The organism is Streptomyces sp. NPDC006552, from assembly GCF_040611655.1.
GTDB lineage: Bacteria > Actinomycetota > Actinomycetes > Streptomycetales > Streptomycetaceae > Streptomyces.
On the sequence record NZ_JBEXOS010000051.1, the window covers coordinates 1 to 57,671 of the forward strand.

Genomic DNA, 57,671 nt, shown 5'->3' on the forward strand with positions numbered 1-57,671 from the left:
GGGGAGTGCGATCTCGCGCTGGCGGGTGGTGTGACGGTGATGTCGACGCCGGGCGCCTTCGTGGAGTTCAGCCGGCAGGGCGGTCTTGCTGGTGATGGCCGGTGCAAGGCGTTCGCGGAGGGTGCGGACGGTACTGGTTGGGGTGAGGGTGTCGGTGTCCTGCTGGTGGAGCGGTTGTCGGACGCGCGCCGGAACGGGCACCGGGTGCTTGCGGTGGTGCGTGGCTCGGCGGTCAATCAGGATGGCGCGTCGAACGGTCTGACGGCGCCGAACGGTCCGTCGCAGCAGCGGGTGATCCGGGCAGCGCTTTCGGCGGCAGGGTTGTCGGCGGCGGATGTGGACGCGGTCGAAGCGCACGGTACGGGTACCAAGCTGGGTGACCCGATCGAGGCGCAGGCGCTCCTGGCCACGTATGGGCGGGAGCGGTCCGGGGACCGGCCACTCTGGTTGGGTTCGGTGAAGTCGAACCTGGGGCACACCCAGGCCGCCGCAGGTGTGGCCGGTGTGATCAAGATGGTGGAGGCGCTCCGGCACGGGGTGCTGCCCGCGACGCTCTACGCGGAGGAGCCGTCCTCACACGTGGACTGGGCGTCCGGAGCCGTGCAGGTACTCACCGAGCCGCAGGCCTGGCCGACCGGTGCGGACCGTCCGCGCCGCGCGGGTGTCTCGTCCTTCGGCCTCAGCGGCACCAACGCCCACATCATCCTGGAGGAGGCGCCGCAGGAGAGTGCGGAGCCGGGCGAGCCCGTTGCCCTGCCGGTGGTGCCGTGGGTGCTCTCCGGCCGAGGCTCCGACGCCCTGCGCTCCCAAGCCGCCCGTCTCCTGGAAGCCGTACGGTCCGCGCCCGCGGTCGACGCCGTCGAGATCGGCGCCGCTCTCGCCACCACGCGCACCGGGTTCGAGGACCGGGCCGTCGTCTGGGGCCGGGACGGCGACGAACTCCTCGCCGGACTGGCCGCGTTGGCGCAGGGCGAACCCAACCCCCGCGCGGTCACCGGCACGGTCGGTGAAGGGCGCACGGCGTTCCTGTTCTCGGGACAGGGCGCGCAGCGGCTCGGGATGGGGCGTGAACTGTACGACGCCTTCCCGGTGTTCGCGGAGGCTTTCGACGCGGTCTGCGCGCAGGTGGGGGAGGAGCTGCGGGACGTCGTCCTCGGTGAGGACGCCGAGCGGCTCGACCGTACGGAGTGGACGCAGCCCGCACTGTTCGCGGTCGAGGTGGCGCTGTTCCGCCTCGTGGAGTCCTTCGGGATCCGGCCGGACGTCCTGATCGGTCACTCCATCGGTGAGATCGCCGCCGCCCATGTCGCCGGAGTGATGTCACTGGAGGACGCGTCTGCGCTGGTGGTCGCGCGCGGGCGGCTGATGCAGGAGCTGCCGGCCGGCGGCGCGATGGTGGCCGTGGAGGCGTCCGAGGACGAGGTGCTTGCCCTGCTCGGCGACGAGGTGTGGCTCGCCGCCGTCAACGGCTCGCGGGCTGTCGTGATCGCGGGCACCGAGGCAGCTGTCGTCGAAGTCTCTGAGCAGCTGAAGCGGCAGGGCCGGCGTACCTCCCGCCTGCGCGTCTCGCACGCCTTCCACTCCCCGCTCATGGAACCGATGCTCGACGCTTTCCGGGCGGTGGCCGAGCGGATCACGTACGCGGCCCCGTCGATCCCCGTCGTCTCGAACCTGACCGGACGCCTCGCTGTCGAGGACGAGTTGGCGTGCGCCGACTACTGGGTCCGCCACGTCCGCCAGGCCGTCCGCTTCGCCGACGGCATCGACACACTCAGCGCCGAAGGCGTCACGCGTTTCCTGGAGATCGGCCCCGACGGCACCCTCACCGCCCTCACCCGGAACCGCGTCCCGGACGCCGCGGCCCTGGCCGTACCGGTGCTCCGCAAGGACCGGGCCGAGGCCGACGCGCTGTACGCCGCCGTGGCCGCGCTGCACACCGCCGGCGCCCCGGTCGGCTGGGACAAGGTGTTCGCGGGAGCGCGAGCCGCGGCCTTGCCGACGTACGCCTTCCAGCGCTCCTGGTACTGGCCCGAGCCGCGGCGCGGTGCGCACGACAGGTCCGGCGCGGCCCCTGGTACGACGGCCGGGGAGACCGCGTTCTGGGAGGCCGTGGACCGAGGTGACGCCGAGGGGCTCGCCGGTGTGCTCGACCTGGACGGTGAGGTGCTCGACGGGGTTGTTCCCGCCCTGTCCGCGTGGCGGCGTACACAGGTCGAGCGGACCACCGCCGACTCCTGGCGCTACCGCGTGCGCTGGGAGCGGCTGGCGGCGGGCGACGGTCGTCCGGCCGGCGGGCGGTGGCTGCTGTTGCAGTCCGGTGACGGGCCCGCCCTGACCGGCATCGAGGAGTTCGTACCGGGGATCGAGCGCGTGGAGTGCGCCGCCGGTGTCGAGCGGGCGGCGCTGGCCGAGCTGTTGCGTGCGGTGGCCGCCGACCCGGAGCCCGTCGCCGGTGTGCTGTCCTGCCTGCCGGACGTCGGCAGTGCGCTCACCCTCGTACAGGCGCACGCCGACGCGGCGCTCGCGGCACCGCTGTGGCTGGTGACCAGCGGAGCCGTCGCCGTGGGCGGCGGGACCGAGGCCGCGGTCGAGCCGGCGCGGGCCGCGGTATGGGGCCTGGGCCGCGTGGCCGCCCTGGAACACCCGGACGTCTGGGGCGGGTTGCTCGACCTGCCCGCCCGGCCGGACCGGCGCACCCTCGCGCGGGCCGCCACCGTGCTCGCCGCCGCCGACGAGGACCAGGTCGCCGTGCGCGGCGCCGACGCCTACGCCCGCCGGCTCGTGAACGCGCCCGCGCCCGTCACGACCGGCGAGTGGACCGCCCCCGGGCGCCTCCTGATCACCGGCGGCACCGGCGCCCTCGGGTCGCGGGTCGCCCGCTGGGCCGCCGGACTCGGCGCCCACGAGCTGGTGCTGACCAGCAGGCGCGGGCCCGACGCGCCCGGCGCGGACGACCTGACGGAGCAACTCACCGCGCTCGGAGCACGGGTGACGGTCGTCGCCTGCGACCTGGGCGAGCGGGACGCCGTCGCCACACTGCTGGCCGAGCACCCCGTCGACGCGGTGCTGCACTGCGCGGGCGTCCTCGACGACGACGTCATCGCCTCGTACACCCCCGACCGGCTCACGGCCGTGCTGGCGGCCAAGGCGGTCGCCGCCGACCACCTCGACGAACTGACGCGCGACAGCGGCCTGTCGGCGTTCGTGACGTTCTCCTCCATCGCCGGTGTGTGGGGCAGTGGCGGCCAGGCCGCCTATGCCGCCGCCAATGCCCACCTGGACGCCCTCGTCGAGCGCCGCCGCGCCCGCGGCCTGGCCGGTACGTCCGTGGCCTGGGGCCCGTGGGGCGGCACCGGCATGGCCGCCGACGACGCCGCCCGGACGCTCCTCGAACGGCGCGGACTGCGCCCGCTCGACCCCGAGGCCGCGCTGACCGCCCTCGGCCGCGCCCTGGCCGCCCGGGACATCGCCGTCGTCGTGGCCGACGTGGACTGGGACCGGTTCGCGCCCGCGTTCACCACCGGCCGGCCCAGCCCCCTGCTCGCCGCCCTGACGGAGGAGGCCGCAGGCCCGTCGGCCCGTACGCCCGTCGCCGGGGTGGGCGGTGCGCTGCGCGAGCGGCTCGCCTCACTAAGCCCGCAGGAGCGCGACGCGGCCCTGCTCGACCTGGTGTGCCGCCGGGCCGCCGCCGCGCTCGGGCACACCGACCCGGCCGCCGTCACGGTCGGCCGCGCCTTCCGCGAGATGGGCTTCGACTCGCTGACCGCCGTCGAACTGCGCAACGACCTCACCACCGAGACCGGCGTCGCGCTGCCCAGCACCCTCGTCTTCGACCACCCCACCCCGCTCGCCGTCGCCGCCCACCTGCGGGACGTCCTGTTCGGCGCCGCGCAGGACGAGCGGCCCGAGGCGACGGTGCGGGCCACCGACACCGACCCCGTCGTCATCGTCGGCATGGGCTGCCGCCTGCCGGGCGGCATCGAAGGCCCCGACCAGCTGTGGGAGCTGCTGGCCGCCGGCGGCGACACCGCCGGCGGGTTCCCCGAGGACCGCGGCTGGGACCTGACGGCCCTGCTGGAGGCGAGCGACACCGGGTCCGGCGGCTTCCTGGCACAGGCCGCCGCGTTCGACGCCGCGTTCTTCGGCATCAGCCCCCGCGAGGCCCAGGCGCTCGACCCGCAGCAGCGGCTCGTCCTGGAGACGTCCTGGGAGGCCCTGGAGCGATCCGGGATCGCGCCCACCGCCCTGAAGGGGTCGCGCACCGGCGTCTTCGTCGGCGCCGGCAGCTCCGGGTACGCCACCGGGCTCACCGAGATCCCCGAGGGGCTCGGCGGCCATCTGCTGACCGGCCAGGCGGGCAGCGTCGTCTCCGGCCGCGTCTCCTACGCGCTGGGCCTGGAGGGCCCGGCCGTCACCCTCGACACCGCGTGCTCCTCCTCGCTGGTCGCCCTGCACCTGGCTGCGCAGTCGCTGCGCTCCGGCGAGTGCGACCTCGCCCTCGCGGGCGGCGTCACCGTCATGGCCGACCCCGGCGCCTTCGTCGAGTTCAGCCTCCAGGGCGGTCTGGCGCCCGACGGCCGCTGCAAGGCCTTCTCCGACGACGCCGACGGCACCGGCTGGGCGGAAGGCGTCGGCATCCTCGTCGTCGAACGGCTCTCCGACGCGCGCCGCAACGGGCACCGCGTGCTGGCCGTCGTGGAGGGCACCGCCGTCAACCAGGACGGCGCCTCCAACGGCCTCACCGCCCCCAACGGCCCCTCGCAGCAGCGCGTCATCCGCCAGGCCCTCGCCTCCGCCGGCCTCACCCCGCAGGACGTCGACGCCGTGGAGGCGCACGGCACCGGCACCACCCTCGGCGACCCCATCGAGGCACAGGCGCTGCTCGCCACCTACGGCCAGGACCGCCCCGCCGAACGCCCGCTGTGGCTCGGCTCGGTCAAGTCCAACCTGGGACACACGCAGGCCGCCGCCGGAGCCGTCGGCATCATCAAGATGGTCCTGGCGCTGCGCGAGAACACCTTGCCGCGCACGCTCCACGCGGACCGGCCCTCCTCCCGTGTCGACTGGCAGGCAGGCCGCATCCGCCTCCTCGACGAAGCCGTCGCATGGCCCGGCGGCGACGACCGGGTCCGCCGCGCGGGGGTCTCCGCGTTCGGCGTCTCCGGCACCAACGCCCATGTCGTCCTTGCCGAGGGTGAACCGGTGGGCGCGGCGGAGGGGTTGATTCCGCCCGGCCGGGACGACAGCGAGCACGTCGCTCTCGCGGAGACCGAACCGGCTCGAACGGCTGCGGAGGTGACCCCCTCCGATCGGGACGACGCCGGCTCCGGCCGCACCGCCCTGCCCTGGCTGCTCGCCGCCCGCAGCGCGCCCGCCCTGCGTGACCAGGCCACCCGGCTCCTCGCCCACCTCGAACAGCGGCCCGGACTCGGCGCCGCCGACGTCGCGCACGCCCTCGCGTTCACCCGAGCCCACCTCGAGCACCGGGCCGTCGTCACCAGCACCGGCCGCGACGCCCTGCTGTCCGCGCTCGGCACCCTCGCCGCCGGTGGCACCGACCCCGCCGTCGTCACCGGGGACGCCCTGGCCGGGGGCGGCACCGCGTTCCTCTTCGCCGGCCAGGGCACCCAGCGGCCCGGTATGGGACGTGGCCTGTACGAGGCGTTCCCCGCGTACGCCGACGCCTTCGACGCCGTCTGCGGCCACTTCGACGGACTGCTGCCCCGGCCGCTCGCCGAGATCGTGCACGGCGACGACGCCGGCACCCTCGACCGCACCGCGTACGCACAGCCGGCCCTGTTCGCCGTCGAGGTCTCCCTCTACCGGCTGCTGGAGTCCTTCGGCGTGCGGCCCGCTCACCTCCTCGGCCACTCCGTCGGCGAGATCACGGCCGCCCACGTCGCCGGGGTGATGACGCTCCCCGACGCCTGCCGTCTGGTCGCCGCCCGCGGCCGGCTGATGCAGGCGCTGCCCGAGGGCGGCGCGATGATCGCCCTCCAGGCCGCCGAGGAGGAGGTGCTGCCCCTGCTCGCCGGACGGGAGGACGTCCTCGGGGTGGCCGCCGTCAACGGCCCCCGCTCCGTGGTCGTCTCCGGCGACGAGGACGCCGCCCTCACCGTCGCCGCCCACTTCACGGCGCAGGGCCGCAGGACCACCCGGCTCCGGGTCAGCCACGCCTTCCACTCGCCCCGCATGGAGCCGATACTCGACGAGTTCCGGGCCGTCGCGGCCGGCGTCGAGTACGCCGAGCCGCGGATCCCCCTCGTCTCGAACGTGACCGGCCGCCTCGCGGGCCCCGGTGAACTGACCGACCCGCAGTACTGGGTCCGGCACGTGCGGCACGCCGTACGGTTCGCCGACGGCGTCACCGCCCTGGAGGAGCTGGGCACCGGCCACCTGCTCGAACTGGGTCCCGACACCACCCTGACCGCCCTCGCGCAGAACGCCTGGCAGGGGGCCGCGCCGGTGGCGGCACCCACGCTGCGCGACGACCGCGACGAGGCGGAGACACTGCTGAGCGCCGTCGGCACCCTGCACACCCACGGCACCGCCGTCGACTGGCGTGCCGTGCTCGACACCGTGGCGCCCGGCGCGGCCCCCGTCGACCTGCCCACCTACGCCTTCCAGCACCGGCCCTACTGGATCGAGCCCACCGCCGCCACGGACCCCGCCGCCGGGCTCGTCCCCGCCGGACACCCGCTGCTCGGCGCCGTCGTGCCGTCCGCCGTCGACGACACCCTGCTGCTCACCGGCCACCTCACGGTCCGCGGCGCGGGCTGGCTCGCCGCCCACCGCATCGAGGGCGCCGCCGTCGTCCCGAGCACCGCCTTCCTCGAACTCGCCCTGGTCGCAGGGGTGCACGCGGGCCGCCCGCAACTCGGCGAACTCGTCCTGGAACGCCCCCTGGTGCTGCCCGAGCACGGCGGCGTCGCCCTCCAGATCCGGGTCGAGGCGCCGGACGCCCGCGGCGACCGCGCGTTCGCCGTGCACGGCCGGCCCGCCGGCGACGCGGGCGCGCCATGGTCGCGGCACGCGTCCGGCGTGCTGACCGCCGAGACGGAGCCCGCCGCCGCGTTCGACCTCACCACCTGGCCACCGTCCGGCGCGCGGGAACTCGCCACCGACGGCCTGTACGCCCGCCTCCGCGCGGCCGGACTCGACTACGGGCCCGTCTTCCAGGGACTCACGGCCGCCTGGCAGGACGACGACGCCGTGTACGCGGAGGTGGCCCTGCCCGACTCCGCGACCGGCGACGCCGCCCGCCACGACCTCCACCCGGCGCTCCTGGATGCGGCGCTGCACCCGCTCGGCCTCGGCGCGTTCGACGGCCTGGGCGACGGACGCGTGCTGTTCTCCGCGGGTCCGGCCCGCCTGTTCGCCACCGGAGCCACCACGCTCCGCGTCCGCCTGGAGCGCACCGGCCCGGACACCCTCGCCCTCACCGCGGCCGACGCGATCGGTGAACCCGTCCTGACCATCGGCACGTTGCTGCTGCGGGCCGCGCCGCGGGCGACTGGTCCGGACGCCCCTTCGGCCGAGGCGCATGCCGCCGGCCAGCAAACCGCTTCGGCGGGCGCTTCGGCCGCGGGCCAGGAGGCGGCCTCGGCCCCCGGCCAACAGAGCACTGCCGCCGCCGCGACCCTGGGCCAGGGGACGGCCTTGGCCGCCACTCAGGCCGCCGGCCAGGAGATCGCCTCGGCCGCCGGCCAGCAGTCCGCCCCCACCTCCGCTCCCGCCACGGCTACCGGCCCCCAAGCCGTTCCCACCGCCACCCCGGGCACCGGCCAGGGAACGGCCTCACCCACCGCCCAGCAGACCACCCCGCCCACCCCGGCCCGCCGACGCGCAGCCACCCGTACCCAGGCCCCCGGCACCCCCCTGGAACGCCTCGCCACCCGCCCCGCGGCGGAGCGCGAACGGGCCCTGCTCAGCACCGTCCGCGAACGCGTCGCCGCCGTCCTCGGCCACAGCGGGGTCGACGAGGTCGAGCCGGCTCGTCCGTTCACCGACCTCGGCCTGACCTCGCTGACCGCGGTCGAACTGCGCAACGCGCTCAGCGCCGCCCTCGGCGTCACCCTGCCCGCCACCCTCGTCTTCGACCACCCCACCCCCTCGGCGCTCGCCCGCCACCTCGCCGCCGACCTGTTCGACACCGCCGACGCCGCGGGCCCCGTAGCCGTACGACGCGCCGTCGACGACGACCCGATCGCCGTCGTGGGCATGGCCTGCCGCTACCCCGGGGGCATAGCCGACCCCGAGGACCTGTGGAACCTGGTGCGCGCCGGTGCCGACGGCATATCGCCGCTGCCCACCGACCGCAACTGGAACCCCGAGCGGCTCTACCACCCCGACCCCGACCACCCGGGCACCGTCTACACCCGCGAGGGCGGCTTCCTGCACGACGCCAGCCGCTTCGACCCGGCGTTCTTCTCGATCAGCCCCCGCGAGGCCCTCGCCATGGACCCGCAGCAGCGGCTCCTCCTGGAGGTGTCCTGGGAGGCCCTGGAGCGCGCGGGCGTCGACCCGGCCGCGGCCCGCGGCTCCGCCACCGGCGTCTTCGCCGGCGTCACCTACCAGGACTACGTGACGATCCTCGCCGCCTCCGACGACAACTTCGAGGGCTACGTAGGCACGGGCAACTCGCCCAGCGTCCTGTCCGGCCGCATCTCCTACGCCCTCGGCCTGGAAGGGCCCGCGGTCTCCGTCGACACCGCCTGCTCCTCCTCGCTCGTCGCCCTGCACCTCGCCGCGCAGTCCCTGCGCCAGGGGGAGTGCGAACTCGCCCTGGCCGGCGGCGTCACCGTGATGTCGACGCCCGGTTCCCTGATCGAGTTCAGCCGGCAGCGCGCCCTCGCCGAGGACGGCCGCTGCAAGCCGTTCTCCGCGGACGCCGACGGCGCCAGCTGGGCCGAGGGCGTCGGCATGATCGTCCTGGAGCGGCTGTCGGACGCCCGCCGCAACGGCCACCAGGTGCTCGCCGTGATCCGAGGCTCCGCCCTCAACCAGGACGGCGCCTCCAACGGCCTCACCGCCCCCAACGGCCCCTCGCAGCAGCGGGTCATCCGCCAGGCCCTCGCCTCTGCCGGCCTCACCCCTCAGGACGTCGACGCTGTGGAGGCGCACGGCACCGGCACCACCCTCGGCGACCCCATCGAGGCACAGGCGCTGCTCGCCGCCTACGGGCAGGACCGCCCCGAGGAGCGGCCCCTGTGGCTGGGCTCCCTCAAGTCCAACATCGGGCACAGCCAGGCGGCAGCCGGTGTCGGCGGCGTCATCAAGATGGTCATGGCACTGCGCGAGAACCTGCTGCCACGCACCCTGTACGCCGAGAACCCGACGCCGCACGTCGACTGGAGCGCCGGCCACGTCCGCCTGCTCACCGAGGAACAGCCCTGGCCGGAGACGGGCCGCGCCCGCCGCGCCGGCGTCTCCTCCTTCGGCATGAGCGGCACCAACGCCCACGTCATCGTGGAGCAGGCCCCCGAGCACCCCGAACGCCCCGCCGCGCACACCACCCTGCCGGCCGTCCCCGTCCTGCTCTCCGCCCGCACCCCGGCCGCGCTGCGCGCCCAGGCCGCCCGGCTCCGCACCCACCTGCGCGCCCGCCCCGGCACCCCGCTCACCGACCTCGGCTACACTCTCGCCGCCGGCCGCGCCGCCCTCACCCACCGCGCCGCCGTCCTCGCCGACGACACCGGCGCACTCGACGAGACCCTGGCCGCCCTCGCCGCCGACGCGCCGCTCACCACGCCCGTCCCGGTCGGCAGCGCGCTGCCCGGCGGCGCCGAACCCGTCCTCGTCTTCCCCGGCCAGGGCGCCCAGTGGGCAGGCATGGCCCGCGAACTCCTCGACGAGTCACCGGTGTTCGCCGACTGGATCGACCGCTGCGAGCAGGCGCTCGCCCCGCACGTCGACTGGTCGCTGACCGCCGTGCTGCGCGGCGACGAGGGCGCCGCCGACCTCGGCCGCGTCGATGTGGTCCAGCCGGCCCTGTGGGCCGTCATGGTCGCCACGGCCGCTCTGTGGCGCGCGCACGGCGTCCGACCGGCCGCCGTCGTCGGCCACTCCCAGGGCGAGATCGCCGCCGCCTGCGCCGCCGGGGCCCTCACCCTGGAGGACGGCGCCCGCGTCGTCGCCCTGCGCAGCCGCGCCATCACCCGCATCGCCGGGAGCGGCGGCATGATGTCCGTACCGCTGTCCGCCGACGAGACCCGCGCCCGCATGGAGCCGTGGGCGCAGCGCCTCGCTGTCGCCGCCGTCAACGGGCCCGCCTCCTCCGTCGTCTCCGGCGAGGCCGCCGCCCTCGACGAACTGCACGCCGCCCTCGTCGCGGACGGCGTCCGCGCCCGCAAGGTCAACGTCGACTACGGCTCGCACTCCGCGCAGGTCGAGGCGGTCCGCGCGACCGTCCTCGACGCCCTCGACGGCATCACCCCGCGCGACGCTGAGATCCCCTTCCGCTCCTCGCTCACCGGGGAGTGGCAGGACACCACCGGGCTCGACGCCGCCTACTGGTACAGCAACCTGCGCGAGACCGTCCGCTTCGAGGACGCCGTCCGCGGCCTGATCGCGGCAGGACACCGCACCTTCATCGAGGTCGGCCCGCACCCCGTGCTCGCCGTCGGACTGCGCGAGACCCTCGACGCGGCCGGGGCCGACGGCGTCGTCCTCGGGTCCCTCCGCCGTGACCAGGGCGGCTTGCGCCAGTTCCTCGCCGCCCTTGCCGAAGCCCATGTCCACGGCGTGGACGTCGACTTCGGGACCGTCTTCGCCGGCACCGGCGCCCTCCGCACCGACCTGCCCACCTACGCCTTCGAGCACCAGCGCTACTGGCCCACCGTCCGCGAGGCGGCCGCCGCCGACCTCGCCGCGAGCGGCGCCCTCACGGCCGGCTCCGTGGAGGCCCGGTTCTGGGAGACCGTCGAGCAGGAGGATCTGGAGAGCCTCGCCGGCAGCCTGGACCTGTCCGCCGACGCGCCCCTCAGGAGCGTCCTGCCCGCCCTGTCCCAGTGGCGCCGCACCCGCAGGGAACGCGCCACCACGGACGCCCTGCGCTATCGGGTCGCCTTCAGCCCCCTCGACACCGGCGCGGCCGCCCTCACCGGTACGTGGCTGCTCGTCACCCCAGCCGAGGAGGCCGGGCACACCGCGGTCGCCGACGCGGTCGCCGATGCGCTCAGCGCGGGTGGCGCGCGTACGGTCCGGCGGATCGTCCTGCCCGGCGAAGCCCCCGACCGCACCGCTCTCGCCGCCCTGCTGACCGGCGACGACCAGGACGCACGCCCCGCCGGCGTCCTGTCCCTGCTCGCCCTGGACACCCGCGACCACCCCGGCCACGTGGCCGTCCCCGTCGGACTCGCCACCACCCTCGCCCTGATCCAGGCCCTCGGTGACCTCGGCCTCGACGCGCCCCTGTGGTGCGCCACCCGCGGCGCCGTCGCTGTCGGCTCCGCCGACCCGGCGCCCGACGCCGCCCAGGCCCTCGTCTGGGGTCTCGGCCGGGTCGCGGCCCTGGAGCACGCCGACCGCTGGGGCGGCCTGCTCGACCTGCCCGCCGACCTCGACACCCGCTCCGCCACCCGTCTCGCCGCCGTCCTCGCGGAGCCCGGTCAGGAGGACCAGATCGCGCTGCGCGCCACCGGCGCCCACGGCCGCCGCCTGGTCCACGCTCCCGGCGCCGACACCCCCGCCGAGCCCTGGCGGCCGCGCGGCACCGTCCTCGTCACCGGCGGCACCGGCGCCCTCGGCGGCCACGTCGCCCGCTGGCTCGCCGACCGCGGCGCCACCCACCTGGTCCTCGCCGGCCGCCGCGGCGCCGACGCGCCCGGCGCCACCGCCCTGCGCGACGAACTCGCCGCCCGCGGTGTCGAGGTCACCCTCGCCGCCTGTGACGTCTCCGACCGCGCCGCCCTCGCGGAGCTGCTCGCCGCGCTCCCTGCCGACCAGCCCCTGGACGCCGTGTTCCACGCGGCCGGATCCCTCGACGACGGCGTCGTCGACTCGCTCACGCCGGACCGCATGGACCCCGTCCTGCGCGGCAAGGCGGGTGCCGCCCGCGCCCTGCACGACCTCACCCGCGGACTCGACCTCTCCGCGTTCGTCCTGTTCTCCTCGACCGCGGGCGTTCTCGGCGGCGCCGGACTCGGCAACTATGCGCCCGGCAACGCCTACCTCGACGCCCTCGCCGCCGAACGCCGCGCCGCCGGACTGCCCGCCACCGCCGTCTCCTGGGGCCTGTGGGCCGACGGCGGCATGGTCGGGGACAGCGCGGGGGACCGCATGCGCCGCCACGGCGTCCACCCCATGGACACCGCAGCCGCCTGCGAGGCCCTCGGCCACGCCCTCGACCTCGGTGACACCCACGTCGTCGTCACCGACCTGCGCTGGGACACCTACGCCCCGTCCTTCACGGCGCCGCGGCCCAGCCACCTGCTCGACGAACTGCCCGCAGCCCGCGCGGCGTTGGCGGCCACCCGGCAGAACGCGGGGCCGGCGGTGGACGACACCTCCTCGCTCCACGCCCACCTGGCCGCCCTGCCCGCGTACGAACGGGCCGGAGCCGTCCTGGAGATCGTGCGCGGGCACGTCGCCGGCGTCCTCGGTCACCCCTCCGCCGAGGCCGTCGACCCCGGACAGCCCTTCACCGACCTCGGCATCGACTCGCTCAGCGCCGTCGAGCTGCGCAACGGCATGAACCGCATCACCGGCCTGCGCCTGCCCAGCACCCTCGTCTTCGACCACCCCACCTGCCGGGCCCTCGCGGACTTCCTGCTCGCGGAGGTCACCGACGACACGGTGGCGGAGACCGCCGAGCGCGCCCCGCGCCGGGACGCCGCGGACGACGACCCGATCGCCGTCGTCGCCATGGGCTGCCGCTTCCCCGGGGACGTCCGCACCCCCGAGCAGTTGTGGAGCATGCTGCGCGACGGCGAGGAGGGCCTCGTGCCCTTCCCCGAGGACCGCGGCTGGGACCTGGCGGCGCTGCACGACGCCGAACCCGGCAAGACCGGCACCGTCGCCACCCGCACCGGCGGGTTCCTCACCGACGCGGGCGGTTTCGACCCGGCGTTCTTCAACATCTCGCCCCGCGAGGCCGTCGCCATGGACCCGCAGCAGCGGCTGCTCCTGGAGATGGCGTGGGAGACCTTCGAGCGGGCGGGCATCGACCCCCGTACGCTGCGCGGCAGCCGGACCGGCGTGTTCGCCGGCACCAACGGCCAGGACTACACCGGCATGCTCGCCGCCTCCGGCGAGGACTTCGAGGGCTACATGCTGACCGGCAACGCGGCCAGCGTCGTCTCCGGCCGCCTGTCCTACACCTTCGGCCTCGAAGGTCCCGCGGTCACCGTCGACACGGCCTGCTCCGCCTCCCTGGTCGCTCTGCACCTCGCCGTGCAGTCCCTGCGCACGGGGGAGTGCGACCTCGCCCTCGCCGGCGGCGTCACCGTCATGGCCTCGCCCGGTCTCTTCGTGGACTTCAGCCGGCAGCAGGGGCTCGCTGAGGACGGCCGGTGCAAGGCGTTCGCCGAGGCGGCCGACGGTACGGGCTTCTCGGAGGGCGGTGGCCTGCTGCTCGTGGAGCGGCTGTCGGACGCCCGCCGCAACGGGCATCCCGTGCTCGCGGTGGTGGCGGGTTCGGCGGTCAACCAGGACGGTGCGTCCAACGGCCTCAGCGCCCCGAACGGGCCCTCGCAGCAGCGGGTCATCCGGGCCGCGCTCGCCGACGCGGGTGTCGCGGCGGCTGACGTGGACGCGGTGGAGGCGCACGGGACCGGCACCAAACTCGGCGACCCCATCGAGGCACAGGCGCTGCTCGCGACCTATGGCCAGGAGCGTGCTCCCGAGCGGCCGTTGTGGCTCGGTTCGGTGAAGTCGAATGTCGGTCACACGCAGGCGGGTGCCGGTGTGGCGGGTGTGATGAAGATGGTGCTCGCGATGCGTCATGGGGTGTTGCCCGCGACGCTCCACGTGGACGCGCCTTCTTCGCACGTCGACTGGGAGCAGGGCGCGGTGGCGTTGCTGACCGAGGCCCGGGAGTGGCCGGAGACCGGCGAGCGGCCGCGAAGGGCGGGGGTGTCGTCCTTCGGGATCAGCGGGACCAACGCCCACGTCGTCCTGGAGGCCGTCCCTGAGGAGCCTGCCCCCGCCCTGGAACCGACCGCGTCCACCGGCCCGGTGCCCTGGGTCCTCTCCGCCCGCAGCCGCGACGCCCTGCGCGCCCAGGCCGCCCAACTCCTCGACCACCTGGGCCACAACCCCGACCTCACCCCCGCCGACCTCGGCCTCTCGCTCACCGCGACCCGCGCCGTCCTGGAACACCGCGCCGTCGTCCTCGGTGCCGACCGCGCCGCCCTCACCGACGGACTGCGGCTGCTCGCCGCCGGCGAGACGGGGCCGCACACGGTCACCGGCGCCCACCGGGGGGACGGCAAGACCGCGTTCCTCTTCTCCGGCCAGGGCGCTCAGCGCCCGGGGATGGGCGCCGCACTGTACGAGGCGTTCCCCGTCTACGCCGACGCGTTCGACACCGTCTGCGCCCACTTCGGCGACGACCTGCGCGCGCTCGTCCTCGGCGACGACGCCGAGCGTCTGAACCACACCGAGTGGACCCAGCCCGCCCTGTTCGCCGTCGAGGTCGCCCTCTTCCGGCTGCTCGAATCCTGGGGCGTGCGGCCGGACTTCGTCGCCGGGCACTCCATCGGCGAGATCGCGGCCGCCCACGTCGCCGGGGTGCTGACGCTCCCCGACGCCTGCGCCCTGGTCGCCGCCCGCGGCCGCCTCATGCAGCAACTCCCGGCAGGCGGCGCCATGTTCGCCGTCGAGGCCGCCGAGGACGAGGTGCTTCCGCTCCTCGCGGACCACCCGGACGCCGGGGTCGCCGCCGTCAACGGCCCGCGTTCCGTCGTGATCTCCGGCACCGAGGACACCGTCACCGACATCGCCGCGAAGCTCGCCGCCGACGGGCGCCGCACCACCCGGCTGCGGGTCAGCCACGCCTTCCACTCGCCGCTCATGGAGCCCATGCTCGACGCCTTCCGCGCCGTCGCCGCCGGCCTCTCCTACGCCCCGCAGCAGCTGGCCGTCGTCTCGAACGTCACCGGCCGGGCCGCCGCCCCCGGCGAGCTGCAGGACCCGGAGTACTGGGTGCGCCACGTACGGGCAGCCGTCCGCTTCGCCGACGGCATCGGCTGGCTCGCCGAGCACGGCGCGGACCGGTTCGTCGAGGTCGGCCCCGACGGCACCCTCACCGCGATGGCACAGAACTGCCTGCCGGACGCCGACCAGACCCTCTTCGTACCGGCGCTGAGCAAGGACCGCGACGAGCGGGAGACGCTGCTCGACGCCCTCGCCCACGCCTTCAGCCACGGCGTGAGCGTCGACTGGCCGCGCCTCTTCGACGGCGCCGGCGCCCGCGTCGTACCGCTGCCGACCTACCCCTTCCAGCGCCGCCGCTTCTGGCCGAAGCCGCCCGTGCTGCTCGGCGACGTCACCACCGCCGGACTCGGCGCGAGCAGCCACCCGCTGCTCGGCGCCGCGGTCGAGCTCGCCGACGGAGCCGGTCTGGTCTTCACGGGCCGCCTCGCGCTCGGCTCCAGCCCCTGGCTCAAGGACCACGCCCTCACCAGCACCGCCCTCTTCCCCGCCACCGGCTTCCTCGACCTGGCCCTGCACGCGGGCGCCACGACCGGCTGCGAAGAGGTCGCCGAACTGACCATCCTGACGCCGCTTACGCTTCCCGACCGGGGCGGCGTGCAGGTGCAGGTACGGGTCGAGGCACCGGACGCCACCGGGGCGCGGCCGCTGACCGTGCACGGCAGGGCCGACGACGCCGAACCCGGCACACCGTGGACCCTGCACGTCAGCGGACTGCTCACGGAAGCCGCCGCACCGGCCGCCGCACCCTACGACTTCACCGTCTGGCCGCCCGAGGGCGGCGCGGAAGTGGCGCTCGACGGCTTCTACGAGGCGTTCGCCGACCGCGGCCACCTCTACGGCCCGCTGTTCCAGGGGCTGACGCGGGTGTGGACGCGCGGCGAGGAAGTCTTCGCCGAGGTCGCCCTGCCCGCCGACGCCGACCCCGCGGCCGACGCCTTCGACCTCCACCCGGCCCTCCTCGACGCCGCCCTGCACGCGGTGATGTTCGTGCCGATGAAGGACGCCGGACGGCTCCCGTTCTCCTGGAGCGACGTGCGCGTGGACGCCGTCGGCGCCTCCGCGCTGCGGCTGCGCATGGTCCAGGAAGGCCCGGAGGCCATCGGTCTCGCGCTCGCCGACCCGGCCGGCAGGCCCGTCGCCTCCGTCGGCTCCCTCACCCTGCGCGAACTCACCGGTGACCTCGCGGGTTCCACCGTCGGCGCCCCCGACCGGCAGGACCTGTACGAGCTGGACTGGCAGCCGCTCACCACCCCGGCCACCGAACCGACCGCGACCACGTGGACGGTCGTCGGCGCCGGAGAGGCGGACGACCTGGCCGCCGCACTGCGCGCCGCCGGACACACCGCGCACACCGTCCCCGACCTCGACGCCCTCGCCAAGTCCGACGAGATCCCCGGCACCGTCCTGTACGCCGTACCGGTCGCAGCGGCCCGCCCCGGGGCCGAGGCCGGCGCGGCCCGCGCCACCACCGGCCACGCCCTGGACCTCGTACGGCGGTGGCTGGACGAACCGGCGTTCCTGCACGCGCGGCTCGCCGTCGTGACCCGCTGCGCCGTCCCGGCCGCGCCCCGGCCCGCGGACCCGGCGCAGGCCGCCGTATGGGGTCTGGTGCGGGCGGCCCGCACCGAGAACCCCGGCCGGCTCGTCCTCGCCGACACCGACGGCACCGCCGCCTCCCTGGCCGCGCTGCCCGCCACACTCGGCGACAGCGCCTTCGAGGTCGCCGTCCAGGACGGCAAGGCACTCGCACCGGGCATCGTGCCGTTCCGCGCCGACCGGGCCCTCGTCCCGCCGGCCGGCACCGAGGCCTGGCGGCTCGGGGTCGAACGCACGGGCACCCTGGAGAGCCTGCGCCTGGCCCCCTGCCCGGAGGTCACCGCGCCACTGGCCCCGAACGAGGTGCGGATCTCGATGCGCGCCGCCGGCGTCAACTTCCGGGACGTCCTGACCGCACTCGGCATGTACCCCGGCGACGCCACCGCGATCGGCCTGGAGGGCGCCGGTGTGGTCACCGAGGTGGGCTCCGCCGTTGCGGGACTCGCGCCGGGGGACCGGGTGATGGGCATGTTCGCCGGCGCGTTCGGGCCGGTCGCCGTCGCCGACGCCCGGATGGTCGCCCGGATCCCGCAGGGCTGGACCTTCGCCGAGGCCGCCACCGTCCCCATCGTCTACCTCACCGCGTACTACGCCCTCGTCGACCTCGGCGGACTCAAGCCCGGGGAGCGCGTCCTCGTGCACGCCGCCGCGGGCGGCGTGGGCTCCGCGGCCGTCCAGCTCGCCCGCCACCTCGGCGCCGAGGTGTACGGCACCGCGTCCCCTGCCAAGTGGGACGCTCTGCGCGCCGCGGGCCTGGACGACGCGCACCTCGCCTCCTCCCGCGACCTCGCCTTCGAGCAGCGGCTGCGCACCGCCACCGACGGCGACGGCTTCGACGTCGTCCTGGACTCCCTGGCCCGGGAGTTCGTGGACGCCTCCCTGCGGCTCCTGCCGCGCGGCGGCCGGTTCCTGGAGATGGGCAAGACCGACGTCCGCGACCCCGCACAGGTCGCCGCCGACCACCCCGGCGTCGCCTACCGCGCCTTCGACCTGGTCGAGGCGGGTCCCGAGCGGATCGGCGAGATCCTCACCGACCTCGCCGACCTCTTCGCCCGCGGTGTCCTCGAGCCGCTGCCGATGGCCGTGTGGGACGTGCGCCGGGCCCCCGACGCCTTCCGCTTCCTCAGCCAGGCCCGCCACATCGGCAAGGTGGTCCTCACCCTGCCGGCCGCGCCCGACCCCGAGGGCACCGTCCTGCTCACCGGCGGACTCGGCGGGCTCGGCCGGATCACCGCCCGCCACCTCGTCGCCGACCAGGGCGTGCGGCACCTGCTGATCGCCGGGCGGCGCGGCCCCGACGCGCCCGGCGCCGCCGAACTGCGCGCCGAACTCGCCGCACTGGGCGCCGAGGTGACCATCGCGGCCTGCGACGTCGCCGACCGCACCGCGCTCGCCGCACTCCTCGCCGCCATCCCCGCCGACCGGCCCCTGACCGCCGTGGTGCACACCGCGGGCGTCCTCGCGGACGGCGTGCTGTCCTCGATGACCCCGCAGCGGTTCACCGAAGCGCTGCGGCCCAAGGCCGACGCCGTGGTCACCCTGCACGAGCTGACCCGCGGCCTCGACCTGGCCCGGTTCGTGGTCTTCTCCTCCGTCGCCGGCACCTTCGGCGGCGCGGGCCAGGCCAACTACTCGGCGGCCAACGCGTTCCTCGACGCCTTCGCCGGCCACCGGCGCGCCCAGGGCCTGCCCGCGGTCTCCCTCGCCTGGGGCACGTGGCTGCCGGACGCCGGGATGACCGGCGAACTGGGCGACGCCGACCGCGAACGCCACGCCCGTACCGGCATGGTGGCGCTGGACGCCGCCCACGGCATGCGCCTCCTCGACGCCGCGACCGGCACCGACCGGGCCGCGCTGCTGCCCATGCACCTCGACCCGGCCGCCCTGCGCGCACACCACGACGTCCTGCCGGTGCTGCTGCGCGGCCTGGTCCGCACCCCCGCCCGGCGCCGCGCCACAGCCGCCGCGCCCGCGACGCCCGCCGCACAGGCACCGCAGTCGCTCGCCGAACGGCTCGCCCCGCTGCCCGCCGAAGACCGCGAACAACTCCTGCTCGACGTGGTCGCCGAACAGGCCGCGGCCGTCCTCGGCCACGGCTCCGCCACCGAGATCGACCCCGAACAGACCTTCAAGGAAATGGGCTTCGACTCGCTGACCGCCGTCGAACTGCGCAACCGGCTCGCCGCCGCCACCGGACTGAGGCTGCCCGCCACCCTGGTCTTCGACTACCCGACCGCCCTCGCCCAGACCCGGCACCTGCTGGGCGAACTGTCCCTGCCCGAGCCGCCCGGCACCGCGCAGGCCCTGCTCGGCGAGATGGACCGCCTGGAGGGCGCGCTGCGCGACTCCGGCGTGGCCGGCGAGGACCGCGACAAGGTCACCGCCCGGCTGCGCGCGCTGCTCGCCCACTGGCAGGGCGAGCCCGTCGCCACGCCGGCCGACGCCCCCGACCCGCACGACGCACCGGACGCGGAACTGGCCGGGGTCGAGTCCGCGGGCGACCTCTTCGACCTGATCGACCGCGAGCTGGGGGACGTATGAGCACCCCGCCGGTCCCTCCGCCCGCACCCGACGACGCCCCGGCCCGCCCGGTTGTACAAGGAAGTGACACACGTGGCTGACGACGACAAGTACGTGGAATACCTCAAGCGGGTCACGGGCGAACTGCGGCAGACCCGCCGCAAGCTGCGCGAGGCCGAGGAGCGCACCAGTGAGCCCATCGCCATCGTCGCGATGAGCTGCCGCTTCCCCGGCGGCGTCCGCACCCCCGAGGACCTGTGGCGCCTGGTCGACGAGGGCGGCGACGCCATCGGACCGCTGCCCGAGGACCGCGGCTGGGACATCGCCGACCGCTACGACCCCGACCCCGACCGGCCGGGCACCTTCTCCACCCGCGAGGGCGGCTTCCTCGGCGACGCCGCCTCCTTCGACGCCGCGTTCTTCGGCATGAGCCCCCGCGAGGCGCTGGCCACCGACCCGCAGCAGCGCATCCTCCTCGAAGCCTCCTGGGAGGTCCTCGAACGCGCCGGGATCCGCCCGCAGTCCCTGCGCTCCAGCGCCACCGGCGTCTTCGTCGGCGCCGCCACCTCCGGTTACGGGCAGGGCCCGGTCGAGGTGCCCGAGGACGTGCACGGCCTGATGCTCGCCGGGAACGCGACCTCCGTCGCCTCCGGCCGCATCTCCTACGTCCTCGGACTTGAGGGGCCCACTGTCACCGTCGACACGGCCTGTTCCTCCTCGCTGGTCGCGCTGCACTGGGCGGTGCAGGCGCTGCGGGCGGGGGAGTGCGACCTCGCGCTGGCGGGCGGGGTCGCCGTGATGGCCACGCCCGGGCTGCTCTTCGAGTTCAGCCGTCAGCGCGGGCTCGCGCCCGACGGCCGCTGCAAGGCGTTCGCCGACGCCGCCGACGGCACCGGCTGGTCCGAGGGCGTCGGCCTGCTCCTGGTCGAGCGGCTCTCCGACGCCCGCCGCAACGGGCACCCCGTCCTCGCCGTGGTCCGCGGCTCCGCCGTCAACTCCGACGGCGCCTCGAACGGCCTGACCGCGCCCAACGGGCCCGCCCAGCAGCGCGTCATCGAACAGGCCCTCGCCAACGCCGGGCTCACCGCCGCCGACATCGACGCCGTCGAGGCGCACGGCACCGGCACCACCCTCGGCGACCCGATCGAGGCCCAGGCCCTCCTGGCCACCTACGGCCGCGCCAAGGACGCCGAACAGCCCCTGTTCCTGGGCTCCCTCAAGTCCAACCTCGGTCACACGCAGGCCGCCGCCGGAGTCGCGGGCGTCATCAAGACGGTCATGGCGCTCCAGCACGGCCGGCTGCCGCGCACCCTCCACGTCGACACGCCGTCCACCCATGTCGACTGGGACGCCGGGCACGTCCGGCTGCTCACGGAACCCGCCGACTGGCCCGTCACCGAAGGCCGCCCGCGCCGCGCCGCCGTCTCCTCCTTCGGCATCAGCGGCACCAACGCGCACACCATCCTGGAGGCCGCCCCCGCACCGGAGGAGCCGGTCCAGGAGGCCGGACAGGCCGCCGCCGTACGGCTTCCGCTCGCGCCCTGGCTGCTGTCCGCGCGCGGCGCCGACGCCCTGCGCGGCCAGGCCGCCCGCCTCCTCGACCACGTAGCCGCGCACCCGGGCGACGACCCGCACGTCACCGCGCGGGCCCTCGCCACCACCCGGCAGTCCTTCGAGCACCGCGCCGTCGTCCTGGCCGCGGACACGGCCGCCGCCCGCGAGGCCCTCGCCGCCCTCGCGGCGGGAGAGGAGCACCCGGCCGTCGTCACCGGCCGCACCCTGCGCGGCGCCACCGCCTTCCTCTTCTCCGGGCAGGGCGCCCAGCGCCCCGGCATGGGCCGCGAACTGTATGCCGCGTTCCCCGCCTTCGCCCGCGCCTTCGACGACGTCTGCGCCCACCTCGACCCCGAACTCGGCCTTTCTCTGCGGGACGTCGTCCTGGACGGCGCCCCGGACGACGAGGCACTGCGCGAGACGGGCCTCGCGCAGCCCGCCCTGTTCGCGATCGAGGTCGCCCTCTACCGGCTCCTGGAGTCCTGGGGCGTCACCCCCAAGTACGTCCTCGGTCACTCCCTGGGCGAACTCTGCGCCGCACACGTCGCCGGCGTGTGGTCCCTGCCCGACGCCTGCCGCCTGGTCGCCGCCCGCGGCCGCCTCATGCAGGCGCTGCCGCAGGGCGGTGCCATGGTCGCCGTCGAAGCGGCCGAGGACGAGGTGACCGCGCTCCTCGCCGCGCACGGCGACGCCGTGTCCGTCGCCGCCGTCAACGGCCCGCGCGCCACGGTGATCTCCGGTGACTGCGCCGTCGTCGAGGCGGTCGCCGCCGAACTCGGCGCCCGCGGCCGCACCACCCGCAGACTGCGCGTCTCGCACGCCTTCCACTCGGCGCGCATGGACGCCGCCCTGGACGGATTCCGCGCCGTCGCCGAGACCGTCACCGCGCACCCGCCGCGGCTGACCGTCCTGTCCAACCTCACGGGACGCCCCGCCACCGCAGACGACCTCGCCTCCGCCGACTACTGGGTGCGCCACCTGCGCCACGCGGTCCGCTTCGCCGACGGCGTCGACTGGCTCGCCGCCCACGGCGTCACCCGCTACGTCGAACTCGGCCCCGACGCCACCCTCACCGCCCTCGCGCGCACCTGCCTGCCCGACGACACCACCGACCGGGCGTGCGTCCCGCTGCTGCGCAAGGACCGCCCCGAGGCGGCCACCCTCCTCGCCGGTGTCGCCGCCGCCCACGCGCACGGCGTCCCCGTCGACCTCGGCTCCCTCCTGGGCAGCGACGCCGCGGACCCGCGCATCGCCCTGCCCACCTACGCCTTCACCCGGGACCGCTACTGGCTGCGCCCCGCCCTGACCACCGCCGACGTCACCGGCGCGGGCCTGACCGGCACCGGGCACCCGCTGCTCGGCGCCGTCGTCCGGGTCGCCGACGACGACCGGGTACTGCTCACCGGCCGCCTGTCCACCCGCGCCCAGCCGTGGCTCGCCGACCACACCGTCTCCGGCGCCGTCCTGCTGCCCGGCACCGCGTTCGTCGAACTCGTGCTGCGCGCCGGTGACGAGGTCGGCTGCGCTCTCCTCGACGACCTGACCCTGGAGGCACCGCTCGTCCTCCCGGCCGACACCGGCGTCCAGCTCCAGCTCGCGCTCGGCGCGCCCGACGGCTCCGGCCGCCGTCCGGTCACCGTGCACGCGCGGCCCGACGCCGACGACGACAGCCCGTGGACCCGGCACGCCACCGCCGTGCTCGCCCCGGCCCCCGCCGAACCGGCCACCGCCCTGACCGCCTGGCCGCCCGCCGACGCCCGGCCGGTCCCGCTCGACGGCTTCTACCCGTCCCTCGCCGCGCAGGGGTACCAGTACGGCCCCGTCTTCCAGGGGCTGCGTGCGGCCTGGCGCTCCGGCGACACCTGGTACGCCGAGATCGCCCTCCCCGAGGACCAGCACCGCGACGCGGCCCGCTACGGACTGCACCCCGCCCTGCTCGACGCGGCCCTGCACGCCCAGCTCACCGGCGGCGGCACGGACGGCGGTGGCGAAGCGGGCGGCGTGGGACTGCCGTTCGCGTTCAGCGGCGTGAGCCTGCACGCCGTCGGTGCCACCGCACTGCGCGTCCGTCTCGACCGCGGCCCCTCCGGCGCCGTACGCCTGACGCTCGCGGACGCCACCGGCGACCCCGTCGCCACGGTCGACTCCCTGGTCAGCCGCCCCGTGGCCGACGGAGCCCTGCACGCCGCCCGCCCCGCCGACGGCGCCCTCTACGCGGTGCGCTGGACCGGCGCGGACCTCGGTCCCGCGCCGGACACCGCCGGCTGGCGGCTGGCCGGCCAGGACCCGGCCCACGGCCTGACCCCCGCGTGGCCCGCGCTCGGCAGCCACGACGACACGCCCTGCGCCGCCGCCGTCCTGCCCGTCGCCTCGCGTCCCGGCGAGACACCCGCCGACGTGGCGGGCCGTGCCCTGACCGACCTCCAAGCTCTCCTCGCCGACCCGCGCGCCGAGCACGCCCCGCTCGTCGTCGTCACCCGCGGAGCCCTCTGCGCCGACGGCGAGGACGTCACCGACCTGCCGGCCGCCGCCGTCTGGGGCCTGGTCCGCGCCGCACAGACCGAGAACCCCGGCCGTCTCGTCCTCGCCGACATCGACGACACCGACGCCTCACGGTCCGCGCTCGCCGCCGCCGTCACCGGGGGAGCATCCCAACTCGTGCTGCGCGAGGGGCGGTTGCTGACCCCCGCGCTCACCCGTACTCCCGCCACGGACCGGGCCCCGGCCTGGGACCCGGACGGTACGGTCCTGATCACCGGCGGCACCGGCGCGCTCGGCGCCCTGGTCGCCCGCCACCTGGTCACCACGCACGGCGTGCGCTCCCTGCTGCTGCTCTCCCGGCGCGGCCCCGAGGCCCCCGGCGCGGCAGAGCTGACGGCCGAACTCACCGCCCACGGCGCCGCCGTACGCGTCGAGGCCTGCGACGCCGCCGACCCCGAAGCCCTCACCGCCGTCCTCTCCGCGCTCCCCGCCGGCCGGCCGCTGCGCGCGGTCGTCCACACCGCCGGGGTCCTGGACGACGGCGTCCTCGGCTCCCTCACCCCCGACCGGCTCGCCGGCGTCCTGCGGGCCAAGGCCGACGCCGCGCTCGCCCTGCACACCGCGACCCGCGACGCCGACCTCACCGCGTTCGTCCTGTTCTCCTCCGCCTCGGGCCTCCTCGGCGGCGCAGGACAGGCCAACTACGCCGCCGCCAACACCGTCCTGGACGCCCTCGCCCACCACCGCCGCGCCACCGGCCGGCCCGCCACCTCCCTGGCCTGGACCCTGTGGGACCACGACAGCGGCATGACCGGCGGACTCGGCGACGACGACCGCCGCCGCATCGCCGCCTCCGGCCTGCCCGCCCTCGACCCGGCGCAGGCGCTGCTCCTGCTCGACCAGGCCCTGGGCGGCGACGAACCGCTGCTCGCACCCCTGCGCACCGACCCCGCCGCCCTGCGCGCCGCGGCGTTCGCCGGACGCCTGCCCGCCCTGCTGCACGGCCTCGTCCCCGCGCCCGCCCGGCGCGCGGCCCGCGCCGCCGACACCGACTCCTCCGCGCTCGGCCGCAAACTGGCCGGGCTCTCCGCGCCCGACCAGGAGCGGCTCCTCCTCGACGTGGTGCGCAAGCACGCCGCCATCGCGCTCGGACACGGCTCGGCCGCCGCCGTCGACGGCGAACAGTCCTTCAAGGACCTCGGGTTCGACTCCCTCACCTCCGTCGACCTGCGCAACCGGCTCACCGCCGAGACCGGCCTGCGGCTGCCCGCCACCCTCGTCTTCGACCACCCCAGGCCCAGCGCGCTCGCCCGGCGCCTCGTCCAGCAACTCGCGGGCACCGCCGAACAGTTCGCCGCCACCACGACCGCCGCCGGACAGGACGACCCGGTCGTCATCGTCGGTATGGCCTGCCAGTACCCCGGCGGCGTCACCTCGCCCGAGGACCTGTGGCGGTTCGTCTCCGAGGGCGGCGACGCCATCGGCGCCTTCCCCACCGACCGCGGCTGGGACCTGGACCGCCTGCCCGGCCTGGAGGCCGGATTCCTGTACGGCGCCACCCACTTCGACGCCTCCCTGTTCGGCATCTCGCCGCGCGAGGCCCTCGCCATGGACCCCCAGCAGCGCCTCCTCCTGGAGACCTCCTGGGAGACCTTCGAACGCGCCGGGATCGACCCGCTGTCCCTGCGCGGCAGCAGCACCGGCGTCTACGTCGGCGCCATGGGCTCCGGCTACGCGTCCGGACTCGCCGACATCCCCGAGGGCATGGAGGGCTACATCGGGCTCGGCGTCTCCGGCAGCGTCATCTCCGGCCGCGTCGCCTACACCTTCGGCCTGGAAGGGCCGACCATGACCGTCGACACGGCCTGCTCCTCCGCCCTGGTCGCCCTGCATCTCGCGGCCCACGCGCTGCGCCAGGGCGAGTGCTCGATGGCCCTGGCCGGCGGCGTCACCGTCATGGCCACGCCCGGCACCTACACCGAGTTCACCGCGCAGAACGGCCTCGCCGCCGACGGCCGGTGCAAGGCGTTCGCCGCGGCCGCCGACGGCACCAGCTTCTCCGAGGGCGTCGGCATGCTCCTCCTCGAACGGCTCTCCGACGCCCGCCGCAACGGCCACCCCGTCCTCGCCGTCGTCCGCGGCTCCGCCACCAACCAGGACGGCGCCTCCAACGGCCTGACCGCGCCCAACGGGCCCTCCCAGGAACGCGTCATCCGCCAGGCCCTCGCCTCCGCCGGCCTGGCGGCGGCCGAGGTCGACGCCGTCGAGGCGCACGGCACCGGCACCACCCTCGGCGACCCCATCGAGGCACAGGCCCTGCTCGCCACCTACGGGCGCGAACACACCGCGGAGCAGCCCCTGTTGCTCGGCTCCGCCAAGTCCAACTTCGGGCACACCCAGGCCGCCGCGGGCGCCGCGGGCGTCATCAAGATGGTCATGGCGATGCGCCACGGCGAGTTGCCGCGCACCCTGCACGTCGACGCGCCCTCGCCGCACATCGACTGGTCCGGCGGCGCCCTCGACCTGCTCACCGAAGCCCGCCCGTGGCCCGCCCGGGACGGCCGTCCGCGCCGCGCCGGCGTCTCCTCCTTCGGCATCAGCGGCAGCAACGCCCACGTCGTCCTGGAGGAACCGCCCGCCGCCCCGCCCACACCCGAGCGGCCCGCACCCGCCGCCGTGCCGCGCGTGCACCCGGTCTCCGGACACACCCCGCACGCGCTGCGCGCCCAGGCCGCCCGCCTGCGCACCCACCTGCTCCAGTACGACGAAGACAGCTACGACGCCCGCGACCTCGTACACAGCCTCGCCACCGCCCGCAACCCGCAGGCGCACCGGGCCGCGGTCGTCGCCGCCGACCGGGACGAACTGCTCACCGGACTCGCCGCCCTCGCCGCCGGGGAGAGCGCCCCGCACGTCATCACCGGCACCGCCGACGGCGGCATGCTCGCCGTCCTCTTCAGCGGGCAGGGCGCCCAGCACCCCGGGATGGGCCGCGAACTCCACGCCACGCAGCCCGTCTTCGCCGAGACCTTCGACACCGTCTGCGCCGAACTCGACCGCCACCTCGACGGCCCGCCCCTGCGCGACGTCGTCTTCGCCGCCGAGGACAGCGCCGAGGCCGCGCTCCTGGACCGGACCGCCTACACGCAGGCCGCGCTGTTCGCGTTCGGCACCGCCGCGCACGCCCTGGCCACCTCGTGGGGCGTACGGGCCGACGTGCTCGGCGGCCACTCGATCGGCGAACTCACCGCCGCGCACGCCGCCGGGGTGTTCGACCTCGCCGACGCCTGCGCGCTGGTCGCCGCCCGCGGCCGGCTCATGCAGAACCTGCCCGAAGGCGGTGCCATGGCCGCCCTGGAGGCCACCGAGGAAGAGGTCCTGCCGCTCCTCGACGGCCGCGCCGACCGGGTGGCGATCGCCGCCGTCAACGGGCCCGTCTCCGTGGTGGTGTCCGGCCAGGCGGCGGACGTGGACGCGATCGCCGCCGAGTTCGCCGGACGCGGCCGCAAGACGCGGCGCCTGCGCGTCTCGCACGCCTTCCACTCGCCGCTCATGGACGCCATGCTCGACGACTTCCGGGCCGTCGCCTCCCGCGTCCGCTACGACGCCCCCACCGTCCCGGTCGTCTCCAACCTCACCGGCGCGCTCGCCACCGGCGACGACCTGGTCACGCCCGACTACTGGGTACGCCATGTGCGCCAGGCCGTCCGCTTCGCCGACGGGGTGGGCGCGCTGGAGGCGGCAGGCGTCACCGGCTACCTCGAACTCGGCCCCGACGCCACCCTGACCACCCTCGTGCAGGACGGCGTCTCCGACACGGCGGCGGTCACCGCCGTGTCCCTGCTGCGCCGCGGCCGGCCCGAGGAGCGCACCGCCCTCCTCGCGGCCGCGGCCCTGCACGTCAACGGGCGCGCCGGGGTTCCCGCCACGCCGCTCGACACCGGGGCGCGGACCGTGCCTCTGCCCACGTACGCCTTCCAGCGGGAGCGGTTCTGGCTGGAGGCGTCGGCGGCCCCGGCCGCGTCCGGCGAGGACTCCGCGTTCTGGGACCTCGTCGAGGCCGCCGACCCCGCCGCGCTCGCCGAGCGGCTCCGCGTCGACACCGACGCACCGCTCAGCGCCGTCCTGCCCGCGCTCGCCGCGTGGCGCGACGAGGACCGCAAGCAGGAGGAGACCCGGCGCTGGGAGCACCGGGTGGTGTGGCGCCCCGCCCCGGAGACCGGTGCCGCCACGCTCACCGGCACCTGGCTCGTCCCTGTACCCGGCAGGCTCGCCGGCACCCCGTGGGCGCGCTCCGTCACCGACGCGCTCACCGCGCACGGGGCACACGTCCGCGTCCTGCCCGTGGACTGCGCAACCACCGACCGCACCAGCCTGACCAGGGCGCTCAGCGGCTTGCGCGAGGAGAGCGACGGCGCCGCTCCCGGCCGTGCCGGGATCACCACTGCCCTCAGCGGCGCGGGCCAGGACGGCAGCGGTGCCGACCCGGCTGAGGCCCGCAACGGACGCCTGGAGGGCGACAGCGCGGCCGCCGCCGACCGCGGCGGGCTCCACCGGGGCACCGACGCCGCCGACCTGCCCACGGCCCGCGACGGCCGCCGGCAGGACCGCGACTCTGCCCCCGCAGACCACTCCGACCCGACCGTCGCCCTCACCGGCCCGCGCCAGGACCCGGCCCCTGCCTGGAACGGCGTCCTCTCCCTGCTCGGCGCCGACACCGAACCGCTGCCCGGGCACGAAGCCGTCCCCGCCGGTCTGGCCGCGACCACCGCCCTCCTCCAGGCCCTCGCCGACGGCGCCGCCGGGGCCGACCCGGTCCGCCTGTGGGCGCTCACCGCGGGCGCGACCGGCGTCCTCGGCACGGAGGCGCCCGCCGTACCCGAGCAGGCCGCCGTATGGGGCCTGGGGCGCACCGCCGCCCTCGAACACCCGCAGCTGTGGGGCGGCCTGGTGGACCTGCCCGCGGGCACCGACGCCGCCGTCCCCGCCGACGTGGCCCGGCGCCTGGTGGCCGCCCTCACCGACACCTCGGGCGAGGACCAGGTCGCCGTCCGCGGCGCGGGGACCTTCCTGCGCCGCCTCGAACACGCTCCGGCGGGTCCGTCCGAGGCGGCCGAACCGGACTGGACCGGCACCGTCCTGCTCACCGGCGCCACCGGCGCGCTCGGCCTGCGCACCGCGTCCTGGCTCGCCGCGCAGGGCGCCGCACGCATCGTCGCCGTCAGCCGCTCGGGCGCGGGCTCCGAGGGCGCGGCCCGCCTGAAGGACGCCCTCGCGGACACCCGCACCGAACTCGTCCTGGCGGCCTGCGACACCGCCGACCGCGCCGCCCTCGCCGCGCTCCTCGCGGAGCACCCCGTGGACGCCGTCGTGCACACCGCGGGCGTTCTCGACGACCGGCTCCTGGACGGCATGGACACCGCCGCCCTGGACCGCGTCCTGCGGCCGAAACTCGCCGCCGCCCGCAACCTCGACGAACTGACCCGCGACCGCGACCTCACCGCGTTCGTCCTGTACTCGTCGGTCTCCGGCACCCTCGGCACCATCGGCCAGGCCAACTACGCGGCCGCCAACGCCTATCTGGACGCCCTGGCCGAGGCCCGCCGGGCCGGAGGCCGGCCCGCCACCTCGCTGGCCTGGGGCCCCTGGGGCGGCGGCGGCATGGCCACCGCCGACGCCGACACCGAGGCCCGGATGCGCCGCGGCGGCGTCCACCCGCTCGACCCCGGCAAGGCGGCCGACGCCCTCGGCCGGGCCACCGCCCGCCCCGACGCGGTCCTCGCCCTCGCCGACATCGACTGGGCCCGCTTCGCCCCCGGCTTCACCACCTCCCGGCCCAGCCCGCTCCTCGCGGACCTCCCCGAGGTCCGCGCGGTGCTCGCCCAGCGCCCGGAGACCGCCGCGGGCGCCCCCCAGTCGCTGCGCGACCGGCTCGCCGGACAGTCCGGCGCCGAACGCGAACGCACCCTGACCACCCTCGTGCGCACCGAGGCCGCCGCCGTCCTCGGCCACACCGGCACCGACCGGGTCGGCGCCTCGACCGCCTTCAACGCGCTCGGGTTCGACTCCCTCATGGCCGTCGAACTGCGCAACCGCATCGGCGCCGCCACCGGCCTCGCCCTGCCAGCCACACTCCTGTTCGACCAGCCGAGCGCGCAGGCACTCGCCGGATACCTGCGCGGCCGGCTCACCGAGGACACCGACGGTGCCGCCGTGGTCCTCGCCGGACTCGACTCCCTGGAAGCGGCCCTGGACGGGCTGCCCGAGGACGACGCACGACGCGACCGCATCGGCGCCCGGCTCCAGTCGCTGCTCGGACGGTTCGGCGGCACGGTCGCCGTCGCCGCCGCGCCCGCGACCGCGGACGGCGCCGACGTGAGCGACCGCCTCCAGGCGGCCGGCGCGGACGAGATCTTCGACTTCATCGAGAACGACCTCGGCATCTCCTGACGAGACGGCCACGGGACCTGAGAACGGGTGAGAACAACATGACCGATGAGGACAAGCTCCTCGGCTACCTGAAGAAGGTCACGGCCGACCTGCACCAGACGCGCAAGCGCCTGGCCGCGGCCGAGGCACACCAGAGCGAACCCATAGCGATCGTCGCGATGGGCTGCCGCTTCCCCGGCGGCGTCAGCGACCCCGACGACCTGTGGCACCTGCTCGACCAGGGCACCGACGCCATGACCGAGTGGCCGCGCGACCGCGGCTGGGACATCGACGCGCTCTACGACCCGACGCCCGGAACCCCCGGCCGCAGCTACACCCGCACCGGCGGGTTCATCGACCGCGTCGCCGACTTCGACGCCGGGTTCTTCGGCATCTCGCCCCGCGAGGCCGTCGGCACCGACCCGCAGCAGCGGATCCTCCTGGAGATCTGCTGGGAAGCCCTGGAACGCGCCGGGGTCGACCCGCTCGCCCTGCGCGGCAGCCGCACCGGCGTGTTCTCCGGCACCAACCTCCAGGACTACACGACCCTGCTCAGCCACTCCGACAACGCGGGCGACGACGGTGTCGGCAACGCGCCGAGCGTCCTGTCCGGCCGCATCTCGTACACCCTGGGCCTGGAGGGCCCGGCCGTCTCCGTCGACACCGCCTGCTCCTCCTCCCTGGTCACCCTGCACCTGGCGGCGCAGGCCCTGCGCGCGGGGGAGTGCGACCTCGCCCTGGCCGGCGGCGTCACCGTCATGTCGACGCCCACGATCTTCCTGGAGTTCAGCCGTCAGCGCGGCCTGTCGGCGGACGGCCGCTGCCGCGCCTTCGCGGACGCCGCCGACGGCACCGCCTGGGGCGAGGGCGCCGGCGTCCTCGTCGTCGAGCGTCTCCGCGACGCCCGCCGCAACAACCACCCCGTCCTCGCCGTCCTGCGCGGCTCCGCCGTCAACCAGGACGGTGCCTCCAACGGCCTGACCGCCCCCAACGGGCCCTCCCAGGAACGGGTCATCTGGCAGGCCCTCAAGACGGCGCGCCTCGCCCCCGCCGACGTGGACGCCGTCGAGGCGCACGGCACCGGCACCACCCTCGGCGACCCCATCGAGGCCCAGGCCCTCCTCGCGACCTACGGCCAGGACCGGCCCGCCGACCGGCCGCTGCTGCTCGGCTCGGTCAAGTCCAACATCGGCCACACCCAGGCCGCCGCCGGTGTCGCCGGCATCATCAAGACGGTGCTCGCGCTGCGCGAAGGGCGGCTGCCCGCCACCCTCCACGTCGACCGGCCGAGCCACCACGTCGACTGGAGCGCCGGACGCGTCGAACTCCTCACCGAGAACCGGGCCTGGCCCGACACCGGCGACCGGCCACGGCGCGCCGGCGTCTCCTCCTTCGGCGTCAGCGGCACCAACGCCCACGTCATCCTCGAACAGGCCCCGCCGACCGAGGACACCGCCGCCGCACCCGTCGACGACACCCCCCGCCCCCGCGCCTTCACCGTCTCGGGACGCACCGCCGCCGCCCTGCGCGACCAGGCCGGCCGCCTCGCCGCCCACCTGCGCGCCACCCCGGACGACGCGCGCCGCCCCGCCGACCTCGCCTGGTCTCTCGCGGCCACCCGCCCGGCCCTCGAACACCGCGCCGCCGTCATCGCCCCCGACCTCGACGTCCTGCGGCGCGGCCTGACCGCCCTGGCCGACGGCACCCCCGACCCGGCCGTCGTACGCGGCGTCGCCGACACCGAGGGCGACCCCGTCTTCCTCTTCCCCGGCCAGGGCCCGCAGTGGGAGGGCATGGCCGTCGAACTGCACGCGGCCGACCCCCGGTTCCGTACCGCGTTCGACGAAGCCGCCGCGGCCGTCGAGGCGTTCACCGACTACCGCGTCCTCGACGTCCTGCGCGGCGCCCCCGGCGCCCCGCCCCTCGAACGCCTCGACGTCGTCCAGCCCACCCTGTTCGTCGTCTGCGTCGCCCTCGCCCGCCTGTGGATGGCGTGCGGAGTGCGCCCCGCCGCCGTGGCCGGACAGAGCCAGGGCGAGATCGCCGCCGCGCACATCGCGGGCGTCCTCACCCTGGAGGACGCCGCCCGCGTCGTCGTCACCCGCTCACGCGAACTGACCGCCATCACCGGCCGCGGCGGCATGGTCGCCGTCCCCCTGCCCCTCGCCGACGTCGAACGGCTCCTTGTCCCCTACGAGGGCCGCGTCTCCGTCGGCTCCGTGACCGGCCCGCGCTCCGTCACCGTCTCCGGCGACGCCGAACCGCTCGCCGAACTCCTCGCCCGCCTCACCGGCGACGGCGTCCGGGCCCGCCGCGTCCCCGTCGACTACGCCTCGCACTGCGGCCAGGTCGAGGCGGTCAAGGACGCCCTGCTGGCCGGCTTCGCGCCGGTGCGCCCGCGCCCCGCCGAGATCCCCTTCCACTCCACCGTCACCGGCGCCCGCGTGGCGGACACCACCACCCTCGACGGCGCCTACTGGTACGAGAACATCCGCCGCACCGTCCGCTTCGAGACCACCGTGCGCACCCTCGCCGACGCCGGTCACCGCGTCTTCGTCGAGGCGGGCCCGCACCCCGTCGTCACCACCGCCGTCGGCGACATCCTGGAGGACCTCGGCATCACCGACGGCGCGGTCCTCGGCTCCCTGCGCCGCTCCGAGGGCGGACCCGAGCGGTTCCTCGCCTCCGTGGCCGCGCTCGCCGTCCGCGGCGGACCGGTCGACTGGACCGCCGTCCACGACGAACCCGCCCACCGCGTCGACCTGCCCGTCTACGCCTTCCAACGCCGCCGCTACTGGCCCGCCTTCACCGCCGACGACACCACCGAGTCCGCCGCGGGCACCGCGGACGCGCCCTTCTGGGAGGCCGTCGACTCCGGCGACCTCACCACCCTCGCCGCCACGCTCGGCGTCGACGAGGCGACCGTCGCCACCCTCGCCCCGGCCCTGGCCGGCTACCGGCGCCGCAGCACCGACCGGGCCACCGCCGACCGCTGGCGCTACCGCATCGCCTGGTCGCCGCTCCCGGTCACCGACACGCCCTCGCTCAGCGGCCGGTGGACCCTCGTCGTGCCGCGCGGTCACGAGGACGGTCCGGAGGCCCTCGCCGTACGGGACGCGCTGACCCGCGCGGGCGCCGCGTGCCTGCCCGTCGTCGTCGACACCCACGCCGACCGCGCGGTCCTCGCCGACGCCCTGGCCACCCCGGTCGCCGATGCCCGCGGCCTCGTCTCCCTGCTCGCCCTGGACGACACACCGCACCCCGCGCACCCCCGGCTGCCCGGCGGATTCGCCGCCACGGTCGCCCTCGTACAGGCGATGGACGACCTCAACGCCCGCCTTCCCGTCTGGTTCCTGACCAGCGGCGCCGTCGCCACCGGCCCCGACGCCGCGCCCGCCCGCCCCGCCCAGGCCCTCGTCTGGGGCTTCGGCCGCGTCGTCGCCCTGGAACAGGCCGACAGCTGGGGCGGCCTCCTCGACCTGCCCGAGCGGTGCGACAAGCGCGCCGCCGACCGGATCGCCGCGGTCCTCGCCGGAACCGACCACGAGGACCAGGTCGCCGTCCGCGCCACCGGCGTCTACGGCCGCCGCCTGGAACGCGCCGCCATCGGCGGACAGCCCGGCCGCCGCGCCTGGAACCCGCACGGCACCGTCCTGATCACCGGCGGCACCGGCGCTCTCGGCCGCCACGTCGCCCGCTGGCTCGCCCGCACCGGCGCCGCACACCTCCTGCTGGTCAGCCGTTCGGGACCGGACGCCGACGGCGCCGCGGAACTGCTCGCCGAGCTGACCGCCCTCGGCGCCCGGGCCGACCTCGCCGCCTGCGACATCGCCGACCCGGCGGAGCTCGCCGCCCTGCTGGCGACCGTCCCCGAGGACCGGCCCCTGACCGCCGTCTTCCACACCGCCGCCGTCCTCGACGACGGCGTCATCGGCTCCCTCACCCCCGACCGCCTCGCCGAGGTCCTGCGGGTCAAGGTCGGCGGCGCCCTGAACCTGGACGCCGCCACCGCCCACCTCGACCTGTCCGCCTTCGTCCTGTTCTCCTCGTCGTCGGGCGTCTTCGGCAGCCCCGGCCACGGCAACTACGCGCCCGGCAACGCCTACCTCGACGCCCTCGCCGAGGACCGCCGCGCCCGCGGCCTGCCCGCCACGGCGATCGCCTGGAGCGGCTGGGCCGACGGCGGCATGGCCGCCGGCACCGTCGGCGAACGCCTCCAGCGCCACGGAGTCCGCCTCATGGACCCCGCTGTCGCCTGCACCGCCCTCCAGGATGCCCTCGAACAGGACGACACCACCCTCGTCGTCACCGACATCGACTGGGAAGTCTTCGGCGCCGAACTCGACAAGGGCCGCCCGCGCCGCCTCTACACCGGCCTCCCCGACCTCGAACGGCTGCGCGACCGGCGGCCCCCCGCGCCGGGCGGCGCCGCCGACGACGGCGACGACGTGCTCGCCGCCATCGCGGCCCTCGGCGAGGCCGACCGGCGCCAGGCCCTGCTCGAACTGGTCCGCGCACACATCGCCTACGTCCTCAACCACCCCAGCCCCGACGACGTCGAACCCGCCCGCGCCTTCCGCGAACTGGGCTTCGACTCCCTCACCGCCGTCGAGCTGCGCAACACCCTCGGCGAGGCGACCGGCATGCGCCTGCCCGCCACCCTCGTCTACGACTACCCGACCCCCGCCGCCCTCGCCGAGCACCTCAGCGAACGCCTCGCCCCGGCCGCCGACCGCGCCGCCCCCGGTGGCCCCACCGCCGCCCCGGCGCGCACGCGGACCGACGAGGACCCCGTCGTCATCGTGGGCATGGCCTGCCGCTTCCCCGGCGACGCCGACACCCCCGAGCGGTTCTGGCGACTCCTCAGCGAGGGCACCGACGCGCTCGGTCCCTTCCCGGAGGACCGCGACTGGGACGTGGCGGCCCTGTACGACCCGGAGCCCGGCAGGGCGGGCCGCACCTCCACCCGCACCGGCGGCTTCCTCGACGGCTTCGCCGACTTCGACCCCGGAGTCTTCACCATCTCGCCCCGCGAGGCCCTCGCCATGGACCCGCAGCAACGGCTGCTCCTGGAGATGGCGTGGGAGTCGTTCGAACGGGCCGGCATCGACCCACGCTCCCTGCGCGGCAGCCGGACCGGCGTGTTCGCCGGCACGAACTACCAGGACTACACGGCCCGCCCGATCGCGCCGGGCGACGATGTCGGCGCCCACCTCGGCACCGGCAATTCCGCCAGCGTCCTGTCGGGCCGCATGTCCTACACCTTCGGCCTCGAAGGCCCGGCGGTCACCGTCGACACCGCCTGCTCGTCGTCCCTCGTCGCCCTGCACCTGGCGGCACAGGCGCTGCGCGCGGGGGAGTGCGACCTCGCGCTTGCCGGCGGCGTGACGGTGATGTCGACCCCCGGACTGTTCGTGGACTTCAGCCGGCAGCAGGGTCTCGCGGCGGACGGCCGGTGCAAGGCGTTCGCGGACGCGGCAGACGGTACGGGCTTCTCGGAGGGTGGTGGCCTGCTGCTCGTGGAGCGGCTGTCGGACGCCCGCCGCAACGGCCACCCCGTGCTCGCGGTGGTGGCCGGCTCGGCAGTCAACCAGGACGGTGCGTCCAACGGACTCAGCGCGCCCAACGGCCCCTCGCAACAACGGGTCATCCGGGCCGCGCTGGCCTCCGCCGGACTGTCCGCGCAGGACGTGGACGCGGTGGAGGCGCACGGGACCGGCACCAAGCTGGGCGACCCGATCGAGGCGCAGGCGTTGCTGGCCACGTACGGCCAGGAGCGTGCTCCCGAGCGGCCGTTGTGGCTCGGTTCGGTGAAGTCCAATCTCGGTCACACGCAGGCGGGTGCCGGTGTGGCGGGTGTGATGAAGATGGTGCTCGCGATGCGTCATGGTGTGCTGCCCGCGACGCTCCACGTGGATGCCCCTTCGTCGCACGTCGACTGGGAGCAGGGCGCGGTCGCCCTGCTGACCGAGGCCCGGGAGTGGCCGGAGACCGGCGAGCGGCCGCGAAGGGCGGGGGTGTCGTCCTTCGGGATCAGCGGGACCAACGCCCACGTCGTCCTGGAGGCTCCACCCGAGGAGCCGAAGAGCGACGAGCCGGCCGCGTGGACGGGCCCCGTGCCGTGGGTCCTGTCCGCCCGCACCCAGGACGCCCTGCGCGACCAGGCCGCCCGGCTGCTCGACCACGTCGCCGCACACCCCGATGTCCGGCCCGCCGACACCGCGTGGGCGCTGGCGACCACCCGGACCCCCTTCCCGCACCGGGCCGTCCTCGTCGGCACCGACCACACCGGGCTGACCGCCGGGCTGCGGGCGCTGACGGAAGGAACCCCGGCGCCCGGCACGGTCACCGGTACGGCCCGCTCCGGCGGCCGGACCGCGTTCCTGTTCACCGGACAGGGCGCCCAGCGCCTGGGCATGGGCGCCGAACTGCGCGCCACCCACCCGGTGTTCGCCGAGGCCTTCGACGCCGTGTGCGCACGGATCCCCGGCCTCGAAGCGGCCGTGTCCGGCGACGACGCCGACCTGCTCGACCGCACCGAGTACGCCCAGCCCGCCCTGTTCGCCTTCGAGGTCGCCCTCTACCGCCTGCTCGCATCCTGGGGCGTGCGGCCCGACATCGTCGCCGGACACTCCATAGGCGAGATCGCTGCCGCCCACGTCGCCGGAGTGTTCGACCTGGACGACGCCTGCGCCCTGGTCGCCGCCCGCGGCCGCCTCATGCAGGCACTCCCGTCCGGCGGAGCGATGGCCGCCGTCCGCGCCACCGCGGACGAGGTGGCACCCCTGCTCGCCGGCCGCGAGCACGACGTCGGCGTCGCCGCTCTCAACGGGCCCGACGCGACCGTGATCTCCGGCACCGAGGCGGCCGTGGAGGAGATCCGCGCCCACTTCGCGGCGGCCGGACGGCACACCACCCGGCTGCGGGTCAGCCACGCCTTCCACTCGCCCCTGATGGCCCCGGTCCTCGACGAGTTCCGTGCCGTCGCCGCCCGCGTCTCCTACGCCGAACCGGCCCTGACCCTGGTCTCCGGGCGGACCGGCGAGAGCGCCACACCCGGACTGCTCACCGACCCCGAGTACTGGGTGCGCCACGTCCGCGAACCCGTCCGCTTCCACGACTGCGTCACCCACCTGCACGGCCTCGGCGTCCGCCGCTTCCTCGAAGTGGGACCCGACGGCCCGCTCACCACGCTCGCCGAGAGCGCGCTCACCGAGCAGGAGGCGTCCGGCGCGGACGCGTCCGTCTTCGTGGCGGCCGTCCTGCGCGACCATCCCGAGACGGAGCGGCTGCTCACCGCCGTCGGCACACTGTTCACACATGGAGTCGCACCCGACTGGGCGGCCCTCCTGCCCGGCGCCCGCGTCGTACCGCTGCCCACCTACGCCTTCCAGCGGCAGCGGTACTGGCTGCCGACCGTGGCCACGGCCGGCGACCCCGAGGCCGCCGGACTGCGCACCGCGGAACACCCCTTCCTCGGCGCGGAGATCACCCGGCCGGACTCCGACGACCTGCTGTTCACCGGGCGCCTCTCCCTGCGCAGCCACCCCTGGCTCGCCGACCACACCGTCCTCGGCCAGGTCATCCTGCCCGCCACCGGTTACCTCGACCTCGCCGTGCACGTGGGCGACCGCACCGGCTGCGGCCACCTGAGCGAACTCACCCTGCTCAGCCCGCTCGTGGTGCCCGCCGAGGGCGCCGTGCGGCTCCAGGTCACCGTCGACGGCGCGGACGACACCGGCCGCCGCGCCTTCACCGTCTGGTCCCGGCCTGCCGGGGACGACGGCGACTGGCAGCGGCACGCGCAGGGCGTCCTCGCCCCGCAGGCGCCGCCCGCCCCGGCCGACGGCCTGACGGCCTGGCCCCCGCCGGGCGCACAGGAGATCGCCGCCACCGCCCCTTATGCGGCCTTCGCCGCCGCCGGATTCGCCTACGGGCCCAGCTTCCAGGGGCTCGGCACCGTATGGGAACGCGGCGACGAGGTCTACGCCGAGGTCGCGCTCCCCGAGCCGTACCGGCAGGACGCCGCGCGGCACGCGCTGCACCCGGCGCTGCTCGACGCGGCCGTGCAGACCTTGCTGGTCCGCCGCCCCGGAGTACGGGACGAGGACACGGCCGCGCCCATGCTGCCGTTCGCCTGGACCGGCCTGACCCTGCACGCCACCGGCGCGACCGCGCTGCGGGTACGCCTCACCCCGGCGGACCACGACCACGGCTACCGGGTGCTCGTCACCGACACCACGGGACGGCCCGTCGCCACCGCCGACTCGATCACCCTGAGGGCCGTCTCCGCCGCCCCCACCACGGACACCGGGCGGCCCGAACTGCTGCGCCTCGACTGGCAGGAGACGCGTCCGGCCCCTGAGGCGCCGCGTCCGCGCACGGTGCGCTGGATCCTCCTCGGCGAGGGCGACGACCAAGTGGCCGCCGCGCTCGACGCGGCGGGGGTCCACCTGGAGAGCTACGCCGACCTGGAGGCCCTCGGCAAGGCCGTCGACACCGGGATGACCCTGCCCGAGGTGGTCCTGGCCGCCCCAGAAGCCCACGGGCAAGCCGTGCCGGAGACGGTCCGCGGCCACCTCGCCCGCGCCCACGAGCTGATGTGCGGCTGGCTCGCCGACGAACGGTACGCCGACGCCCGCCTCGCGTTCGTCACCCGCTCCGCGATCACCGCGGCCGGTGACACCGACACCGGTCGTACCGCCCGGCCCGACGTGGCCGGCGCCGCCCTGTGGGGCCTGGTCCGCTCCGGGCAGGCCGAACACCCCGGCCGGTTCCAGCTGGTGGACCTGGCGGGCGACACCGAGGACGGCGACGACCTCGCCCTGCTCGCCGCCGTCGCCTGCGGACGCCCGCAGACGGCCGTCCGGGGCGGCCGTGTCCTGCACCCGGACGTCGCACCGGCCGCGGCCGGTGACACGCCCGCCCTCGCGGCCGGCACGGTGCTCGTCACCGGTGCCACCGGCACCCTCGGCCGCACCGTCGCCCGCCACCTCGTCACCCGGCACGGCGTACGCTCCCTGCTCCTCGCCGGGCGGCGCGGCCCCGCGGCCGACGGAGCGGACACCCTCGTCGCCGAACTGACCGCGCTGGGCGCCCGCGTCCAGCTGGCGGCCTGCGACGTCGCCGACCGCGCGGACGTGGAGCGCCTGCTGCGCCACCTCCCCGCCGACCTGCCGCTGACCGGCGTCGTCCACGCGGCCGGCGTCACCGACGACGCCGTCCTCACCGCCCTCGACGGCGAACGCTTCGACACCGTGCTCCGGCCGAAGGCGGACGGAGCCTGGCACCTGCACGAACTCACCGAAGGCCACCCGCTCGCCGCGTTCGTGCTGTTCTCCTCCGCCGCGGGCACCTTCGGCGCCCCGGGCCAGGCCAACTACGCCGCCGCCAACGGCTTCCTCGACGGACTGGCCGCCCTGCGGCACTGCGGCGGGCTGCCCGCCGCCTCCGTCGCCTGGGGCCTGTGGGGCGACGCGAGCGGTATCACCGGCCGCCTCTCCGACACCGACCGCGGCCGCCTCGCCCGCGGCGGCCTGCGGCCCCTGGCCGCGGAGGACGCCCTCGCCCTCCTGGACTCCGCCCTGGCCACCACCGACCCCGCGGTGATCGCCGTCGCCACCGCCTCCGGCCGCTCCGGCGTACGGGCGATGGTGCGGCCCGCCGCCCCGGCCACCGCCCGCAGGGTCGCGGCCGACGCCCCGGCGGCGACCCCGGGCAGTCTCCTCGCCGGGCACACCCCCGAAGCGGGCCGCGCCCTGCTGACCGGCCTGGTGCGGGAGCTGGCGGCCACCGTCCTGGGCCACGCCGGCCCCGACGAGGTGGAGCCCGACCGGCTCTTCACCGAGCAGGGCTTCGACTCCCTCACCGTGGTCGAGCTGCGCAACCACCTCGCCACCGCCACCGGCCTGAAGCTCGCCCCGACCCTGCTGTTCGACCACGCGACCCCCGAGGCGCTCGCCGCCCACCTGCACAGCAGGCTCGGCGAACGGACCGCACCGGACACCGGCCAGGACCGTACGGCGACGCCCGGGACGGCCGTGCGGGACGAGGACACCATCGGCGGACTGTTCAAACAGGCGTGCCTGGACGACCGGGTCGACGACGGCTTCACCTTGTTGCAGGCCGCCGCCGAACTGCGCCCGACGTTCACCTCGCCCGACGAACTCGCCACCGTCCCCGGGGCGATCCGGCTCTCCGCCGGTGACACCGCGGCCCCCCTGGTCTGCTTCAGCTCCTACGTCGCCCTCGCCGGCGTCCACCAGTACGCCCGGTTCGCCTCCGCCTTCCGCGGCCGGCGCGACGTCTGGGCGCTGCCCACGCAGGGCTTCGGCACCGGGGAGCCGCTGCCCGCCACCTTCGACGCCGTCGCCGACCTGCACGCGGACGCGGTGCACCGCACCGTGGGCGACACCCCACCCGTCCTGCTCGGCTCGTCCTCCGGCGGCGTCCTCGCGCTCTCCACGGCCCGCCGGATGCAGGAACGGGGCGCCGCACCGGCCGCCGTCGTCCTGCTCGACACCTACATGCCGCGCGCGGACTCACCGTTCCTGAAGTTCTCCCAGCAGATGCTGGGCGGCATGTTCGACCGCGAGTCGATGTTCGCGCACATGGACTCCGACCGGCTCACCGCGATGAGCTGGTACGTGGCGATGATCGGCGAGTGGGAGCCCGGCCCGCTGGACTGCCCCGTCCTCCTCGTCCGTTCCACCGAGCCCCCGGTGCCCGCCGCACCCGGCGAGGAGATGCGGCCCGAGAAGTGGCAGACCTCGTGGGAGCGGGCGCACACCGTGCTCGACGTCCCCGGCAACCACTTCACGATGATGGAGGACCACGCCCGCGCCACGGCCGAGACCACCGACACCTGGCTGACCGGCCTCGGCGCCTGACGACCGGGCACGTACGCCGAAGGGCCCCGACCCTGCACAGGGTCGGGGCCCTTCGGCGTACGTGGTTCTATTCGGCCCAGTGCGGGACGCCGGTGACGGTGACGACGGCCGCGCTGCACAGCCAGCCAGGGCCCTGCGACACCAGCAGGACGTGCTCGCCGGGCGCGACCTGACGGGTGCGCACCAGGTGCTCCAGGGTGATGAACACGTCGGCGCCGCCCACATGCCCCACCGACCTGCCGAACTCCCAGCTGCACCGCTCCATCGTCAGACCGAGGGGGAGCATGATCGAGTACTCGATCATCCGGCCGTCCATGTTGATCGGGACGACCTTCGCCAGGTCCGTGGCGTTCAGGCCGGCGTCCACCAGCGAGCGCTGAATGACCTCCAGGTCGAAGAGGGTCAGCTTCTCCATCGTCTCCGACAGCGGCATCTCCCGTTCCGTGAACCGCTGCGCCCGGTCGGCCATGTCCGACATCGAGCCGGCGTCCTCGCGCAGCAGGAGCGGACCGTCGCCGCGGTGCCACTTCTCCAGCTCGTGCAGGACACCGGAGTTCAGCGAGCGCACCTCGGCGAACCCGCCCTCGTCGCTGATCAGGGCCGCCGCCGCGCCGTCGCCGAGGATGTACGCCTGCCCGAAACCCTTCCAGCGGTCCATGGTGGGCGAGGAGAAGTTCTCGCCCGTCGTCAGGAGCACGGAACCGGCCCCGGCGGCCCCGGTGAGCTTGCCGATCGCCACGTCGAGGGCGCTGAGCATGCCGTCACAGCCCTGCTGGAGATAGAGCGCGGGCAGCCGCCCCAGGCCGAGTTCGCGCAGCACGTACCCGGGCGGGTAGGCCCCCTCGGGGGCCTGGTAGTGGACCGCGGTGTGGATGTGCGCCCCCAGGTCCTCGGGGTCGACCTTCGACCGGTCCAGGGCGATCCGGGCCGCCTCGACGGCCATGTCCATCGCCGGTACGTCACCGGCGATGTGCGCACCCGTCAGACCGTTCGCGGCCTGGATCTCCGCGTCCAGCTTCCCTTCCGCGACCGCCTCCTCGGCGCTCGCCCACTCGGGCAGTACCACGCCGAGCGACTCGATGTACACGTTCTCGACACGCATCAGTTCCTCCTCCTGACCGGGGCGGTCCCCGGCCGTCGACCACGGCGGACACGGCACGGGCGGTACCGCACCACTGGGTGCCGTACCGCCCGTGCCGTCCCGCCCGGCGGTGAGCCGCCGGTTTGCCGCGAGAGCCTGTCTCTCAGCCGGCGAGCAGTTCCTTCATGAGGTGGCGGGCCAGCCCCGCCGGGGTGGCGAAGTCGAAGATCACCGCCGCGGGCAGGGAGAGCCCCGTCGCCGACTCCAGCGCGTTGCGCACGGTGAGCGCGGTCAGTGAGTCGAACCCGAGATCGCGGGTCTCCTTGTCCTCGGGTACCTGCGCGGCCGAGGCGAGTCCGAGGGCGGTCGCGAAGTGCGTACGCACCAGACGCAGCAGCGTCTCCTCCTGTTCGGCCCCGGTGAGTGCCGCGAGCCGGTGGCGCAGTCCGCCGGGATCGGCGACCGTGTCGCGGGCACGCCGCCGGACCACCCCGCCCGTCAGGCCGCGCAACAGCGCGGCCGACCCGGTCAGGGGGCCGGCGACCCGCCGCTCGGGCAGTTCCGGCCGGTCGGCGACGAGCGTGACCCTGCCGGTCGCGACGGCCGACGCGAACAGGTCCGCCGCCTCGCCCCCGTCCGTACCCGTACCCGGACCGCGCACCGACACGGCCGCCACGCCGGCGGCGCGCAGGGCACGCGCCCACACGTCGAACACCGCGGCCACGGCCCCGTCCGCGAGGCCGGCCGCGGCGGGCGCGGGCGTCGCGAACACCACGGAGGCCACGCCGCGGGCGGGCGCGGACCGCACCAGTTCGAGGGCGGGGTCGATCAGTGGGCGCAGCGCGGCGTCCACGTCGGCCTGCGCTCCGCCCGACGTCCCCTCGGCGCGTACGGCGGCGGTGAACAGCACGGTGTGCGGGGCGCTTTCGAGCAGCGCCCGGACGGCGCCGCCCGGGTCCACCGGCTCCCACCGGACCGGCTCCGCCTCCTTAGCGGAGTCCGGCACCCGGTCCGCGACGTTCTTGGCGAACGGCCCCGCGAGGAGGGCTCCGCCCGTCCCGCGCCGAGCGAGGAGCGTCTCGGCGGCGGTGGGTGCCTCGTCCCCGGCGAACAGGACGGTTCCGTCCCGGGTGAGCAGGGCGGGTCCGTTATGGGTGGGCACGCCGGGTCGAGCGCCGGGTGGCTCGGTCGGGGGCGCGGCCGGTATCCGTACCGCGCGGGGCGTCAGGACCCGCCCCGACCGCAGCGCGACCCGGGGTTCGCCGCAGGCCACCGCGGGCTCCACCCGTCGCCAGGACCGCTTCGCGGCATCCGTGTCCACGAGCACGAACCGTCCGGGCGCCCGGTCCTGGGCGGCGCCGACCAGCCCCCACGCGGCGGCCGCGGCGGCGTCCGCCGGGTCATCGTCCGTCGCGGCGGCCGCGCCCCGGGTGAGTACGACGAGCCGGGTCTGTGCGAGCAGCGGATGTGCGAAGTGCCGTACCCACTCCAGGGATTCGGCGACCGCCGCGCGTACCGCGTCGGCCGGGTCCGCGTCCGGGGGGCAGGCCGCGCCGGGGGAGACGACCACGACGTCCGGGACGGGCGCGGCCTCCTCCGTCACCGCTGTCAGGAGCGTCGGCAGACCGGGGTGGGCCTCGGCGTAGCGGCCCGCCGACATCAGGCCGGCCCGGACGCCATGGGGGTCCGGGCCGACGACGGCCCACCGGCCCGCGCGCGACGCGGCCCGTGGCAGGTCCACATCCGTCCACCCCTCCTCGAACAGACCGTCCTGCTGGACCGCCGACGCGAGCCGCACGTCGTCTACCGCGAGCGGGGCGCACCGCACCGAACGCGCGTCGAGCGCCGGGTCACCGGCGCCGTCGGCGGCCTCGACGTCCCAGGTCCCGTCCGCCGTGCGCCGCAGCCGCACCCGCAGCACCGACGCGCCCACGGCGTACAGCGACACCTCGCCCCAGCCCACCGCCACCACGTCCTGCGCGCCGGACCCGCAGTGGCGCACCGCGCTCGCGAGAGCCGCGTCGAGCAGCGCCGGATGCAGGGCGGGGCTCTCCTGCGCCGCCGCCCAGTCGGGCAGCGACACCTCCACGAAGAAATCGTCGTCGCGCCGCCACACCCCGCGCGGCACCCGCGCGGTGTCCCGGCCGCCGGCCGCCTCGGTGACGCGCTGCGCGCCGTGCGGCGGCCACACCGCCAGACCGGTCCCGGGCTGCGGCGCGGCGCCGGCCGCGACCGTCGCCGAGGCGTGCCGGACCCAGGGGCGCCCGGCCGCACCGCGCGCGTCCCGGCGCCCGTGCACCGTCACCCGCCGCACACCCCCGGCGTCCGGCGCGCCGACGGACACGCGCAGTTGTACGCCCTCGTCGCGCGGCAGCACCAGCGGGCTCTCCGCCGACAGCTCACAGATGCGGGCGCAGCCGGCCCGGCCCGCCGCGTGCAGCACCAGGTCGAGGAGGACGGCCCCGGCGACCACCGTCGCGCCGCCCACGCGCCGCAGCAGGGTCGGGTCGGCGTCGGCCGCGGTGATCCGCCCGGTGCACACCAGCTCGTCGCGTTCCGGCAGTTCGACCGCGGCCGACAGCAGGGGATGCCCCGCGTCGTCCACACCGAGCCCGACGGCGCCCGTGGAGCGGGCCGCCGTCTCGACGGGCTGCCGGGACCTGCGCCACAACAGCCGTGCGGGCAGCCCCGCGAGGAGCTTGCGGGCGACCTTCCCGGCCGGGTTGCGCGGCACCTCGGCGACCTCGTGGATCTCCTCCGGGAGCTTGAACGCCGACAGCCGTTGACGGCAGGCCGCCAGCACCGCCTCCACGTTCAGGCCGCCCGCCGCGGGCACCACGTAGGCGACCGGGACCTCGCCGAGCGACTCGTGGGGGACGCCGGCGACGGCCGCGTCCGCGACCCCGGGCGCCTGGGCGAGCACCTGCTCCACCTCGCGGGGGTGGATGTTCTCCCCGCCGCGGATGATCAGCTCCTTGAGCCGGCCCGTGATGGTCACATAGCCGTCCGCGTCCTGCCGGGCCAGGTCGCCGGTGCGGTACCAGCCGTCGGACAGTACGGCGGCGGTCTCCTCCGGCTGCTGGTGGTAGCCGAGCATCAGCGCGGGGCTCGCCACCCAGATCTCGCCCTCGGCGCCCCGCTCCACCTCGTCGCCGGTGCGCGGGTCCGTGAGCCGCAGCGTCAGGCCCGGCAGCGGCACCCCGCACGAACCGGGGACGTAGGGGCCCCCGGGCAGGTTCGTGGTGATCGCGCCGCCGGTCTCGGTCGAGCCGTAACTGTCGAGGAGCGCGATGCCGAACGCGGACCGGAACGACTCGTGCAAGGACTGCGGGCACGACGACCCGGCCACCATGCACACCCGCAGCGGCGGCACCCGCGTCTGTCCGGACCGGGCGAGCTCCGCCATCTGGTGGTACATCGTCGGCACCCCCACCAGGAAGGTGGCGTCCTGCGCGACCGCCCGGCGCAGCACCTCGTCGGCGGCGAGGCCGTCGGTGATGCAGGCGGTGGCGCCGACCGCGACCACGCCGAGCACACACACGTTGTGTGCCACGGCGTGGAACAGCGGCATCGGCCACACCACGCGGTCCTGCGGGGTGAGGCCGAGCAGCGGGGCGTTGCAGGCGGCCGTCGCCCACAGCGAGGTCCGCTGCGTCGACACGACCCCCTTGGGCAGTCCGGTCGTCCCGGACGTGTACAGCATCCAGGCGGGCTCGTCGAGGCCCAGGTCGTCGCGGGGCGGATCGCGCAGGGACCACGTCAGCGCCAGCTCCTCCCAGCGCGGCAGCTCCTGGTCGGCGGCCTCCGCGAAGCCCGGCTCGGAGTCCTGGCCGACCAGGACCACCGGGATGTCCGGCCGCGCGGCGAGCACCCGGCGCACCTGCGGCAGCTGGGCGGCGCCGGTGATGACGAGGCGGGCCGCGCAGTCGTCGAGGAGGTGCGCCAGTTCCGCGTCGGTCGACTTCGGGTTCAGCGGCACGCCCACGGCGCTGGCGCGGGTGATGGCGAGGTAACTCTCCACCGTCTCCACGCGGTTGGGCAGGTAGATCACTGCTGAGGCTCCCCGTTCGAGCCCGAGCCCCACCAGGTGGCCGGCGACCCGTGCGGTACGCCGGTCGAGTTCGGCCCAGGTCACGCAGCGGCGGGCGTCCTCGAACGCCGTCCGGTCCGGCTGCCGGGCCGCATGCCCGGCGAGCAGTTCGTGCACCGGGCGCAGCAGGTCGGCGCGGAACGCGGCGTCCGTGGTCACCGGGTCCCCCCTCACGAGCCGGACGAACGGTAGCGGCGTACCGCGAGGGTCCGGCCCACCACGGCGATCAGCACCGACCAGCCCAGCGACACCAGGACCGGGTGCTGGGCCGGCCAGGCGCCCGTGGCGGTCAGCCCCGGGTTGCCGAACAGCTGGCGGGCCGCCTGCACCGTGGCGCTGAGCGGGTTCCACTCCGCGGCCCACCGCAGCACGGTCGGCAGCGTGGAGGGCGCCACGAACGCGTTCGACAGGAACGTCAGCGGGAACAGCCACAGGAAGTTGCTGGTGGCCGCCGCTTCCGGGGCGCGTACCGACAGACCGATCACGACGCCCACCCACGACAGCGCGTAGCCCAGGAGCAGCAGCAGCGCGAACGCCGCGACGGCGCGCAGCAGTCCGTGGTGGATGCGCCAGCCGACGATCAGCGCGCACAGGATCATCACGGCCACGATGATGGTGTTCTGCACCAGGTCCGCGACAGTACGGCCGGTGAGCAGCGCGCCGCGCGCCATGGGCAGCGACCGGAACCGGTCCACCATGCCGCTCTGTACGTCGTTGGCCATGCTGACGCTGCTGTTGCTCGCCGTGGCGAAGGCGATGGTCTGCGCGAAGAAGCCCGGCATCATGTACTCGCGGTACGCCGTGGCGCCCTCCGCGCCGGGCAGGCTGAACGACCCGGCGAAGATGTACGCGAAGAGCAGCACGAAGACCACGGGCTGGACCAGGCTGAGGATGAGGACCTCGGGGATCCGCACCATCCGGATCATATTGCGCCGGGTGACGACGAGGACGTCGCGCACGGACTTGGCGGCCGTGCCGGGCCGGAAATCGGGTACGGGGGGTGCCGCTGCCGACACGTTCATCACTCCTTCTCGCTCGGCGCGCCGGCGCCGACCGCCGTGCGTCCGGGGTCCCGCGGGGTGTCGTCGGTGGGGGTGTCGTCGGTGAGGGCGAGGAAGACCTCGTCCAGCGTGGGGCGGCGCAGTCCGATGTCGGTGATCTCGATGCCGTCCTCGTCGAGGGCGGCGATGACCTCCGTCAGCAGCCGCACCCCGCCGTCGACGGGCACGGAGACCGTGCCGCGCGGCCGGTCCACGTCCGGGGTGCGGGTGCCGAACCGGGCCAACAGGCGCGCGGCCGGGTCGAGTTGCTCGGGCCAGGCGACGACGACCTCGATGTGCTGGCCGCCCGCCTGCGCCTTCAGGTCGCGCGGGGTGCCCCGCGCGATGATCCGCCCGTGGTCGACCACGGCGATGTCCCGGGCCAGCCGGTCGGCCTCTTCCAGGTACTGGGTGGTCAGCAGCAGCGTGGTGCCCTGGGCGACCAGGTCCTCGATGGCGTCCCACAGCATCAGCCGGCTGGTGGGGTCGAGGCCCACGGACGGTTCGTCGAGGAACATCACCGCGGGCCGGACCACCAGCGCGCAGGCCAGGTCGAGGCGGCGCCGCATGCCGCCGGAGTAGGTGCTCGACATCCGGTCGGCGGCCGCGCTCAGATCGAACCGGTCGAGGAGCTCGTCGGTCCGCTGCCGGGCGGCCCGCGTGCGCAGGCCGTACAGTTCGCCGATCATGCGGAGGTTCTCACGGCCCGTCAGCCGGTCGTCCACGGCCGCGAACTGGCCCGAGAGCCCGATCGAGAGCCGGACCCCGTCCGGTGCGCGGACCACGTCGTGACCGGCCACGACGGCGGTTCCCGCGTCGGGGCGCAGCAGGGTGGTGAGCAGTCGCACGATCGTGGTCTTGCCCGCTCCGTTGGGGCCGAGCAGTCCGAGCACGCCGCCTTCCGGCACGTCAAGGTCTACTCCGTCCACGGCCCGGACCTCGCCGAAGGTCTTGACCAGACCCGTGGCGTGAATGGCGCCTGCCATGGGCTTCTCCGTCCTCGTGTGCAGGGGTGGGGGATGGCACCGCGTGTGGGGATGAGCGAAAGCGCGTGTCCGGGGCCCACACGTGTGGGCCCCGGACACGCGGCCGCGCTCAGGTGGCGGCGATCAGCTTCAGCTCGGGGTGGGCGGTGCCGCCCGCGATCGCGGTGGAGGACACGTGCGAGACGATCCGTTCGTCGACGGCGTCGTTGGCCGGGTCGTCGTGGACGGCCAGGTGCTCGTAGACCGTGTTGCGCTGCGCCGGGACGCGGCCCGCACCCCGGATCAGGGTGAGCAGCTCCACCAGGTTGGAGCGGTGCTTGGCGCCGGCGGAGGAGACGACGTTCTCCTCCAGCATGATCGAGCCGAGGTCGTCCGCGCCGTAGTGCAGGGAGAGCTGGCCGATCTCCTTGCCGGTGGTCAGCCAGGAGCCCTGGATGTGGCGGACGTTGTCGAGGAAGAGGCGCGCGATGGCGATCATGCGCAGGTACTCGAAGAGCGTGGCCTGCGTGCGCCCCTTGAGGTGGTTGTTCTCCGGCTGGTACGTGTACGGGATGAAGGCGCGGAAGCCGCCCGTGCGGTCCTGTACGTCGCGGATCATGCGCAGGTGCTCGATGCGCTCGGCGTTGGTCTCACCGGTGCCCATCAGCATGGTCGAGGTGGACTCCACGCCGAGCCCGTGCGCGGTCTCCATGATCTCCAGCCAGCGCTCGCCGGACTCCTTCAGCGGCGCGATCGCCTTGCGCGGCCGGGCCGGCAGCAGTTCGGCCCCGGCGCCCGCGAACGAGTCCAGGCCCGCCTTGTGGATGCGGGTGATCGCCTCTTCGACGGAGACCTTCGAGATCCGGGCCATGTGCTCGACCTCGGACGCGCCCAGCGAGTGGATGACCAGCTGCGGGTAGGCCTCCTTGATCGCGGAGAAGTGCTTCTCGTAGTACTCGACGCCGTAGTCGGGGTGGTGGCCGCCCTGGAACATGATCTGGGTGCCGCCCAGTTCGACGGTCTCGGCGCAGCGGCGAAGGATGTCGTCGAGGTCCCGCGTCCAGCCCTTGGCGGTGTCCTTCGGGGCGGCGTAGAAGGCGCAGAACTTGCACGCCGTGACGCACACGTTCGTGTAGTTGATGTTCCGCTCGATGATGTACGTCGCGATGTGTTCCGTGTCCGCGTACAGACGGCGGCGTACGGCGTCCGCGGCGGCACCCAGCGCGTGCAGCGGAGCGTCACGGTAGAGGTCCAGGGCCTCTTCCGGCGTGATCCGCCCACCGGCCGCGGCACGGTCGAGCACGGGTTGGAGCGGATGCTGTGCGGGTCGGGACATGGTGTCCTGGCCTTTCCGGTGACGGTGAACGGTTCAGGAGGCGGCGGGGTCGAGCAGCCGGACGGCGACGTCGGGCGGGAACCCCTCGTCGCCGCCGCCGACCCGGCGGGCGAACTCGGTGATGCCGGCGAGCTGCGCGGCGCCGAGGGTGAAGTCGAGAGCCGTGGTGTAGTAGCGCTCCAGCGTCGAGGCGTCGAACTCCTCCCATTGGGAGGCCTGTTCGCAGACCTTGGCCACCTCCGTCAGCGACAGGTCGCGGGAGGCGAGCAGGTCCGCGTGGACCCGGCGCACCAGCTCCGGTTCCCGGGCGAGGAAGTCACGGCGCGCGGCGAACACGGCGAAGACGAACGGCAGCCCCGTCCACTGCTTCCACATGCGGCCCAGGTCGTGCACCTGGAGTCCCATCCGGGGCGCCTCGTGCAGCGCCGCCCGCAGCGCGGCGTCACCGATGACCACCGCCGCCTTCGCCTCGGCCATCATGGTGCGCAGGTCCGGCGGGCACACGTAGTACTCGGGCCGCACGCCGACCTGCTCGGCGAGGAGCAGCTGCGCGAGCCGCACGGACGTGCGGCTGGTCGAGCCCAGCGCGACGCGCTCCCCGTCCAGCTCCTCCAGCGGCACCTGGCTGATGATCAGGCAGGACATGACGTCACCGTCGCTGCCGACCGCGATGTCCGGCAGTGCGACCAGGTCGTCGGCGTGACGCAGGAACTCGAGGAGGCTGATCGGGCCCATGTCGAGCTCGCCCGCCGCGAGAGCGTCGTTGAGACCGTCCGGCGTGTCGGGGCGCAGGTCCATGTCCAGGAGGGTGCCGGTGCGCGCAAGCCCCCAGAACAGTGGCAGGCAGTTGAGGAACTGGATGTGGCCCACCCGGGGACGGCGTCGGCGCACCGGCGTCGACTGCGCGTACTCGGGGGCGAGTTGCTCGGTCATCGTGCACAACTCCCGGAACGGGTCGAGGGGAAAGACGGGGGAGCAAGGGGGAGGAGGGGCGGGTGGCGGTCAGCCCTGGCGGGCGGGGGCGGCGAAGTGCTCGTCGAGAACGGCCAGGACCTCGGCGGGCCGCTCCGAGAGGAAGAAGTGACCGCCGGTGAAGACCCGCACGTCCGAACCGGCCGTGGTGTGCTCGCTCCAGGCGTGTGCCTCCGCAAGCGTCGTCCGCGGATCCGCGTCACCGGTCAGGACGGTCACGGGACAGCTGACGGTCGCCCCCGGGTCGCAGCGGTAGGTCTCCACCGCCCGGTAGTCGCTGCGGATCGCCGGCAGCACCATGCGCAGCAGCTCCTCGTCCTGGAGGACCTGGGCGTCCGTGCCGGCGAGCGCCCGCAGTTCGGCGATCACACCGTCGTCGTCGAGGGTGTGGACACGCTCGTCCCGGACGCGGGACGGCGCCCGTCGCCCCGACGCGAACAGCCGGACCGGCCCGGACCCGGTGCGCTCCATGCGGCGCGCCACCTCGAACGCGACCAGCGCGCCCATGCTGTGGCCGAAGAAGGTCAGCGGACGGTCGTCGTCCCACGCCGCGAGGGCCCCGGCGACCTGGTCGGCGAGGTCCGCCACCGAGGCGGGGCCCTCTTCCAGCCGCCGGTCCTGCCGCCCGGGGTACTGGATCGCGGCGACGTCGACGCGGGGGCTGAGCGCGCCGGCGACCGGCACGTAGAAGCTGGCCGAACCACCGGCGTGCGGGAAGCACACCAGCCGCTCGGCGGCGCCGGGGGAGGGCCGGAACCTGCGGATCCACAGGTTGTCGGTGGGGGAACTCATGGGACGTACGTGTCCTTCCGGTAGGTCGGTGTGCCCGTGCCCGGCCCCCGCGGCCACCGGGCGGCGCTCGGTGACCGCGAGGGAGGGGAGGCGGGATCAGTCGTCGGCCCCGGGGCCGTACACCTCGACCTGGTCGGAGACCCGGCGCACGTGAATGCACTCGCCGGGGCACTCCTTGGCCGAGTCCACCACGTCGGTGAGCAGCTCCAGGCGGAGCGGCGTCGTCGCACCCGGCGCCTGGAGCAGTTCGTCCTGGTCGCTCTTGACGTAGGCGAGTCCGTCGATGTCCAGCTCGAACACCTCGGGCGCGTACTGGGCACAGATACCGTCACCGGTGCACAGGTCCTGGTCGATCCAGACTTCCAGGTCCTCGTCGTTCGTTGTCTGCGGGGACATACACACCTGCCTGGCAGTGTCGTCTTGGCGCGCGCACGCATGTGAGGTGGGTCGTGCGCGCCGGTTCACGAGAGGTGCTCGGGGGTCACACGCGCATCGGCTGCGGCGCCTCGCGGCGGGCCGGGTCGGGACCGTCGTACTCGCGGATGATCTCGTAGCGGGTGTTCCGCTCGACCGGGCGGAAGCCGGCGTCGCGGATCAGGTCGAGGAGGTCCTCGCGGGTCAGCTTGTTCGGGGTGCCGTAGTTGTCGGCGTCGTGCGTGATCTTGTACTCGACGACCGAGCCGTCCATGTCGTCGGCACCGTGCTGGAGGGCGAGCTGCGCCGTCTGGACACCGTGCATGACCCAGAAGACCTTGACGTGCGGGACGTTGTCGAACAGCAGCCGGGAGACCGCGAACGTCTTCAGGGCCTCGGCGCCGGTGGCCATGGTGGTGCGCGCCTGCAGCCGGTTGCGGATCTTCCCGTCCTTCATGTCCACGAAGTCGTGCTGGTAGCGCAGCGGGATGAAGACCTGGAAACCGCCCGTCTCGTCCTGCAGTTCACGCAGGCGCAGCACGTGGTCGACGCGGTGGCGGCGCTCCTCGATGTGCCCGTAGAGCATGGTGCACGGGGTCTTCAGACCCTTCTCGTGCGCGAGGCGGTGGATCCGGGACCAGTCCTCCCAGTGGGTGCGGTGGTCCACGATGTGCTGACGGACCTCCCAGTCGAAGATCTCCGCGCCACCACCGGTCAGCGACTCCAGGCCGGCGTCGATCAGCTCGTCGAGGATCTCGGACGCGCTCATCCCGCTGATCGTCTCGAAGTGGTGGATCTCGGTGGCCGTGAACGCCTTCAGGCCGACGTGCGGCAGCGCCTTCTTCAACTCACGCAGCGAACGCGGGTAGTAGCGCCACGGCAGGTTCGGGTGCAGGCCGTTGACGATGTGCAGCTCCGAGAGGTGCTCGTTCTCCATCGCCTTCGCCAGGCGGACGGCCTCCTCGATGCGCATCGTGTACGCGTCCTGCTCGCCCGGCTTGCGCTGGAAGGAGCAGTAGGCGCACGAGGCGGTGCACACATTGGTCATATTGAGGTGCCGGTTGACGTTGAAGTGCACCACGTCACCGTTCTTGCGCGTGCGCACCTCGTGCGCCAGACCGCCCAGCCACGCCAGGTCGTCCGACTCGTACAGGGCGATGCCGTCCTCGCGGGACAGCCGCTCACCGGAGAAGACCTTCTCCTCCAGTTCGCGCTTGAGCCCAGCGTCCATGGCCGGAAACCTCCTCGTTCAGTGCCTGGCGGCACGCGTAGTGGGACTGCGCACGGGGCGCGGATGCCTCGCCGGTGAGCCCGGGGCGGACCGGCGCGGACGGGCCACAGTCTTGGCCCTCGTGCCCGAAGAGGGGCGGGCACGAGGGCCGGGACCGCACCACACGGACACTCCGTCGCAAGCCGTGGACCGTCACGGGCCCGCGGGAGCGGCCGAGGATCCGGCCGCCGCGGACCCCGGGCCCGTCGGCGGGCACCGACGCCGCGTCGGGTGGGGCTCCCCCATCCTCGTGGAGGGCAGTCTGGGGAAAACCCCACATCCGCAACGGCTTTGCTGAGGACACGTCCGCCCACCGCACATCCCACGAAGGGGACCCCATGCCGGCACCGCTGACCCTCGCGCACTCCCCCTGCCCCAACGACACCTTCGTCTTCCACGCCTGGACCCAGGGACTGCTCCCCGACGCCCCCGAGGTGGACCTCACCCTCGCCGACATCGACATCACCAACGGCCAGGCCCGGCGCGGCGAACTCGACATCCTGAAGGTCTCCTACGGCGTCCTGCCGCACATCCTGGACGACTACGCGCTGCTCCCCTGCGGCGGCGCCCTCGGACACGGCTGCGGCCCGCTCGTCCTGGTCGCGGAGCCGGGCGAACCCGCCGCGCTCGCCGGGGCACGCGTCGCCGTCCCCAGCACCACCTCCACGGCCTACCTGCTCTTCCGGCTGTGGGCGGCCGACGCCGTGCCCGGCGGCGTCGGAGAGATCGTCGTCCTGCCGTTCCACGAGATCATGCCCGCCGTCCGCGACGGCCTCGTGGACGCCGGGCTCGTCATCCACGAGGCCCGCTTCACCTACGGCCGCTACGGCCTGCACTGCACGGCCGACATGGGCGAGGAGTGGGAGAAGCGCACCGGACTGCCCATCCCGCTCGGCGCCATCGTCGCCCGCCGCTCCCTCGGAACACCCCTCCTGCGCGGCCTCGCCGACGCCACCCGCGCCTCCGTCCGGGCCGCCCGCCGCGACCCCGGAGCCTCCCGCGCCTACGTCCTGCACCACGCACAGGAGATGGAACCCGACGTCGCCGACCAGCACATCGACCTGTACGTCAACGAGTTCACCGCCGACCTCGGCGAGAACGGCCTGCACGCCGTGCGCGCCCTGCTCGACCGCTCCGCGGACCTCGGCCTGCTGCCCCGCGTCCCCGACAGCGTCCTCGCCACGACCCTCGCCCTGTAAGCCGGGCCGGTGCGCGGCCGTCCCCGCCGGACGCCCAGCTCACGGACGGACCCCGCGCCGGCCGGCAACGCTAGAAGTTCTCTTAGAGCACCCCGCCGACAGCCCGTACACCGGCCCGGCCCTTCCCATAATCGGCCCCAGGGACAGGCCCGGCACCGGGAGCGCCACGGCCTGTCCCCACGAGGGCATCGGGTGGCACGCCCGCCCCTCACCGGCCCCGGCGCCCACAAGGCGCCGGGGCCCGCCCGATACCCCCGTGCCCACCGGCGGAGCCAGCGTGCCCGCCGCCGAAGGGAGACCGCCCTGTGAGCGAGGACAAGCTGCACGACTTCTTGACCCGCGTCTCCAACGACCTGCAGCGCACCCGCGCCCGGCTGCGCCAGGTCGAGAGCAGGGCGACGGAACCGATCGCCGTCGTCTCCATGAGCTGCCGCTACCCCGGCGGGGTCCGTACCCCCGAGGAGCTGTGGCACCTCGTCGACACCGGCACCGACGGCGTCACCGCGTTCCCGGACGACCGCGGCTGGGACCTCGACGGCCTCTACGACCCCGACCCGGCGACCCCCGGAACCTGCTACACCCGCGAAGGCGGCTTCCTGCACGACGCCGCCGACTTCGACCCTGCCTTCTTCGGCATGTCACCGCGCGAGGCGCTCGCCACCGACCCCCAGCAGCGCCTGCTGCTCGAACTCGTCTGGGAATCCCTCGAACGGGCCGGACTGCGCCCCTCGGACCTGCGCTCCAGCGCCACCGGCGTCTTCGCCGGAGTCATGTACAACGACTACGCCACCCGCTTCCCCGAGCCGCCCCCCGGCGTCGAGGGCTACCTCGGCAACGGCAGCGCGGCGAGCATCGCGTCGGGCCGCGTCTCCTACACCTTCGGCTTCGAGGGGCCCGCCCTCACTGTCGACACCGCGTGCTCCTCCTCGCTCGTCGCCCTGCACCTCGCCGTGCAGTCCCTGCGCCAGGGCGAGTGCGACCTCGCCCTCGCCGGGGGCGTCGCGTTCATGTCGACCCCGGTCACCTTCCTGGAGTTCAGCCGCCAGCGCGGCCTTGCGCCCGACGGCCGCTGCAAGTCCTTCGCCGACGCCACTGACGGCACCGGCTGGGGCGAGGGCGCCGGCGTCCTGCTCCTCGAACGCCTCAGCGACGCCCGCCGCAACGGCCACCCCGTACTCGCCGTGATCCGCGGCTCGGCCGTCAACCAGGACGGCGCCAGCAGCGGCCTCACCGCCCCCAACGGCCCCTCCCAGCAGCGCGTCATCCGCCAGGCCCTCGCCTCCGCCGGCCTCACCCCCCAGGACGTCGACGCCGTCGAGGCGCACGGCACCGGCACCAGCCTCGGCGACCCCATCGAGGCACAGGCCCTGCTCGCCACCTACGGCCAGGACCGGCCCGCCGAACGCCCGCTGTGGCTGGGCTCCCTCAAGTCGAACATCGGCCACACCCAGGCGGCCGCCGGTGTCGGCGGCGTCATCAAGATGGTCATGGCCCTGCGCCACGCGGGCCTGCCCCGCACCCTGCACGTCGACGCCCCCACCACGAAGGTCGACTGGACCGAGGGCAACGTACGCCTCCTCACCGAACCCGTCGCCTGGCCACCCACCGACCGCCCCCGGCGCGCCGGGGTGTCCGCGTTCGGCGTCTCGGGCACCAACGCCCACGTCATCCTGGAAGAGGCACCCGCGCCAGAAGCGGCGGAGACGCAGGAGGACGACGCGCCCGCCACCCGCCCGCTCCCGCCGGTGATCCCCTGGACCCTCTCCGCACGCACCACCGAAGCCCTGAAGGACCAGGCCACCGCCCTCCTGACCCACCTCGGCACAGACCCGGACACCGACTGCCGGGCCGTCGCCCACACCCTCGCCCACCGCTCCCTCTTCGAACAACGCGCCGTCGTCCTCGGAACCGACCGTGACAGCCTCACCGCCGCCCTCACGTCCCTCGCGGGCGACGGCACCTCACCCGACGTCGTCACCGGCACCGCCCGCCGCGGAGGCAGGACGGCGTTCTTGTTCGCGGGCCAGGGTGCGCAGCGGCTCGGGATGGGGCGTGAACTGTACGACGCGTTCCCGGTGTTCGCGGCGGCTTTCGATGCGGTGTGCGCGCAGGCGGGGGAGGAGCTGCGGGACGTCGTCTTCGGTGATGACGCCGAGCGCCTGGCTCGTACGGAGTGGACGCAGCCCGCGTTGTTCGCGGTGGAGGTCGCGCTTTATCGCTTGGTCGAGTCGTTCGGGGTTCGTCCGGACTTCGTCATGGGGCACTCCATCGGTGAGATCGCTGCCGCGCATGTGGCGGGGGTGATGTCGCTGGAGAATGCGTGTGCGCTGGTGGTGGCGCGTGGCCGGCTGATGCAGGAGTTGCCCGCCGGTGGCGTGATGGTGGCTGTGGAGGCGGCGGAGGCGGAGGTGCTTCCGCTGCTGGTCGAGGGAGTGTCGATCGCGGCCGTCAATGGGCCGCGGGCTGTCGTCATCGCGGGCGCCGAAGCAGCTGTCACCGCGGTCGCTGAAGCGCTGAAGCAACAGGGCCGACGCACCTCCCGCCTGCGCGTCTCGCACGCCTTCCACTCGCCGCTCATGGAGCCGATGCTCGACGCTTTCCGGGCGGTGGCCGAGCGGATCACGTACGCGGTCCCGTCGATCCCCGTCGTGTCGAATGTGACCGGACGTCTCGCCACCGAGGGCGAGTTGGCGTCGGCCGAGTACTGGGTGCGGCACGTGCGGGAAGCGGTGCGTTTCGCGGACGGTGTGCGTGCCCTGGCCGCCCAGGGCGTGACACGTTTCCTGGAGATCGGCCCGGACGGCACCCTCACCGCCCTCGCCCAGAACTGCCTCCCGGACGGCGGGGCCGACGGCACGGTTCTCGTTCCCGTGCTGCGCAAGGACCGGGACGAGCCCCGGACGGCAGTCGCCGCGCTCGCGACGCTGCACGCCTCCGGCCGGACGGTCGACTGGGGAGCCCTGCTGCCGGACACCTCGGAGCCGGTCCTGCTTCCGACCTACCCCTTCCAGCGGCAGCGCTACTGGCTTGACCCGGTCGCCGGTCGCCTCGGGCACCGGGGTGAACACCCGCTCCTCTCCGCCGGGATCGGCCTCGCCGACTCCAACGGCGTGGTGGCGACCGGCCGCCTCTCGGCACGCACGCAACCCTGGCTGGCCGGCCTCGCCACCGGCGGCGGGACCCTCGTCGCCGCCTCCGTCCTCACCGACCTGGCGCTGCACACAGGGCGCGCCCTCGGCGCCCACCGCCTCACCGAACTGCACGTCGACGAGCCGCTGCCGCTGCCCGGCACCGGCGAGACCGAGATCCAGACCGTCACCGAGGCAGTGGCGGGCGAACAGCGCTGGACCTTCGCCCTGTACGCACGGCCCTACGACCCCGACCTCGCCGACGCGTCCCGGCCCTGGACCCGGCACGCGCACGGCATCCTCACCACCCACGTCGACACGGCCGACTCGGCCGACACCGAGCCGGCGGGGGTGTGGCCCCCACCCGGCGCGACCCCCGTAGACCTGGACGAGCTGTACGAGACGCTGGACTTCCCGGCGGAGCCGCGGGTGTTGACCGCGGCCTGGCGCCTGGGCGAGGAGGTGTTCGCCGAGGCGGCCCTCCCGGAGACGAAGGCGGCCGAGGCGGTCGGATTCGCCGTACACCCCCTGCTGCTCGACAGCGCACTCGTGGCGATCGGCGCGCTCGGCCGTTCCGTTCCCCGCCTCGTGTCCTGGTCCGACCTCGCCGTCCACGCGCGTGCCGCCACGCACGTACGGCTGCACGTCATAGCGCGCTCGGAGACAGAAGCCTCGCTCAGGCTCCTGGACGGCGCCGGGGCCCCGGTCCTCACCGCCCGCGGCGTCACGGACCTGCCCTTCGACCCCGACCGGCTCCCC

14 protein-coding genes (1 of these 14 running past the window's edge) are annotated in these 57,671 nt (G+C 75.2%); 5 read left to right on the forward strand and 9 right to left on the reverse strand.

The window, feature by feature from the left end; translation table 11 throughout:
* Nucleotides 1-39: 39 nt before the first annotated feature.
* The 3 genes from ABZY33_RS25735 to ABZY33_RS25745 all read left to right on the forward strand — a co-directional run bounded on the left by ABZY33_RS25735 (nt 40) and on the right by ABZY33_RS25745 (nt 40,625).
* Complete coding sequence (locus ABZY33_RS25735) at nt 40-19,293, forward strand: type I polyketide synthase (RefSeq protein ID WP_356494036.1); 19,254 nt, start codon at nt 40-42, stop codon at nt 19,291-19,293.
* A 72-nt stretch (nt 19,294-19,365) separates the two neighbouring features.
* Nucleotides 19,366-29,757 (forward strand): SDR family NAD(P)-dependent oxidoreductase, encoded by a 10,392-nt coding sequence (locus ABZY33_RS25740; RefSeq protein ID WP_356494037.1) that lies wholly within the window; start codon nt 19,366-19,368, stop codon nt 29,755-29,757.
* Nucleotides 29,758-29,795: 38 nt separating this feature from the next.
* On the forward strand, nt 29,796-40,625 hold the full coding sequence (locus tag ABZY33_RS25745) for a type I polyketide synthase (RefSeq protein ID WP_356494038.1): 10,830 nt from the start codon (nt 29,796-29,798) through the stop codon (nt 40,623-40,625).
* 67 nt (nt 40,626-40,692) lie between these two features.
* Here ABZY33_RS25745 and ABZY33_RS25750 read toward each other — a convergent pair whose 3' ends face one another.
* The 9 genes from ABZY33_RS25750 to mqnE all read right to left on the reverse strand — a co-directional run bounded on the left by ABZY33_RS25750 (nt 40,693) and on the right by mqnE (nt 52,546).
* A complete protein-coding gene (locus ABZY33_RS25750; protein ID WP_356494039.1) occupies nt 40,693-41,727 on the reverse strand; it encodes a ketoacyl-ACP synthase III family protein in 1,035 nt (344 codons plus the stop codon).
* A 142-nt stretch (nt 41,728-41,869) separates the two neighbouring features.
* On the reverse strand, nt 41,870-45,955 hold the full coding sequence (locus tag ABZY33_RS25755; RefSeq protein WP_356494040.1) for an AMP-binding protein: 4,086 nt from the start codon (nt 45,953-45,955) through the stop codon (nt 41,870-41,872).
* A gap of 11 nt (nt 45,956-45,966) precedes the next feature.
* Complete coding sequence (locus ABZY33_RS25760; RefSeq protein WP_356494041.1) at nt 45,967-46,818, reverse strand: ABC transporter permease; 852 nt, start codon at nt 46,816-46,818, stop codon at nt 45,967-45,969.
* Nucleotides 46,818-47,822, reverse strand: coding sequence for an ATP-binding cassette domain-containing protein (locus tag ABZY33_RS25765; RefSeq protein ID WP_356494042.1), 1,005 nt, complete (start codon nt 47,820-47,822; stop codon nt 46,818-46,820). The genes ABZY33_RS25760 and ABZY33_RS25765 overlap by 1 nt, the downstream gene beginning before the upstream one ends.
* A gap of 109 nt (nt 47,823-47,931) precedes the next feature.
* Nucleotides 47,932-49,137 carry a cyclic dehypoxanthinyl futalosine synthase gene (gene mqnC, locus ABZY33_RS25770; RefSeq protein ID WP_356494043.1) on the reverse strand — a complete coding sequence of 402 codons (1,206 nt, stop codon included), beginning with the start codon at nt 49,135-49,137 and terminating at the stop codon, nt 47,932-47,934.
* Between the two features lie 33 nt (nt 49,138-49,170).
* On the reverse strand, nt 49,171-50,070 hold the full coding sequence (locus tag ABZY33_RS25775) for a menaquinone biosynthesis protein (RefSeq protein WP_356494044.1): 900 nt from the start codon (nt 50,068-50,070) through the stop codon (nt 49,171-49,173).
* Between the two features lie 69 nt (nt 50,071-50,139).
* The gene (locus ABZY33_RS25780; protein WP_356494045.1) at nt 50,140-50,901 is read right to left on the reverse strand and encodes an alpha/beta fold hydrolase; all 762 of its coding nucleotides are present in this window, start codon (nt 50,899-50,901) and stop codon (nt 50,140-50,142) included.
* 96 nt (nt 50,902-50,997) lie between these two features.
* A complete protein-coding gene (locus ABZY33_RS25785) occupies nt 50,998-51,297 on the reverse strand; it encodes a ferredoxin (protein ID WP_356494046.1) in 300 nt (99 codons plus the stop codon).
* Between the two features lie 85 nt (nt 51,298-51,382).
* The gene (gene mqnE, locus ABZY33_RS25790) at nt 51,383-52,546 is read right to left on the reverse strand and encodes an aminofutalosine synthase MqnE (RefSeq protein WP_356494047.1); all 1,164 of its coding nucleotides are present in this window, start codon (nt 52,544-52,546) and stop codon (nt 51,383-51,385) included.
* A gap of 377 nt (nt 52,547-52,923) precedes the next feature.
* Here mqnE and ABZY33_RS25795 point away from each other — a divergent pair, with 377 nt between their 5' ends.
* Complete coding sequence (locus tag ABZY33_RS25795; protein ID WP_356494048.1) at nt 52,924-53,784, forward strand: 1,4-dihydroxy-6-naphthoate synthase; 861 nt, start codon at nt 52,924-52,926, stop codon at nt 53,782-53,784.
* 305 nt (nt 53,785-54,089) lie between these two features.
* The coding region annotated (locus ABZY33_RS25800; RefSeq protein WP_356494049.1) for an SDR family NAD(P)-dependent oxidoreductase crosses the window boundary (this coding region is incomplete at its 3' end): on the forward strand, nt 54,090-57,671 show 3,582 of its 5,630 nt. Its footprint extends 2,048 nt past the window's final position.

Coding starts and splice junctions, on each gene's coding strand:
- ABZY33_RS25735 (WP_356494036.1), top strand. CDS start 40: ATGTCGACGCCGGGCGCCTTCGTGGAGTTCAGCCGGCAGGGCGGTCTT.
- ABZY33_RS25745 (WP_356494038.1), top strand. CDS start 29,796: ATGACCGATGAGGACAAGCTCCTCGGCTACCTGAAGAAGGTCACGGCC.
- ABZY33_RS25750 (WP_356494039.1), bottom strand. CDS start 41,727: ATGCGTGTCGAGAACGTGTACATCGAGTCGCTCGGCGTGGTACTGCCC.
- ABZY33_RS25760 (WP_356494041.1), bottom strand. CDS start 46,818: ATGAACGTGTCGGCAGCGGCACCCCCCGTACCCGATTTCCGGCCCGGC.
- ABZY33_RS25765 (WP_356494042.1), bottom strand. CDS start 47,822: ATGGCAGGCGCCATTCACGCCACGGGTCTGGTCAAGACCTTCGGCGAG.
- mqnC (WP_356494043.1), bottom strand. CDS start 49,137: ATGTCCCGACCCGCACAGCATCCGCTCCAACCCGTGCTCGACCGTGCC.
- ABZY33_RS25775 (WP_356494044.1), bottom strand. CDS start 50,070: ATGACCGAGCAACTCGCCCCCGAGTACGCGCAGTCGACGCCGGTGCGC.
- ABZY33_RS25780 (WP_356494045.1), bottom strand. CDS start 50,901: ATGAGTTCCCCCACCGACAACCTGTGGATCCGCAGGTTCCGGCCCTCC.
- ABZY33_RS25785 (WP_356494046.1), bottom strand. CDS start 51,297: ATGTCCCCGCAGACAACGAACGACGAGGACCTGGAAGTCTGGATCGAC.
- mqnE (WP_356494047.1), bottom strand. CDS start 52,546: ATGGACGCTGGGCTCAAGCGCGAACTGGAGGAGAAGGTCTTCTCCGGT.
- ABZY33_RS25795 (WP_356494048.1), top strand. CDS start 52,924: ATGCCGGCACCGCTGACCCTCGCGCACTCCCCCTGCCCCAACGACACC.